Genomic DNA, 57,671 nt, shown 5'->3' on the forward strand with positions numbered 1-57,671 from the left:
CCCGTTACGACAAGCTCGCCGCCAACTTCCTCGGCTTCGTCAAACTCGCCAGCATCATGCTCTGGATCAAATAATTAAATCGTCACTACAGCCTAAAGCATCCGGGCCGACGCTGTAGGATCGGAAACTGCTCTAGCCCGCACTGCCGCGCGACGGGCGGCGCAAGCTAGCGCCGCACCGCCGCCGCGATGGCAGGATCGACCGGGATCGGGAACTCCATCAGCTGCTGCGCCATCGTCTTGCCCACTGGGTCAAGCCGCGGCGACGCGTTGATGCCGCCAGGCAGCGCGCCGTGGAGCACGAAGTTCAGCGCCGCGCAGCCGGGCAGGTCATAGCGGTCGACGCGCGGCTCCTGCCCTTCGAACAGGTGGATGAACCAGTCCGCCACGGCAGCCTCGGTCAGCGCGGCGCGGATATAAGGCAGGTAACGCGCCTCGCGCGCGATCACGGCGACGTTGAACAGTTCGCCCTTGTCGCCGCTGCGGCCCCAGGCCAGATCGATCAGCGGCACCGTCTCGTCGCCCTCGGGCCGCGCCTCGGGGCCGCCCGGCCGATCGAGCGACGCCAGCCGGAAGCCGCCCCGGCTGGATCCTTCCGCCGGCAGCGCGCGGCCGTCGAGCGAGATTTCGGGCTGCACCTCCTGCTTGTCGATCAGGAAGGAAAACAGCCCCGTCATCGGCATGGCGAAGATGGCGAGGTTGAGCGTCGTGCCCTGCGACATCGCCGAAATCGCCATATGCTGTTCGCGCAGAAACAGGTCCACCGGCAGCTTGTCGTCATGCTCGACGATCATCTTGGCGACCACCTCGCGCGACGGGACGGCACGGGCCCGCGCGCCATATTCGGCCTCGGTGCCGATCGGGATATAATGCGTCGCGCGATAATCGGGCAGGTTGCGATCACGCAGCATCCGCCGCCCGCGCTCGAACAGCGCATTGGCCTGGCGCTCGGCCTTGGCCGCCGCGTCGATGCCGATCACCGGCTGATAGACGACGCCGCGCCAGCCATTGTCGTAGGTGACGCACACCTTGTAGCTGTCCGTCGGCGGATGCCCGGTTGCGCCTGAAACGCGCACCCGGTCCGGCCCCACCTGCTCCAGCCGCACGGTGGAAAAATCGCACGTCACGTCGGGCACATAATAAGCCTGCGGGTCGCTCACTTCATACAGCATCTGTTCGGCAACGGTGCCGACGCTGACCAGCCCGCCCGTGCCTTGGGGCTTGGTGATGACGATGCTGCCATCGGCATGGCATTCGCCCACCGGGAAACCGATATTCGCCCAGTCGGGCACGTCCTGCCAGTCGGTGAACGTGCCGCCCGTCACCTGCGCCCCGCATTCGAGCAGGTGGCCCGCCGTCGTCCCCGCGGCCAGCAGGTCCAGATCGTCCGGCCCCCAGCCGAATTCGTGAATCAGCGCGCCCAGCACCACCGCGCTGTCGACGACGCGGCCGGTGATGACGATATCGGCGCCCTCGTCGAGCAGCCGGGCGATCGGGAATGCGCCCAGATAGGCGTTGGCGCTGATCACCTTGTCGGGGAAGGGCGCGCCCGAAAACATGTCGGCCGGGGCGGCGGCGCGCACTTCGTCCAGCCGTTCGCGCAGGTCATCGCCCGCGACCACGCCGATCTTGGGCGCAAAGCCCGCCGCCTTCGCCTTTTCCGCCACCGCCGCCGCCAGTGCGTGCGGATTGACGCCCCCGGCATTGGCGATCACGCGCACCTTGCGGCCCAGGATTTCGGGCAGGAAGGGGCCGACATGCACGTCCAGGAAATCGCTGCCGAACCCGGCCTGCGGATTGGCCTGGGCGGCGCGGCCCATCATCCCCATCGAACCTTCGGCCAGATAGTCGAAAATCAGATAATCCAGCCCCGGCACCGCCAGCAGTTGCGGCACCGATAACGCGCTGTCGATGGCGAAGGCCGATGCGCCGCCGATGCGAACGATTTTGTCTGTCACGTCTTTATCCTCTCCGTCGGGGCAAGCCTGACGCCGGCCCGCCCCGTGCGCAACCAATGCGGCGCACCATGACGCAAAATCGCAACGACGCGATTCATTTGCGCCATCCTGCCGACAGATTCGGGCTTTGCGTGTCGCAAAAGTGAATGTAACGTCACTATCAACTCACTCACCGTCAGGATCCCCCGCGTCCATGCCTTTCCCCTGCCCGCTCGCCATGCTCGACAGCCGCGCGCTGCCGACACATGCGTTGGGCTGAGGCCAGTATTCCAGCGGGGCGAAGCAGCATGTCGGCACGGCAGAACAAGGTGGCGCAGATCGCGCGAACGGTGCGTGTTCCGCGCACCTCGCGGGGCGAGGCCGCGCGCGAACGGATCAAGGAAGCCGCGCGCGTCGTGTTCAACCGCGTCGGCTATCGCAAGGCGCGGGTGACGGACATCACCGATGAGGCGCAGGTCGCCTCCGGCCTCTTCTATCGCTATTTCGTCGATCTGCGCGCCATCGCCGCCGAGCTTTCGGGCGAAATGATCGCCAGCTTCCTCGACATCGAAGCCCTGCTCGATCCCGCCGCGCCTGATCGCCTGTGGGAAAAACTGCGCGTCCATCACCGCATCCAGACAGCGAACTACATGCGCAACCCCGGGCTGATGCGCGCCTGGGTGCCGCTATCGGAAGACAGCCCCGAATTCCTCGCCAAATCGCATTCCGATTATCAGCGTTATCTGACCTTCCTTGTCACCGATCGCTGGCCGGAACCCAATGAGCCGCGCACCGCCGAACGCGCGCGCCGGCTGATGCTGGGCTATGCCGCGCTCGGCGCGGGCGAAATGCCGCTGGTCGCCTATGTCGCCTGGCGCACCAAATCGCTGAAGCCGCTCGATCTGTCGGAAGCCGCGCTCGCCGAATGGATGGCGCTGCTCGCCTACCGCATGTTCACCGGCCGCGATCCCGATCCCGCCTTGCTCGATCATCGCGACACCATTGCCGCCCTGCCCTTCCTCGAAGGGCTGGGGGGGCCTGCATCCTAGGAGAGAAACCGCCATGGCATCCGATCGCGGCCGCTGCGCCGCCTGCCCTGATATGAGGTGGCCCGATATGAGGTTGAGCGCATGAGCTTCATATTCACCGACGAACAGACGATGCTGCTCGACGCGGCGACCCGTCTTGTCGAGGAAAATGGCGGATCGGCCGCCGTGCGCGCCGCTGGCGCCAGCGATCGCGGCTATGACGCCGCCGTTTGGCAGCAGATGGTGGAAATGGGCTGGAGCGCGATCGTCGTTCCCGAAGCCCAGGGCGGCCTTGGCCTCGGCCAGGTCGAACTGTCGATCGTCGCGGCGGCCGCCGGCCGGGCCTTGCTGCCCTCGCCCCTGCTTTCCACCGCGATTGCGGCACGCGCGCTGGTTCTGGCGGGCACGCCCGCGCAGCAGGATCGCTGGCTGCCGCAGATCGCCGCCGGCGAACTAACCGCCACCGTCGCCCTCACCGGCGTCGAAGGCTGCTATCGCCCCGGCGACGTGGCAGCGACGCTGCGCACCGATGGCGACGGCTATCGCCTCGATGGCAGCGCGGGCTTCGTGCTCGACGGGCATGATGCCGGGCTGATCATCGTCGCCGCGAAGCTGGATGGCGAAATCCGTTTCGTCGCGGTGCCGCGCGGCGAAGCCGGGCTCAGCGCCGAACGGCTGCCCTGGCTCGATATCACCCGCGCCGCCGCCCGGCTCGGCTTCGACAATGTCACCGTGCCGGCCGATGCCGTGATGGCCGGTGGCCGTTTCGCCGATGTGCTCGCCTTCGCGAATGCGACGCTCGCGGCCGAACAGATGGGCGCCGCCGCCGCCGCGCTCGACATCACCGTCGATTATGCCAAGCAGCGCGTCCAGTTCGGCCAGCCGATCGGCGCCTTCCAGGCGGTCAAGCACGCGCTTGCCGATCTCGCCCTGCTGGTCGAAGCCGCCACCTCGGCGGTCTGGTATGCCGCAGCCTGCGCCGATCAGCGGCCTGAGGAGTTCGCCGAGGCCGCCGCCACAGCCAAGCTGATGGCGAGCGACGCGATCGTGAAATGCTCGGCCGACATGATCCATTATCATGGTGGCATCGGCTACACCTGGGAACACGACGCCCACCTCTATTTCCGTCGCGGGCGCACGTCCGCCAGCCTGTTCGGCGATGCCGACGCCCAGACCAAAATCATCGCCGACGCGATCGGCCTCGGCGCGGAGACCAACGATGCGGCTTGATTTCACTCCCGAGCAGGAAGCCTTCCGCGCTGAAGTGCGCACCTGGCTCGATGCGCAGCTGTCCGGCGAATTCGCCCATATTCGCGAGATCCAGGGGATCAGCGAGGGTGCCGAGCAGCGTTTCCCGTGGGAACGCCATCTCGGCCGCGCCGGCTGGAACCAATTGTCCTGGCCCAAGGCCTTCGGCGGGCGCGAAGCGAACCTGTTCGAACAGGTGATCTTCCACGAGGAATATGCCCGCTCGGGCGCGCCCGGCCGGCTCAGCCATGTCGGTCTCGAACTGGTCGCGCCGACGATCATGGCCTTCGGCAATGACGAACAGCGCCAGCGTTTCCTGAAGCCGACCGCCGAGGTCGAGATCATCTGGGCGCAGCTCTTTTCCGAACCCAATGCCGGGTCCGACCTCGCCAACGTCCAGACCCGCGCGCGGCTGGAGGATCGCCCCGGCGGCCAGGTCTGGGTGCTCGAAGGTCAGAAGATCTGGAGCTCCTTCGCCCAATATTCGCAATGGGGCATGGCGCTGGTCCGCACCGAGCCGGGCAGCGTCGGCTCCAAGGGTCTGTCGATGCTGCTCATCCCGCTCGATGCCAAGGGTGTCGATATCCGCCCGATCCGCCAGATGAGCGGCGGCAGCAGCTTCAACGAGGTGTTCCTCGACGGTGCCGAAACCGCTGCCGCCAACGTGCTCGGCGCGGCGGGTGAAGGCTGGAAGGTGGCGATGGGCACGCTGACGTTCGAGCGCGGGGTTTCCACGCTCGGCCAGCAGATGGGCTTCCGCAACGAGCTCGATCATATCCTCCGCGTCGCGAAGGAAAATGGCGCCGCGCGCAACCCCGGCATCGCCAAGCGGCTGGCCCGCGCGCAGGCCGAACTGCGCACCATGCGCTATACGGCGCTGCGCATGCTCGGCGGTTCGGGGCTCAGCCTCGCGGGGCTCACCTACAAGCTCTATTATACCAGCTGGCACCAGCGGCTGGGCGAACTGGCAATGGACGTGCTTGGCCCGGCAGGCGAAATCGCCGTGCCCGGCAGTGACGCCTATCGCCTGCAGAAGATGTATCTAGAATCGCGTTCCGATTCGATCTGGGCGGGCACGAGCCAGATTCAGCGCAATATCATCGCCGAACGCGGCCTGGGCCTGCCCCGGGAAGGCAAAGCGGCGAGATAATAGGAGAGAGCATGACCGATCCGTTGATCGTGGCGCTGACCGCGCCGGGGGCGCCGCACGAAATCGAGGACATCATCGTCCGCGGCGTCGCCATGCGCGGCTTCCGCCACGGCCCGAAGACCTTGGCGGAGCTTTACGCCGCCGCCCGCCAGCATGGTGATCGCGATTTCGTCGTCTATGGCGAAGAGCGGCTGAACTTTGACGCCTTCTTCGCGCGGGTCGGCGCGATGGCGGCCTTGCTGCAGGATCGGCTGGGCGATACCGCCGGCACGCATGTCGCCATCGCGATGCGCAACCGGCCGGACTGGATGGCGGCGTTCGTCGCCATCACCGGGCTCGGCGGCGTCGCCGTGCTGGTCAACAGCCGGGGAACCGGGCCGGAAATGGCCGCCGCGATCGACGATGCCGAATGCCAGCTGGTGATCGCCGATACGCCGCGCGCCGCGGCACTGCGCGATGCGGGGCTCGGCGCCGACCGGCTGTTCGATGTCGATGCCGGTCCGCTGCCCGAAGATCGCGGCTTCACGCCCGTCGCGATCGATCCCGATGCCGACGCGGTGATCATGTTCACCACCGGCACCTCGGGCATGCCCAAGGGCGCCTGCCTCACCCATCGCAGCCTGACGCAGGGGATCGCGACGACGATCTTCTCGCGCGCCTTCGTCGGCGCCAAGGCGATGGCGGGGATGGACCCGGAGGTGATCAAGGCCTTGTCGGCGATCCAGCCGACCGTGCTCAACGCCTTCCCGCTCTTCCACATCTCGGGCTGCGCGTCGGATTTCCTCAACAACCTGCTGGTCGGCGGCAAGGTCGTCATCATGCAAAAGTGGAGCGGGATCGACGCGCTCGATCTCATCCAGCGCGAACGCGTCACCGGCATGTCGGGCTCACCCGCCATGCTGTGGGATCTCGTCCGCGTCCATGAAGGGAAGCATGACCTGTCGTCGCTGATGGCGCTCGGCATCGGCGGGCAGGCGCTGCCGCCGCCGCTCTTCGCCGATATCCGCGCGATGTTCCCTTATGCCGGCTTCGGCGTCGGCTTCGGCCAGACCGAAACGGCGGGCACCGTCTGCGCCGCGTCGACCGCCGATCTCGTCCAGCGGCCGGGCACGTCGGGCAGCGTCGTGCCGGTCGCCCAGGTCCGCATCGTCGACGATGAGGGCCGCGACCTGCCGGCCGGCGAAGCGGGTGAAATCGTCATCCGCGCGCCGATGGTGGCGCGCGGCTACTGGAACCGGCCGGACGAAACCGCCCGCGTGTTCAGCGACGGCTGGGTCGCCACCGGCGATGTCGGCTATCTCGATAACGAGAATTATCTCTTCGTCGTCGATCGCAAGAAGGACATCATCATTTCGGGCGGCGAAAATATCGCCTGCTCCGAAGTGGAGTTCGCCGCGCTGGCCGAACCGCAGGTCGCCGATGCGGCCGCCTTCGGCCTGCCCGATGACCGGATGGGCGAACGCGTCGTCCTCGCCGTCGCGCCCAAGCCGGGCATGACGATCGATGCCGACGGGCTGAAGGCCGCGATGGCCGGCAAGCTCGCCCAGCACAAGGTGCCGACGGATATCCGCGTGATGGCCGAACTGCCCCGCAACCATATGGGCAAACTCGATCGCAAGGCGCTCCGCGCGGCGGGCTGATCCTCCTTTCCGGCGGGCGGCGTATCGGCGCCGCCCGCACCTTTTCCCTACCCCCGACACTTAATGGCCCTTCTGCGAACGGCCCCGTCCAAGTGGCGGTGGTGGCCGCTTGCAGCGCCCGCTAACCATGGCCCGATAATATCGGGAGAGGTTTGCATGGCACATGATTTCACCGGCAAGGTCGCGCTCGTCACGGGCGCCGGCGGCGGCATCGGCCGCGCCACGGCCGAAGCGCTGGCGGCGGCCGGGGCCAGCGTCGTGGTTGGCGACGTGTCGGCCAAGGGCGGCGAGGAAACCGTCGCGCTGATCGCGGCCAAGGGCGGCAAGGCGAGCTTCGTGCGCTGCGATGTTTCGCAGGAAGCCGATGTCGCGGCGATCGTCGATCATGCCGTCAGCACCTATGGCCAGCTCGACATCGCGGTGAACAATGCCGGCGTCGATCCCGAAGTCGCGCCTGCCGCGCAGTGGAAGCTGGAGGATTTCGATCGCATCCACGCCATCAACACGCGCGGCGTGTTCCTGTGCATGAAGGCGGAAATCGCGGCGATGCAGAAGGCCGGCGGCGGCGCCATCATCAATGTCGGCTCGTTCGCGTCGGTTTCCGGCGTCGTCAACAAGCCGGCCTATACCGCCAGCAAGCATGCCGTGCTCGGCCTCACCCGCGCGGCCGCGCTGCAATATGGCCGCGAAGGCATCCGCATCAACGCGGTCTGCCCGGGCGGGGTGAAAACCGCGATCCTGGTCGATAATGTCGGCACCTCGGCCGAAGCCGAAGCCGCCGTCGCCGCCGCCCACCCGATCGGCCGTGCCGGCGAATCGCAGGACATCGCCGAAGCGATCCTGTGGCTCGCCTCGCCGGCATCGGGCTTCGTGCTCGGCCACGGCCTCGTCATCGATGGTGGCCTGTCGGCCCAGTAAGGAGGGACGCGCCATGACCAAGCTGTTGAGCGGCAAGACCGCTTTCGTCACCGGTGGCAGCGGCGGCATCGGCTCGGCTTCGGCCAAACTGCTGCTGCAGGACGGCGCCGAAGTGCTGCTGATGGGCCGGCGGATCGACGCGCTTGAAGCCACGCGCGCGCGGCTGATCGACGAGGTTCCCGGCGCCCGCATCGCGCTGCATGCCGGCGATGCCGGTCAGCAGGCCGATGTCGAGGCGGGGCTGGACAAGGCCGTCGCGATGAGCGGCCGGCTCGACATCCTCGTCCCCACCGTCGGCGGCGGCGGCTTCAAGCCGCTGTTGATGCATGATGCGGATTCGTTCCGGGCGGAGCTGGATTACAACATCATCACCGCCTTCCTTGCGGTGCGCTACGGCGTTCCGCGGATGAAGGACGGCGGCACGATCGTGCTGATCTCGTCGACGGCCGCGATCATGCCCTTCCCCTGGCTCGGCGCCTATTGCACCGCCAAGGGCGGGCTCGAACAGTTCCTGCGCACCGCCGCCGATGAACTGGGCAGCGCCAATGTCCGCATCAACGCGATCCGGCCGGGCATGACGAAGAGCGATGCCACCGGCCCGATGTTCGACAATCCCGATGTGATCCAGCCGTTCATCGATCAGATGCCGCTGGGCCGCGCGGGCATGCCGGACGATATTGCGCGCGGCGTCCGCTTCCTCGCCGGCCCTGAATCGGGCTGGGTAACGGGGCAGAGCTTCGCGGTCGATGGCGGCCACGAACTGCGCCGCAATCCCGATCTCACCAATGTCGCGCGCGCCATCTTCGGCGATGCCGCGATCGATGCGGTGCAACAGGGCAGGGAAGCCCCGGCCGCCTGATCGCCGGCCTGATCGGCCGGCCAACGGCATGGCCCACGCCCCAATATGCGGGCGTGGGCCACACCGTGTTACAGGCGGGTGTTACGCGGCTTCGGCGTACATGCCGGCTTCGCGGCCGATCAGGATGTCGGCCAGCATGCCATAGGCTTCGGCCCAGGCGGCCAGGACCTCGTCGGTCGCCACCTCGGCGCCCAGCACGTCGCGGATCGCCGGCAGCAGCGCGGCAGCGACGACCGGATAATGCTCCGCCTTCACGCCGGTTTCGACATGGCGGCGCGCCATGCGATCGACGGCGCCGGTCAACGCCTCCAGCTTGTCGACATTCTGGGCGAACGCCAGGATTGCGCCGGCCAGCCGCTTGGGCTGCTCGCCCGATTCCTGCGCGGCCTGATCGAACATCGCCTTGATCGCGGGGTCGACGAACAGCCGCTCATACATCCGCGTGGTGATCTCCACCCCGTGCTGCTGCAGCGCGGGTGCAGTGGACTTCACGATCGCAACGGTGACGGGGCTCAGCTTGCTCGCCATGGAAATCTCCCTACTTCGGAAGCGGATAAAACATGCTTCTGATCTGCATCTATTCACAGCGCTGGAAAGATGCAAGCAAAAAGCATATTATGCCGCCGTGAAACTCACCCGCCACACCGATTACGCGCTGCGCATGCTGCTCTACCTCGCCGCACGGCCCGACCGGCTCTGCTCGATCGGCGAGATCGCGGGCGCCTATCGCATCTCGCAAAACCATCTGATGAAGGTCGCCAACGAACTCGGCCGCGCCGGCCACATCGTCACCGTGCGCGGCCGCAATGGCGGCCTGCGGTTGGCGCGGCCCGCTGGCGAGATCAATATCGGGGCGGTCGTGCGCGACACCGAGGAAGGCTTCAACCTCGTCGATTGCACCGATTGCCTGATCGCCACCGCCTGCGGCCTGCCCGGCGCGCTCAACCAGGCGACGCGCGCCTTCATCGGCGTGCTCGACGGCTATTCGCTCGCCGATATCAGCGGCCAGCGCGCGGCAATGGCGGCCTTGATCGAGAACGCGTCACATCATTGAACCGGTCGCACGCCCCGGCGTGCGCGCAGCTTGCCCTGATAGGCCGTCACCAACCGCGCCCGATGCGCCGCATCCATCGCCGCGAAGCGCGCGTCCGCGTCCTGCCGCGCGGTCTCCTCGTCCACCGTGCCGGCCTGCGCCAGCAGCAACGGCATCGCCGCCGCGCGAAACGCCATGGTTTCCGCCTCGCAAATCCGTTCGGCCCCTTCGGCAAAGCGATCGACCGGCACGCGTTCGCGCAACGCCGCATCCGATTCGGCGGCCAGGCAGCCGACATAAGCGGTCTGCGCCGCGTCCATGCCCGCCGGCATCGCCGCCGGCCCAGCCAGCAGCAATGCTAGCGCGAACATCGCCTTGCCCGATCGTCCGATTGCCAATCCGCCATGCCACGTTACCCCCGGCGTAACCCTAACCCGATCATAACGCCTGTGAAAAGACCGGGCGTCCAGCCAGGCGCCACCCGTCAGCCCGCCGGCCGGACCATGGGATCGGACGGCAGGGTAGCGACGAGGCCAAGCAGATCGCCGGTCCGCGCCACCAGCGCATAGCGGCTGACATCCATGTCGACACGCGCCTGCAGCAACTGCCCGGACGCTTCAAACGCCTCGTTCAACGCGTCGAGCAGGTCGTCCAGCGTGCGGCGGCCAATGCCATATTGCTCGACATAGACAGCATAAGTCTGCTGGCTGGTTTCGGCGGCAAGGCGCGACGCATCGAATTCGCGCGCACGGGTGGTGACGTCGGCCATCGCCGCGCGGACTCCGCTTTCCAGTTCGCGCCGCTCCAGATCCTGTTCCAGCTCGGCCTGGCGCAGCCGCGACTGGGCGGCGCCCGCCTCCGCCGATGTCCGCCCCCCGGCGAACAGCCGATACCGGAACACCAGCTGCGCGCCCGCATCATATAAGCGATCGTCACGGTCGAGCACGTCATAGCGGCGCGCATTGGCGGCCAGCGATATGGTCGGCCAGAAGCCCGCCTCGGCCGCATCGGCATCCTTGCGCGCGGCGGCGACCGCCGCCTGCTGGGCGTGGAACGCCGGGTTGATCGCCAGCGCGCGATTGACCACCATATCTGCGTCGCCCACCAGTTCGGGCGTCACCGTCGGCCAGACGAGCGCGCCCGGCGCGATACCGAACACCAATCGATATTCCGCCTCCGCCCGGGCAAGCGCGCCTTCGGCCAAAAAAGCCCGCGATCGCGCGCTGTTCGTCCGCGCCTCCGCACGCAGGCGATCGCCCTCGGATGCCGCCCCGCCTTCCACCCGCACCCGCACGCGTTCGAGCAGGATCGCATGCGCGGCGACATTGGCGTCGGCCAGCTTCACCGCCTCGCGCAGGCGCAGCACATCCCAATAAGCGCCGATGGCCCGCACCGCGACATTGGTGGCGGTCGTCTCCGCCTCGGCGCGGCTGGCATCCATGCGATGGCGCGCCGCCGCGATCCGCGCGAAACTGGCGCCCGCGTCGAACAGCAATTGCTCGGCGGCGAGATAGGCGTCGGGGCGATAGAGCGATTGGCTACGGATCTTCTGCTGGCTCCCGCCAATCGGTGTACGGTTGGTCCAGTTACCGAGCAGGTCCACCCCGGCGTCGAGCTTGGGATACAGGTCCGCCGCCGCCGCGCGCACCGCAAAGCCCGATTGCTTGCCGCGCTCGACGCCCGCCTGCGCCTCGGGATGCGATCGCACGGCATCGGCCACCTTCACCATCAGCGGATCCGCCGCCAGCTTGGCCGTCGCCGTCTCGCCCTCGATCGCGACAGGCGTCGACGCGGTGGCAAAGGCCGCCACCTCGAACGGCGCGGTCAGCAGGTCGACCTCGCGGGCGAAGGCTTCGATATCGCGCGCATCGGCCGGCGGCTGGGCGATCGCCGCCGCGCCGCCCACGCTTATGATCGGAAACCACGCTGCCGCCAGCAGCGCCCTGCCCCGTCTCATTCGCGGAACGCCTTGGATTTCACGCGGATCACCGGTTCGATCAGATAGCTCAGCACCGATCGCTTGCCGTTCAATATGTCGACCTCGGCCACCATGCCGGGGATCACCGGCAGCGCCTTGCCGTCCGCGTCCCTCAGCGCGCCGCGCGTGCGCACCTGTACGCGGTAGCGCAGCTCGCCGGTCTTGGGCATTTCGATGGCGTCGGCGCCGATATTCACCAGCTGCGCGTCCAGGCTACCATAACGCGTGAAATTATAAGCCGTCAGCCGCACCCGCGCCGCCTGCCCCGGCCGCAGGAAGGCAATATCCTCCGGGCGGATCAACGCTTCGACCAGCAGCGTATCATCAAGCGGGACGACCTGGATCAGCGCGTCCCCGGGCTTGGCGACCCCGCCCAACGTGGTCAGCAGCACGCGATTGACGATGCCGCGCACCGGCGACCGGATCATCGTCCGTTTCACCCGGTCCTGTGCGGCGGGCAGTTCGCTCGCCAGTTCGCCCAGCTCGGCGGTGGCGGCGTTGAGTTCCGCCAGCGCCTCGGTCCGGTCGCTCGCCGTCTTGGCCGCCGTCTGGCTGCGGATCTCGGCAATCGCCGCCTGCAAGCGCGGAATGGCGAGCCGCGCCTGATTGCGACGGCCCGATTGGTCGGCGCGCTGGCGCTCCAGTTCGATCAGCGTGGTCTGCGGTTCGTAGCGTTTCTTCACCAGCGGCTCGATCAGTGCGATCTGCCGGCCAAGCAGCGCCAGCGATTCCTCGGCGGCGGTCAGCTGCGCCTGCGCCTCGCCCAGTTCCTGCGCGCGCTGGCGCAGCTGGCTGTCGAGCACGCCGCGATCCGCCTCGCGCTTGGCCAGCCGCTCGCCATAAAGTGCCGCCTCGGTCGCCACCAGTGCCTCGGCATCCGCCGGCAGATCGTCGGGCAGCACCAGTTCGCCGCCTTCCGCCTCCGCCGTCAGCCGCGCGATGCGCGCGCGCAGTGCCGCCCGCTTCTGCTCGCCCCGGTTGAGGTCCGAGCGCAGCAAGGTCGGGTCGATCTCCATCAGGGCCTGCCCGCGCGCGACCACCTGGCCTTCGCGGACGAGGATGCGCTGCAGGATGCCGCCTTCCAGGCTCTGGATCGTCTGCACCTGCACCGACGGGATGATCTTGCCGTCGCCGCGCGTCACCTTGTCCACCTTGGCCAGCGCCGCCCACAGCAAGGTCACCGCCAGCAACGCCACGATGACGTGGAGCAGCCGGCGCGATCCGCGATCTTCGCGAATGTCGAAATCATGCACCGCGAACGTCATTGCCAGCTCGTCATCTCGGGTTCGGTGGCCTTGGCCGCGCGGCGTTCAAGGATCGCCTTGGGCCCGTCCGCGACGATCCGGCCCCGGTCCATCACGATCACCCGGTCGACCAGCGCAAGCAGGCTGGTGCGATGGGTGATGACGATCAGCGTCTTTTCGGCCAGTTCGTCCTTCAGGCGGGCGATCAGCCGCTGCTCGCTCGCCGGGTCCATCATGCTGGTCGGCTCGTCCATCACCAGAATGCCGGGATCGCCGACCAGCGCGCGCGCGATCGTGATCGCCTGCCGTTGCCCGCCCGACAGTCCCTCGCCGCGCTCGCGCAGCACGACATCATAGCCGCCGGGCATTTCGCGGACGAAATCATGCACGCCAGCCGCCTCGGCCGCACGCAGGATTTCCGCATCGTTGGGCCGCGTGGCGCCGATCGCGATATTGCGCCGTACCGATCCGCTGAACAGCCAGACGTCCTGCAACACCGGCCCGATATTGCCGCGCAGGTCGAGCGGATCGATCTGGCGCAAGTCGGTCTGGTCCAGCCGGATCGCGCCCTCGTCGGGCTCGTAAAGGCCGAGCAGCAGCTTGGCGACGGTGGTCTTGCCCGATCCGACCTTGCCGAGGATCGCCACCTTCTCGCCCGGCTTGATCGCGAAGCTCACCCCGTCGAGCGCGGGCTCGCTTTGGTCGGGGTAGCGGAACCGGACGCCGCTGAACTGGATGTCGCCCTTGATCCGCGGACGGCTGAGATAGGTGCGCGTCGCGGCCTTGTCGGTCGGTGCGCGCATCAGCGCGTCGATCGAACGATAAGCGGTCACCGCATGGTTGAACCGCGCCAGGATCTGGGCAAGCTGGCCGAGCGGCGCCATCGCCCGTCCGCCGAGCAGCACCGCCGCGATCAGCCCGCCCATCGACAGCGCATTGTCGCCGATCAGGAACACGCCGAAGAACACCGTCAGGATCTGCGCCATCTGCTGCGCGGAGCCGGCGATGTTGAAGGCAAGCTGGCCGAACAGTCGGGTCTTCAGGCCGACCGCCGACTGGTGGCGCAGGCTTTCCTCCCAGCGTTCGCGCATCAGGCTCGCCGCGCCCGTCACCTTGATCGCCTCGATGCCGGACACCGCCTCCACCAGCACGCCCTGCTTGGTCATCCCCTCCGCGTGCATCGTCGTCGCCAGCCGCGCCATGAACGGCTGCAAAAGCGCGCCGCTGATCACCACGGCGGGGATCAGCACCAGTGGCACCAGCACCAGCGGCCCCGCCACCCAATAGATCACGAACAGGAACAGCAGCACGAACGGCAGGTCGACGAGCGCGACCAGCGATGCCGATGTGAAGAAGTCGCGCAGGCTCTCGAACTCGCGCAGCCGGCTCGCCATCGCGCCGGTCGATCCCTTGCGCGCCTTCATCTGCAGGTTGAGCAACTGGTCGAAGATGCGGCGGCCCATGATCAGGTCGGCGCGCTCGCCGGCGCGGTCGATGAAGGCGGCGCGCAGCATGCGGATGACGAAATCGAAGCCCAGCGCCACCACCACGCCGGTGGTCAGCGCGATCAGCGATTCGGTCGCGGCATTGGGGATGATCCGGTCGTAGACGACCATGCTGAAGATCGCGGCGAGCAGGCCAAGGATGTTCGATACGAACGCCGCGAGCACGATCTGGCCGTAAAGCGCCCGGTTCCGCGCGATCGCGCCCCAGAACCAATGGTCGCTCGCACCCGCCTCGTCCCGCTCGACGCCGACATTGCGGCGCGGCGCCCGCGCGACGAGGATCGCGTGGCCCTGATAGCCGGCGGCAAGTTGCGCGAAGCCGATCTCGACGGGCTGGTCGCCATGGTCGGGATCGATCATCTCGAAGCCGCCGCGCGTCCGCGCCAGCAGCAAAGCGGCGCGCTGTCCGTCCAGCATCACCACCGCCGGCAGCGGCGCACTGCCCAGCCGTTCCAGCGGCACCGCGCAGGCGCGCGCCACCAGCCCAAGATCCTCCGCTTTGGCAAGAAAAGCGGCGATGTCGAGATCGCACCTGTCACCCGACGTGTCCGCCATCACGGCGGCGCGGCCGGTGCCGATATCGTGATAGCGGCACAGGTGGAGCAGGCAGCTTTCGAGATAGCCGAGCCGCGTGCCCCCGGCCTCCGCCAGCACCGGCTGGCCCCATGCGCGCGGCGGCGGCGACACCTCCGCCATATCCACGGCCACTTCGTCCACCAGACGGAGATAACGCGCGCCAAGCCGCGTCGCGGCCAGCCGCGCGCGCACGGCGCCCCCCGCGGCACGCAGCCGCGTCAGCATGGGCATGGTCAGAACAGGCATGACGGCATCGTTCGGAAGTGCGCCCGGTCCCCGGCCGTCAGGTCAGCGACAGGCCGGCCGGCAGCTGTGCCTGCCAGTCGACCCCGCCGCTGAAGATGAAATCGGCCGCGCCCAACGCGCCGGCATCATTGATGCCGGCCAGCGTGATGCTGCCGATCACCGCCTGCCCGCCCGCCGTGAAGCTCGACAGATCGATCACGAGATTGCCGCCCGCAACCGCGCTGTTATCCAGAATATCCTGCAGACCCAGCACCGCGCCCCCGCCATCGCGCAGGTCGGACAGATCGATCCGATCGCCTTCGGCCTGCGTGAAATCCTGGATCCTGGTCGCGAAATTGTAACCCGGCGCGCCCCGGCCAACCGCCGTGTCGAACAGGAAGGTGTCAGCCCCCGTTCCACCTGCGCTGCTCGGGCCATCTCCGTCGAGCATGACCAGAACGTCGTTTCCGGCGCCGCCGCTTTGCGTTCCGCCGATCAGCAGGTCGTCGCCATTGCCGCCCGCCAGCTGATCGCCCCCGCCAATTGCCAGCAGGATGTCGTTGCCGCCATTGCCGCGCAGCATATTCACCTCGTCACTGCCGACCAGCACGTCGCCGGCACTGCCACCATCGAGATTCTCGATGTTGAACAACGTATCGCCGGCGGCGTCGCCGCCGCTGCCGAGCCCGGTGCGCAGGTCGACCTGAACCGCACTTGTGCTGCCCGCATAGGATGCCGTGTCGATCCCGCGCGGGCCGCCCTCTATCCCGCCAGGCCCACCGTCGATCCTGTCTGCACCGCTGCCACCTTCCAGCACATCATTGCCAAAGCTGCCTTCCAGGCGGTCATCGCCACCACGCCCATAAAGGAACGTGTCGCCAGAGGTGCCGCTGCGCAACACATTGGCGCCATCGGTGCCATAAACGGTTGCCCCGTCCGCGCTAACTTCGACATTCTCGATCGAAATCAGCGTGGCGGTGCCGCCGGACAGCTTGGTGGCGGTGCCCGCCGCGAGATCGACAGTCGTGAACTCTCCCGCCCTGAACGTGTCGATACCGTCACCGCCATCGATCAGCGCGTTCGTAACGCCAAAATAGATTTCAAGCGTGTCATCCCCCGCCATGCCGTAAAGCCTGTCGTTGCCGCCCTGGCTGGAGAGGACGTTGTCACCGGCGTTCCCGATCAGCACGTCGTCCGCATAAATTTCGGTATGAATATTCTCGATGCCGACCAGCGTGTCGCCCTCGGCATCGCCGCCATGCGCAGTACCCAGGGTGAGGTCGATCTGAATGCCCCCGGCACCCTGATAGTATGCGGTATCGATACCGGCGCCGCCATCCAGCATGTCGGCGCCACCACCACCGGTCAGCCCGTCATCCCCATCGAAACCGAAAATCTGATCATTGCCGCTGCCGCCGTCCAGTCGGTAGCTGCTTCCGTCATTGCCCTCGATCCGGTCGTTTCCGTCACCGCCCTCTACCGATCCCCCGGAAAAGAATGATGCGACGGGTTCAAGACGGATGAGGTCGTCGAACCTCGTGCCGATGATCCTGTCGACATTGGTCAGCAAGTCGCCCTCGGCATCGCCGCCGCTCGCCCGGGCGCCGACGGTCAGCGTGATGCCGGCGGCCGATCGGCTATAATCCACGATGAGATTGACTGACGAGTTCCCCTGGATGGTGTCGGCACCCTCACCGCCCCAAACATACACACCGTAAATGGAACTCCAGAGCGGCAATGAGGTCGTGTTGGCGACGATGACGATATCATCGCCAGCGCCGGGGTCGATGACCTCGGTTGCCGGACCGGCGATGATCTGATCAGCAAAAGACGTGCCGATGATCGAACCGACGTTCAGGATGATATCCCCCTCGGCATAGCCGCCCTGCGCCACGCCCAGACCGAGATCCAGGAAGATGCCCGCATCGGATGCGGAATAGTCGATCAGCGGCCACGCCCCGGCATAAACCTCGTCCGGGCTGCCCTCATAGACATCGGCACCGGCCGAGGCGACCGCGACGTCGTCGCGCCCCATGTTGAACACCCGGTCCGCGCCAGCACTGCCGACAAAGCGTTCGGCCACGCCATTGCTGCCAACGACGTCGCCTGCGCGCGGTGTGTAAAAATAGAGCCGCGTCGTATCGAACGCGCCGGTGGCATCCGGCCCAACCGGGCGAATGACAAGATCAATAGTTCCCTCAAAGCCTACAGGCGCGGTGCCCACGACACGCTGGCTGGCCGTGTCGAAACGCAGCCATGACGGCGCAGTGGCTCCGTCAAAGGTCAACAACTCCGCGGTCGCGGTGTCATTGTAGAAAACATTCCCGCCCGATACCGGTCCGATCGCAAAGGTCCGGGAGCCGGACAGATTGACGGCCGAATCGCGGACGCCGTCGTTCACGACCCCGAAATAGGCCCTGGAAGGGGACTGATCGGCGATCTGATCCGAAAATTGCAGAAGCTCGATACCAGTCAACCTGTCGATGCCGTCATCCCCATCCGCAACATTAAGATCGCGGACAATGATTTCGTCACCGCTTACCTGAATGCTGTAATCTGAACGCTTACCCGAATAGATAGCCACGTCTGCAAGGCTACCATGGCCGCCGACGATCACGTCGTCTCCGGCGCCACCGATGAACTGGTCCCGGTTCGCTGCGTTGGCGCCGGCCAGCTGGTCGTTGATCCAGCCCGTCAGCCTGTCATCGCCCGCGCCACCGTTCAGGACGTCGCGGCCATGCCCCCCCACAAGCACGTCGTTCCCGCTTCCGCCGTTAAGGACGGTATCCGCGATTTCCGCGACAAGCCGGTCGGCCCCTGCCGTCCCGTCGATGGTCCGCTCGGCCGCTCTGGAGATCGTGACGCGGATGGTGGCGGTGTCGCTCTGCCCCGAAGCGTCCTGCCCCGAATATTTGAAGTAGTCGGTGAAACTCTGGCCCGCACCGATATCGGACGATCCGCGATGGAAGCCATAAACGGCGGCGCCATCAGCCTCGACAGTCAGGGTGCCGATACTCGACGACAATGTCAGCTGCCCCGCGCCGCCCGTGCCGGAGCCGTCCGGCCGCTGAAGGAGCTGGAGCTGGAAACCTGATCCGTCATCATTGGCGAATAGGTTGAAGCTCGCCCCCGACGCCGCAGCAGCATCGATCGTGACAACATCGTCGACAACGCCGGAATGGCCGTTGACGGTGACGGTGATCTGGCCCGTCGTCGTGCCGCCCGCCCCGTCGCCAACGAGATAGGAAAACACGTCCTCGCCACGCTGCCCCGCCGCCAAAGCCTGCGTGTCGACGTCACCATTGTCGAGCGTGTAGCTGTAGCTGCCATCGGCATTGAGCTTCAGGCTGCCATAGGTACCCACAATCACTTGCCCGACGTTGGCGGTCGCACCGTTGACCTGCGTGATGGCCAGCGTCGTCCCCGCGTCCGCATCGCTGTCGTTCGCCAGCACATTGCCCGATACGACATTGCCCGCCGCGTCCTCGGTGACGGCAGCCATATCCACGGTCGCCACCGGTGCGTCGTTCGTGCCCGTCACTGTGAGGGTGAGCGTCGCCTGCGTCGTCCCACCCGCGCCGTCGCTCACCCGATAGGTGAAGCTTTCCGTGGCGCTCTGCCCGGCGGCGAGGCGCTGGGTATCCACATCGCCATTGTCGAGCGTGTAGCTGTAGCTGCCATCAGCATTGAGCTTCAGGCTGCCATAAGTGCCCACAATCACTTGCCCGACATTGGCGGCTGCACCGTTGACCTGCGTGATCGCCAGCGTCGTGCCGGCGTCCACGTCGCTGTCGTTGGTCAGCACATTGCCGGTCGCCGCCATCGTGCCCGGTGCAACGGCCGCGCTATCGGCCACAGCCACCGGCGCGTCGTTGACGCCGGTGATGGTGAGGTTGAGCCGACCCGTCTGCGATCCGCTGCTGTTGGTGACGGTGTAGCTGAATATGTCGGTATGCGTCTGCCCGGCGGCGAGCGCCTTGACCGCGGCATTGTCGAGCGCGGCATAGCTGTAGCTGCCATTGCTGTTGAGCGTCAGCGTGCCGAAATCGGTGACGATCGGCTGGCCGACCGTGCCGGCCGCGCCGCCCTGCACAGCGACGGCCGAAACCGTGGGCGCGCCTGCCTGTCCGGCGGCCGGCGTGTCATTGGCCAGCACATTGCCGGTTGCCGCCGCAGCACCCGGGGCGATGGTGGCGCTGTCGGGCGTCACCGCCGGCGCGGGCGGCGGGGTCGGCGTAGTTTCGGGGCGCGATCCGCCGCCGCCGCCGCCACCGCCGCAAGCCGCCAGCAGCATCGGCAGGCCGAAGGCCGGGGCGATCGAGAAGGCACGGCCGGCCATCGGCCGCCACGCCATATTGGCCGACATGATATTGGCGGGCACGGATCGCCCCGCCGCGCCCGCACGACGCCGCGACCCAGCCACCAGCACCCCCGCGCCGGCACGCCCCATATTGTCAGCCATCCCCCGATTCACCCCTTTAAGCGCAATATCTTGCACTCGACATCCTTAGAAGGGGCGTACCAAGTGTCAATCAAACTGGCGATACTTGCCATTACTTTTCGCCACTTGGGCATTTCGGCCAGATCGGGTGTCGCTTCGGGCCGGGCAAAGAAACTGCGGATGGTTCAACGCGCCCCCTCAGTCGACCCGCATCGCCTCCGCCGCCAATGCTTCCGCCTCGATCAGCAGCGCGTCGTCGGTCAGCCCCTGCGCCACATGTTCGCGCCCGATCATCACCAGCACCGGCACGGCCAGCGGCGAAACCCGGTCGAGCGTGACGTGCAGCATCGTGCCGGCCGCGCGATCGAGCAGATCGCCCAGCCGGCCGACATCGGTCATCCGCGCCCGCGCATCGGCCCAGGCCGCGCGCAGCAGCAGATGATCGGGCTCGTAACGGTGCAGCACATCATAGATCAGGTCGGTCGAGAAGGTGACCTGCCGGCCCGATTTGCGCTTGCCGGGATGCTGCCGCTCGACCAGCCCTCCTATCACCGCCACTTCGCGGAACGCGCGCTTCAGCAGCGCCGATTGCTGCACCCATTCGACGAATTCGTCGGTCAGGATATCGGGCGCGAACAGCGCCGCCGGATCGGTCACCGGTTTCAGCGAATAGGTAGCCAGCGCATAATCATTGGCGACGAAGCCGATCGGCATCAGCCCCAGCGTCTCCATCCGCCGGGTCAGCAGCATGCCGAGCGACTGGTGCGCGTTCCACCCTTCGAAGCTGTAGGCGACCATGAAGTGCCGGCCTTCGTGCGGGAAGGTTTCGACCAGCAATTGCCCCGCGCCGGGCAGCACCGATCGCCGCGCCTGCACGTCCAGCCATTCGCGCACCTCATTGGGGAAGCGCGGCCATTGCATGGGATCGGCCAGATAGCCGCGCACCCGATCGGCCAGGTTGGTCGATATCGGCATGCGCGCGCCCATATAGGTGGGGATGCGCGCCGATCGCGAAGTGGCGCGCACGATCAGGTCGGTCTGCTCGACCTTCTCAACCTCCAGGCTCAGCCCCGCGAAGAAGAAGGTGTCGCCCGGCGACAATGATGCGGCGAACCCCTCCTCCACCGTGCCGAGCTTGCGGTGATTGCGGAACCGCACGTCGAGCATCGGCGCATCGACGATGATGCCCGCGTTCAGCCGGTGCTGCGCGACGAAGCTGGGATGGCTCACCCGCCACAGGCCGTCCGGCCCCTGCACCAGCCGGCGGAAACGGTCATAGGCCTTCAGCGCATAGCCGCCATTTTCGATGAAGCGCAGCACCTGATCGAAGATCCCGGCGTCGAGCATCGCGTAGGGCGCCGCCTGCCGTATTTCGGCCAGCAGGGCATCGGCGTCGAAGGGGCCGGCACAGGCCACCGCCATGATATGCTGGGCCAGCACGTCGAGCGCGCCCGGCCGGAAGGTTTCGGCATCGAGCGCGCCTTCCTCCACCGCGTCGAGCGCGGCGCGCGCCTCCAGATATTCGAAACGGTTGCCGGGGACGAGCAAGGCGCTGGACGGTTCGTCCAGCCGGTGATTGGCCCGGCCGATTCGCTGCAACAGCCGCGACGACCCCTTGGGCGCGCCCATCTGGATGACAAGATCGACATCGCCCCAGTCGACGCCGAGGTCGAGGCTCGCCGTCGCCACCAGCGCGCGCAGCCGGCCGGCGGCCATCGCCTCCTCCACCTTGCGGCGCGCCTCGCGGCTGAGCGATCCGTGATGGATGCCGATCGGCAGCCCGGCATCATTGGCCTTCCACAGATCCTGGAAGATCAGCTCGGCCAAACTACGCGTGTTGCAGAAGATGATCGTCGTGCGGTGGGCCTCGATCTCCGCCATCACCTGCCCTGCGGCATAGCGCCCCGAATGGCCGGACCACGGCACGCGCCCTTCGGGCAGCAGGATGGCGATATCGGGATCCGCGCCCGGCTCGCCCCGCACCAGCGCGATCGCGTCCAGATCGCCATCGGGCGAAAGCCAGCCGCGATAGGCATCGGCATCGGCCACCGTGGCGGACAGGCCAACGACGCGCAGATCCGGCGCCAGCGTGCGCAGCCGGCTGATCGCCAGCGCCAGCAGATCGCCGCGCTTGCCGTTGGCGAAGGCGTGCACCTCGTCGATCACGATCGTCTTCAGCGTTGCGAACAGACCGGCGCTGTCGGGATAGGAAATCAGCAGGCTTAGCGATTCCGGCGTGGTCAGCAGCATATGCGGCGGCCGCGCCCGCTGCCGCGCCTTGCGGTCCGACGGGGTGTCGCCGGTCCGCGTTTCCACGCTGATCGGCAGCCCCATCTCGGCGATCGGGGTCAACAGGTTGCGCTGCACATCGACGGCCAGCGCCTTCAACGGCGAAACATAAAGCGTGTGGAGCCCTTGCGCGGGATGCTCCACCAGATCGGCCAGGCTCGGCAGGAAACCCGCCAGCGTCTTGCCCGCGCCGGTCGGCGCCACCAGCAGCGCGTCCTGCCCGGCGCGCGCGGCCGCCAGCATCTCCAGCTGGTGCCGCCGCGGCTGCCAGCCACGGGCGGCGAACCAGTCGGCAAGGGCGGGCGGCAGCGCGGTCATCGCCGTCCTGACTATCCGGCTCGCCCGCATCGCGATAGGAGGGCCGCCGCAAAGGAGTAGATCATGGCCGAATTCGTCCGTCACAAGCAGCCCTGGACCGGCGACGAACTCGCCAAGCTCCGCCGCCTCGCCGAAAAGGGCATGGCGCTGCGCGCGATCGCCAAGGCCCTCACCCGCAGCGAGGAATCGGTGAAGGACCGCGCCAAGCAGGACGGCATCAAGATCGCCAAGCTGCATTGATCCCACAAAAAAGGGGTGGCCCGGCGGGCCACCCCTTTTTTTGTTTGCCGGGTCGGGGCCGCTCAGGCGCCCTGGCTGGCCTCGAACAGGAACCAGGCGCGTTCCTCGGCCAGGTCGGTCCATTCGTCCAGGATGCCGCTGGTCGCATTGTCCTTGGCCGCGTCCACGATGTCCTTGGCCTCGCGGAACTTCTCCACCAGCTTCAGATTATCGTCGCGCAGTTCGCGCAGCATGTCGCCCGCGCTCACGAAATCGGCGTCATTGTCCTTGATCGACTGCAGCCGCGCGATGTGGCCGATCGACCGCAGCGTGGTGTTGCCGGTCTTGCGCACGCGTTCGGCGATCTGGTCGGTCGTGCCCAGGATCTGGGTCGCCTGATCGTCGAGCATCAGGTGATAATCGCGAAAATGCGGGCCCGAAACGTGCCAGTGGAAATTCTTGGTCTTGAGGTAGAGCGCGTAGCTATCGGCAAGGATCGCGTTCAGCGCGTCCGCCACGCTGCTCACCTTGTTGCTTGCCAGATCGGTCGGCGTCGCGAGTTTGGCCTTGGGCGTCTTCGCCATGAATATTCCTCCTGTCGGCGGGTCCAACTGACTATCGATTCGTTTGTATAACGATCAAGATGGCAAATCGTGGCACCGCCGCCATGGAGAATCTTCGATCGGCGTGATCGATCTTCCCTGTCAGCCGATATTTCTGTCAGCCGACATTCCCATCAGCCAACAGGCCTGCCGGCTTCAGTGCGCCGCGCCCCAGCTTGGCCCGGTGCCGATTTCCACCCCCAAAGGTACGGACAGGCTGACCAATGGTTCCGCCGCCCCGGCCATCACCGCACGAATGATCGGCGTCGCCGCTTCGACATCGGCTTCGGGCAGTTCGAACACCAGTTCGTCATGCACCTGCAGCAGCATCCGCACGCGATCGAGCCCGGCCGCTTCCAGCGCCGGCGTCATCCGCACCATCGCGCGCTTGATTATATCGGCGCAGCTGCCCTGGATCGGCGCGTTGATCGCCGCGCGCTCGGCACCCTGGCGGATATGCTGCACGCCGGCCTTGATCTGCGGGAACCAGGTCTTGCGCCCGAACAGCGTCTCGGTGAAACCGGTCGCCCGCGCTTTCTCCAGCGTCTCGTTGATATAGGCCGAAATCCCCGGAAACCGCTCGAAATAGCGGGAGATCATCGCCTGCGCCTCGTCCGGCTCGATCTCCAGCCGCGATGCCAGCCCCCAGCGCGAAATGCCGTAGAGGATGGCGAAGTTGATCGTCTTGGCACGGCCGCGCGTATCGCGATTGACCTCGCCGAACAGCTCCTGCGCGGTCGCCGCGTGAATATCCTCGCCCCGGCGGAACGCTTCGCGCAGCGCGGGCACGTCGGCCATGTGCGCGGCGAGCCGCAGCTCGATCTGGCTATAGTCCGCCGCCAGGATCACATTGCCCGGCTCGGCGACGAACGCGTCGCGGATCTGGCGCCCGGCCTCGCTGCGGATCGGGATATTCTGCAGGTTGGGATCGGTGGACGACAAGCGCCCGGTCTGCGCGCCGGTCAGGCTGTAGCTGGTGTGGACACGGCCGGTATCGCGGTTGATCTGCGCCTGCAGCGCATCGGTATAGGTGGATTTCAGCTTGGCGAGCTGGCGCCAGTCGAGCACCAGCCCCGCGATCTTCACCCCATCCGCCTTCAGCTTTTCGAGCACGGTGACGTCGGTGGAATAGGCGCCGGATTTGCCTTTCTTGCCGCCCTTCAGCCCCATCTTGTCGAACAAGATGGCGCCCAGCTGCTGCGGCGATCCGATGGTGAAGGGCTGGCCCGCCTCGCCGTGAATCTCCTCCTCCAGCCGCGCGATCTCCTGCGCGAAGCGGCCGGACAGGCGCGACAGATGCTCGCGATCCACCTTGATGCCCGCACGCTCCATGCCGGCCACCACCGGGATCAGCGGCCGATCGACCAGTTCATAGACCCGCGTCGCCGCCTCGCGCGCCAGCCGGGGCTGGAAACGCGTCCACAGCCGCCAGGTCACATCGGCATCCTCGCCGGCATAGCGCGTCGCCTGATCCAGCGGCACCTGCGCGAAGCTGATCGCCTTCTTGCCGGTGCCGGCAACCTCCTTGAACGGGATGCAGCTATGATCGAGCACGGCCTGCGCCACCTCGTCCATGCCGTGCCCGGCCAGCGACTGCCCGGCATCGAGGTCGAAGCTCATCACCATCGTGTCGTCGATCGGCGCGACATCCAGGCCGACGCGCTTCAGCACGTTCAGGTCATATTTGATGTTGTGGCCGATCTTCAGCACGGCGGCATCGGCCAGCAACGGCCGCATCCGCGCGACCAGATCGGCCAGCGGGATCTGCACCGGCGCCTCGGCGAACATGCCGTCGTCGCTGCGATGGCCGACGGGAATGTAACAGGCCCGGCCCGGCGCGGTCGCCAGACAGATACCGGCCAGATTGGCCGAAATGCTGTCCAGCGCATCGGTTTCGGTGTCGATCGCGATGATCCCGCTGGCATAGGATTCGGCGATCCACGCATCCAGCCGCTCCAGCGTCGTCACGGTTTCATAAGCGTCGCGATCGATCGGCGGCAGCGGCACGAAATCGGGCAGCGCCACTTCGGCCGCCGGCGTCGCCGATCCCGCCGCAGCACCGGCCACCGGATCGGCCTTGTCCTTGCCCGGCGCATGCGCCGCCAGCCGCGACAGCAGCGTCTTGAAACCCTGATCTTCCAGAAAGGCGCGCAGCGGCTCGGGCGGAATGCCGTCCAGCCGCAGCTCATCCAGCGCATGCGGCACCGGCACCTCGCGATGCAGGTCCACCAGCACGCGCGACAGGCGGGCCATCTCGGTATTGGCGATCAGATTCTCGCGCATCTTGGACGGCTTCATCGCCGGCGCGGCGGCCAGCACGCTTTCCAGGTCGCCATATTCCAGGATCAGCTTGCTCGCCGTCTTGGGGCCGATGCCGGGGACGCCGGGCACATTGTCCACGCTGTCGCCCATCAGCGCCAGCACATCGCCCAGCTTCTCGGGCGGCACGCCGAACTTGCCCATCACATAATCGGCGCCGCGCCGCTCATTCTTCATCGTGTCGAGCATGTCGACGCCGGGGCGGATGAGCTGCATCAGATCCTTGTCGGACGAAACGATGGTCACGTCCCAGCCGGCTGCGATCGCCTTCATCGTATAGGTGGCGATGATGTCGTCGGCCTCGAACCCGGCCTCCTCGATGCAGGGCAGCGAAAAGGCGCGCGTCGCATCGCGGAACAGCGGGAATTGCGGCACCAGATCTTCCGGCGCCGGCGGCCGCTGCGCCTTGTATTTGTCATAGAGGTCGTTGCGGAAGGTGTGCGATCCCTTGTCGAACACCACCGCCAGATGCGTCGGCCCGTCCGCCTTGTCGAGCGCATCGGCCAGCTTCCACAGCATCGCCGTATAGCCATAGACGGCCCCGACGTTCAGGCCGTAGCGGTTGGTCAGCGGCGGAAGCTGATGATAGGCGCGGAAGATGTAGCCCGAGCCGTCGACGAGATAGAGGTGGTTGGAAGCCATGGGCCAAGGGGATAGCCCAACCCCGCGCCGCCATCCACCGCCAACCTTGCCTCAGGCGCACCAAAGCGCGATCGGGGAGGCAAGCCCACGCACCGCAAGGCAGGCCGCGCCATGGCGGCCCGGCTTTCACCCCCTTACCCCGCGCGGCCGCCTTGTGTCGCACTCCGCCGTTCCGGCCTTTTCTGCATGATCATCTCGACCTTCTGGCCGCCATGATAATCGACGATGCCGCACATCCGCTTCCCATCGCCGGCAAGCGCGCCGTTGAAGCGGACATCGCCTTCGTTCGACGCGACCACCATCGCCACCATCCGGCCATCGACCTTCAGGCTGCGCACCACCACGACGCCGGGCGTCAACGCCAGCGATCCTCCCAATTCGGGGCCCATCATGCCCAGCGAGAGCAGGCCGAAGCTGGGAATGCCGCCCACATCCATAAGCGCGTCCCACAGACCCGCCAGATCGCCGGGCTGAACCGGCTTCGCGGCCGCCATGTCCGGCGCGCTGCACGCGAACTGCATGGTCACCGCCTCGCTTGCCGCCGCCGGAACAGATGCGCACGCCAATGCGATGCCGACGATAATCCGTTTCATTGCCCTGCTTCTCCATGCCAACATTTCACGAAGGCGGGTTGGCTGGTGGTGATGCCGGTCGACAACGGGGAAAGTCGTGAATAGCTTTCACAATTTCGTGACTGGCAGGCCGATGCAGCTGGCGATGCGCGAATGGCGGATCATGGGGAAGTGGCGGGCGCCGCTCAGCGCCGTCGCGTTCGGCGCGTTGCTGGGCGTGACGGGTCCGTTCGGATCGCAAGCCACGCTCGGCCCGGCGGTGCGATATCCTTTCTGGATGGTCATCGCGCTCGTCGGTTTCGGCGCTGCCGCCGTCGCGGAACGCGTGCTCCCCTCCGCCTCGCCGAACAGAAGAAGCGCAGCCCGGATCATCGCCATCGCCGCCGCATCCGCCGTGCCGATGACCTTCTTTGTGGCCTGGGCCATGGGCGTGGTCCGGCCCGGCAGAACGTTCAGCCCCGTTCAACTGCTCGGCCTGTTCCCTTATGTGGCGCTGGTCCAGCTGCTGATCGCCCGCATCCTGTCTCCCAACGACCCGCCGTCTCCGGCCGCCCCGGTGGTGGCGGCCCTCGGCTCCGTCGAACAGCCAGCCGCCGCCGCATATCCGGCGGAGTTCATGGCGAAGCTTCCCGCCGCCTTGCGCCGCGACATCCTCGCGCTCGAAGCCGAGGACCATTATGTGCGCGTCCACACCCGCCACGGCTCGGCGCTGGTCCTGATGCGGCTGGCGGACGCGGCGGCGATCATCGATCCCCGGCTGGGCCTGCGCGTGCATCGCAGCTGGTGGGTGGCCAAAGACGGCGTTCGCGCGCTGGAACGAACGCCCGGACGGACCATCGCCCGGCTGGCCGATGACACCGCAGTTCCGATCAGCCGAACATATTTGCCCGCCGCACGGACATTCTGGACGGACTAGGCCGCGTGCGCAGAGTCATGTCGCGGCCGCTATCAATGGCTTCCGCCCGAAATCCTGACAGTCAGGACACGCCGACATTGCGGACATTAGCTTCTGGTGCCTAGACGGCCCGACGCCACCACACTGCATCTACGCGGACGCTAAGAGGCGGACGGTCGCAGAACATGAGGTCGAGTTGGTCACCCCTTAGTGCCACTTCGCTTATCCAGCCGCCGGTCGCGGCACTCGGCGCATCTTCTGTGGTAGGAAATCCCTCTACAACTAAGGTGCCGGGTGCTGCTTGCCCTTCAGGTTGACCGATGCCTCGCTCGTTCACCCATTCATCATCGAACGCAATTTCGAGATTTGACCCCACTGCTCGCACATCGAGCACGCGAGCATCGTGAAGGCCGCCTCGCTCGCATAGCCACTCCGACGTAACTGATTGCATGATGAGCCTCCGCCACGCCGTTCTGCCATGAGTTTCCTAATGTCCGCTTTCCCCGACATAGCGGACCTTCGTACCTAGCGCGCCGCTGCCTAAAAGCCGACGCGGCTTGGCCGTCCCTCCCCACCCCGATCATCATGCCGGCGAAGGCTGGCATCGGCGCGCGGCCGGGATCGGATTTGACCCAGATCAAGGCGGCCATTCGCGGGCCGGTCTATCCAGCCTCCGGCTTGGTTCAGGAGGTCGCGATGACGGGTTTGGTCGACAACTGGTTCAACTATGTCGTGCTGGCGGAGGTGCTGCTGTTCATGGGCGTGCTCGGCTATGTTTCGATCGCCGACGCACTGGCCGGTCGCTGATCGCCACGCACACCCGATCAGCCCCGCCCGCTGACGCGCGGGCGTTGAAAGATGGGCCGGGGTGGCCATAATCCCCCGGCACACATCCCGGCTCGAATAGGCCCGCCGGCCATCTGGCGGCCGCCTGCCGCCTTCAGGTTCAGCCCAGCTTGGCGGCGACCAGCGCCTTGATGTCGGCCACGGGCCGCGCGCCATAATGCGAAATCACCTCTGCCGCGGCGACTGCGCCCATGGTCAGGCTGTCCGCCACCGAACGGCCCTGCGCCTGGCCCGCCAGGAAGCCCGCCGCGAACAGATCGCCCGCGCCGGTGGTGTCGACGATCGCGTCGATCGGTTCGGCCGGCACCGCCACGCGCGCGCCATCCTTGATCGCGATCGCGCCCTTTTCGGATCGGGTGACGACCAGCGTCGGCACCCGGGCCGCCGTCGCCGCGATCGCCGCCTCGAAATCCTCGGTCTGGTTCAGCGACAGGATCTCGGCCTCGTTGGCGAACAGGATGTCGATGTCGCCATCGGCGATCAGCGCGTTGAAATCGTCGCGATGCCGCTCGATGCAGAAGGCGTCGGATAGCGTGAACGCCACCTTGCGACCGGCGCCCCGGGCGATCGCGATGGCGGCGCGCATCGCGGCGCGCGGCTCGGCCGGATCCCACAAATAGCCTTCGAGATAGAGGATCGCCGCCGATGCGATCCGCGCCGGATCGAGCGCGGCGGCGGGCAGATATTGCGACGCGCCGAGATAGGTGTTCATCGTCCGCTGGCCATCGGGCGTCACCAGGATCAGGCAACGCGCGGTCGGCGGTTCGGCTTCACGGGCCGGCGTGTCGAAACCGACGCCCAGCGCACGGATATCATGGGCGAACACCTCGCCCAGCTGGTCGGTCGCGACCTGGCCGATGAAGGCGCAGCGCGCGCCCAGCGCGGCCGCGCCCGCCACCGTGTTCGCCGCCGATCCGCCGCTCGCCTCGATCCCCGGCGCCATCCGGCCATAAAGGCTGGTCGCGATCTCCGTATCGATCAGCCGCATCGAACCCTTCGCCACGCCTTCGGCGGCAAGGAAGGCATCGTCGGCCTGCGCGATGACGTCGACGATGGCGTTGCCGATGGCGATGATGTCGAGGGTGGGTTCGGACATGCGGGCACTCCCTTCGGGCAGCGGATCAAAGCGCGCGCCTAGACTGGTTGGGGGGGATGGCGCAACCGGGCATCACGCGGATAGATAAGCGCATGGTCCGCGCGCTCTCGCTCTCGATCGGCCAATTGTCCGATCGCCGCATCCTCTCCGTGCTCGCCAAGTCGGTCGCGCTGACGCTGGCGATCTTCATCGCCCTTGGCCTCGCGCTGCGCTGGGCGTTCACCGGGCGCGATCCGTGCGCGCTGGTGCCGGGCTATACCTGCGTGATCGGATCGGCCGAAGGCGGCATCGCGGCGACGTTGCTCACCCTTGTCGGGCTGTGGCTCCTGTTCCCGGCGATCAGCATCGGCGTGCTCGGCCTGTTTTCCGACGATGTCGTCGATGCGGTCGAAGCCCGCCATTATCCCGCCGAAGCCGCGTCGGCCCGCCCGCCCGGCATCGGCCGTTCGGTGCGGCTGGGCCTGGCTTCGGCCGGGCGGCTGATCGGCTACAACCTCCTCGCTCTGCCCTTCTACGTGCTCCTGCTGCTCACCGCCTTCGGCCCGGTGGCGCTGTTTTTGATCGTCAATGCGTTCGCGCTCGGCCGCGATCTCGACGAGATGGTCGCCGTCCGCCATCTCGACGAAGCCGCCCGCAAGGCGCGGCTCAAGCTCACCCGTGGCGGACGCGCGTTGACCGGGCTTGTCGCCACCGGCCTGTTCATGATCCCCTTCGTCAATCTGCTCGCGCCCGTTCTGGGCGCGGCGCTCGCAACACATCGCTTTCATGGGAGCCGTGGTTGAAACGCATCCTGCTGCTTGGTGCCGGCCTGCTCGCCGGTTGTACGACGACGGCGCCGCCGCCCGCACCCGCGGTCCATGCGCCGCCACCCACGGGGCTTGATCGCGTCGTCGGCAAGGATGCCCGCGCGCTCCAGATCCTGTTCGGCGTGCCCGATCTCGACGTCCGCGAAGGAACCGCGCGCAAGCTGCAATATGCCGGGCCGATCTGCGTGCTCGACGCTTATCTCTATCCGCCGGCCAGCGGGCAGGAACCCGTCGTCCGCCATCTCGACGCGCGTACGCCCGCCGGCGACGATTTCGACCGCGCGTCCTGCATCGCCGCGCTCAGCCGCCGGGTCGAAGCGCGCTAAAGTCGGCCCGCCGTGGCTGGCGCTGGCGGCCACCCCGCAGCCCCAAAGAGCCCGACGCTAAGCCCCCCACTCATCCCGCACCGACGCATCCCCTTCCTCCGCCAGCCGCCGATCGCGTTCGGCGAGGAAGGCGGGATGATCGATCCGGGCCAGTGCCCAGGCGGCGGCGCCCCGCACGATCGGCGCGGGATCGTCGAGCAGCGCCGCAATCGGCGCCCGCAATGCAGCACCGCCATCATTGCCCGCCGCGATCAGCGCGTTGCGGACCATGCGATCGCGGCCGATGCGCTTGATCGGCGATCCGGCGAAGACCTGGCGGAAGCCGGCATCATCGAGCCCGAGCAGATCGGCGATCCCCGGCACCGCCAGTTCGGCGCGCGCGGCGAAGGCTTGGTTGGCGGCGGCCGCGGAGGCAAACTTGTTCCACGGGCACACCGCCAGGCAATCGTCACAGCCATAGATGCGATTGCCCATCGCCACGCGGAATTCGCGCGGGATCGGCCCCTTATTCTCGATCGTCAGGTAGGAGATGCAGCGCCGCGCATCGATGCGATAGGGCGCGGGGAAAGCCGCCGTGGGACACGCCGTCTGGCAGGCATCGCACGAACCGCAGCTGCCCCGGTGCCGGCCATCGGGTTCGAGCGCGAGCGTCGTCATGATCGCGCCCAGAAACAGCCAGCTGCCATGATCGCGGCTGACAAGATTGGTGTGCTTGCCCTGCCAGCCGAGCCCGGCGGCTTCCGCCAGCGGTTTTTCCATCACCGGCGCGGTATCGACGAAGACCTTGAGGTCGCAGCCCGCCTGATCGACCAGCCAGCGCGCCAGCGCCTTCAGCGCCTTCTTGACGATATCGTGATAATCCTGCCCCTGCGCATAGGTGGAGATCCGCGCGACGCCGGCGGCATCGGCGAGGCGCAGCGGGTCTTCGGCGGGCGCATAGCTCATCCCCAGCATCACCACCGATCGCACCTCCGGCCACAGCGCGGCGGGCGATCCGCGCTGTTCGGCGCGGTCTTCCATCCACAGCATGTCGCCATGCGCGCCGCTGGCCAGCCATTCGGCCAGCCGCGCGGCCGCCTGCGGCGTGGCATCGGCGGGCGCGACGCCGCAGGCGACGAAGCCGAGCCGGCGGGCTTCGGCCTTCAGTGCTGCCGTCAACGTCTTGTTGTCGATATGATGCGATGGGTCGGGCACGGATGACAGTCTAAACGAAGCGGGTGGACGTGACGAACGCGATCGAAGCGCACGGGCTGGTGAAGGAATTCGGCGGGTTCCGCGCGGTCGACGGGGTCGACCTTGCGGTGCCGGCGGGTTCGATCTTCGGCGTACTCGGCCCCAATGGCGCGGGCAAGACGACGACCTTGCGGATGCTGCTGGGGATCATCGATCCCGATGGCGGCCACCGCACCTTGCTGGGCGAGGACCGGCCGATCCGCGCGGCGCGGCGCGTGGGTTATCTGCCCGAGGAGCGCGGCCTTTATCCCGGCATGCAGGCGCGCGAGGCGATCGCCTTCATGGGCGCGCTGCGCGGTCTGCCGCTGAAGGAAGGCCGGGTGCGGGCCGATGCGATGCTTGCCGCGCATGGGTTGGGCGACGCCCGCCACAAGACGATCCGCACGCTTTCCAAGGGCATGGCGCAGACCGTGCAGCTGCTCGGCACGCTGGTCCATCGCCCGCAGCTGATCGTGCTCGACGAGCCCTTTTCCGGTCTCGACGCGCTCAACCAGCAAAGGCTGGAAGGGTTGATCCGCGAACAGGCGGATGCCGGCGTGACGGTGCTGTTTTCCACCCATGTCATCGCCCATGCCGAACGGCTGTGCGAACGCGTGGCGATCATCGCCGGCGGGCAGGTGCGCTTCGAAGGCGCGGTGGAGGAGGCCCGTAATCGGCTGCGCCCGCGCGTGCGGCTGGTGACGCGGGCGGAGGACGGGCCGTGGTGCGCGGCGCTGCCGGCCGCGCGGACGCGCGAAGGACGATTGTGGCAGTTCGAGCTGCCCGAAACCGGGATCGAGCCGATCCTGAAGGCACTGATCGACGGCGGGGCGGGAATCGAAAATCTGGCGATCGAGCGCCCCGGGCTGCACGACGCCTTCGTGGCGATCGCCGGTGAGGCGGCCGCGCGCGAGATGGACCAGCCCCAATTGGAGGCCGTGGCATGATCGACGTGATCCGCGCCGCCTGGGTGATCGCGCGCCGCGATTATGTGGCGAGCGTCTTTTCCAAGACCTTCCTGCTGTTCCTGCTGGGGCCGCTGCTGCCGATCCTGGCCGCGCTGATGTTCGGCGCGGTCGGCGCCAAAACCGATGCGGAGATCGCCCGACCGCGCATCGCGATCATCGCGGATACGGCCGACGGCAAGGCGCTGATCGCCGCCCGCACCCAGCTGGCCGCCCGACTGGGCGAAACCGCTTTGCCCGAACTGCGCATCGTGGCGCCGGAAAACGACGGTGCGGCGCAGGCGCAGGCGCTGCTGGCCGATCGCAAGCGCGCGCTGGTCGCCGTGGCGCGCGGCGGGCTGATCGCGCCCGAGCTGATCGGGCCGCAAGGGCCGGTGGCGGAGCATCAGGAGCGGCTGGGGCTGATCTACGATACCGCACGGCGGACGCGCGCCTTGGCCCATGCCGGGGGCGAGGCCGTTCCCGCGGTCGCCTTCTCGGTCCGCACCGTGGACAAGGCGGCGGGCAGCGAAACCGCCAATCGCGCGCTGACCGCGCGGATGGGCCAGCTTGTCCTGATGATGCTGGTGATGATCCTGGCCGGCATGCTGCTGTCCAACCTGATCGAGGAGAAATCGAACAAGGTGATCGAGGTGCTGGCGGCTGCGGTGCCGGTGGACGCGATCTTCCTTGGCAAGCTGGGCGCGATGCTGGCGATGTCGCTGACCGGAATCTTCGTCTGGGGGGCAACGGCGATGCTGGCGCTGGCCTGGTTCTTCCCAGCCGGCGGCCCGGCGCTGCCCGCGCCGGCGCTCGGCTGGCCGGCCTTCGTGGCGCTGGGCACGGTCTATTTCATCGCCTGCTATCTGCTGCTGGGCGCGCTGTTCCTTGGCATTGGCGGGCAGGCGGCCAGCGTGCGCGAGGTCCAGACGCTGTCGATGCCGGTGACGATGGGCCAGCTGGGTGTGGTGGCGCTGGCATCGAGCGCGGTGGGCGCGACGCTGACACCGTTGGCGGTTGTGGCGATGATATTCCCGTGGAGCTCGCCCTTCGCGATGATGGCGCGGGCCGCCCAATCGCCGTACATCTGGCCGCATCTGCTGGCGATCCTGTGGCAGGGCATATGGATTGCGATCATCATCCGCCTTGCCGCGCGCCGGTTCCGGGTCAGCGTGCTGAAATCGGGCGTCGTCCGGCGCGGCTGGTTCGGCCGCAAACGCCCCGCCTGAAACTCGGTGCCTGAAACCCGCCAGCTGAAACCCGGCACGCCACTTTCGCGTATCTGCGATACGGTTTTGCTGGGAGAGGACCATGGCGGTCGACAGGCGGCAGTTTATGGGCGCGGGTGGCACGATGCTGGTGATCGCCATGGTGGGCATCGCCAATCGCGCGCCGGCGGGCACCGCCACCGGCCGGTTCGATTATGTGCTGAGCGACGCCGCGTGGCGCAAGAAGCTCGGCCCCCAAGCCTATGCGGTGCTGCGCCAGGAAGCGACCGAGGCGCCGGGATCGAGCGCGCTGTTGAAGGAAAAGCGCGCGGGCACCTTCACCTGCCGGGGCTGCGGGCTGCCGCTGTTTTCGTCGCGCACCAAATTTGACAGCGGCACCGGCTGGCCGAGCTTCTGGAAACCGCTGCCCAGCGCGGTCGGCACCGCCACCGACCGCAAGCTCGGCTATGCCCGCACCGAAGTGCATTGCCGGCGCTGCGGCGGGCATCTGGGCCATGTTTTCAACGATGGCCCGCCGCCGACCGGCAAGCGTTATTGCATGAACGGGCTGGCGCTCAGCTTCGTCGCCGCGACGGCCTGAGATCAGCCGTAGAGCGCGCGGGCGGCATCGCCCACCGCCTTCATCGCCAGCCGCCAGGGGCCGGGGCCGTGGCTGATCCGCGCGACGCCGAGTTCGGCCTGCCGCGCGATTGGCGGCGCGCCGGGCATCATCATGATGTTGACGGGAAGCGCGGTCGCTTCGCACATCCGCGCGATCAGGGCCTCGTCGATCAGGCCGGGGACGAAGAAGCCGGCGGCGCCGGCATCGGCATAAGCGCGGGCCCGCGCGATCGCGATATCGAGCTTGGCGGCATCATGGTCCGCCGCCGGTGCCTGCAGGAAGATATCGGCGCGGGCGTTGACGAAGGCATCGGGCGCCGCGCGGCGCACCGCCGCGATGCGGGCGACCTGATCCTCGACCGGGGCAAGCCCGCCGCCGGCCAGCCCGTCTTCGATGTTGAAGCCGATGGCCCCCGCATCGACGGCGCGCGCCGCCGATTCGGCGATCTCGCCCGGCGATGCGCCATAGCCACGTTCGAAATCGAGGCTGACGGGCAGATCGACCGCGGCGGCGATGCGGGCGAAATTGGCGAGCACCAGATCGAGCGGCATCGCCTCGCCATCGCGGAAACCCTGCGCCTCCGCTACCGACCAGCTGCCCGTCGCCAGCGCCGGCGCCCCGGCTTCGGCGACGGCGTGGGCGCTACCCGCATCCCAGACGTTGAACAGCACGAGCGGGCGCCCACGCACATGAAGATCGGCGAACAGGCGGGCCTTTTCGGCATAGCTGGGCATCGGGCGCTCCTTGTGGGCCGGACAATCCGCACCCCTTTCGGCCGCATCCCCTGCCGGCGAAGCGCCCGCCCGTCATCCCGCCGCTTGCGATGAAAACCGCGCCGTCAGTGGACGAAGCGGGCCACCACGTCGCGGTAGGAACGACTGACCTTCACCTGCGCGCCCGAATCGAGCACGAGGAAGCATTCGCCATTGGTGTGCGGCTTCACCTGCTTGACGAGATCGAGATTGACGATCGTCGAGCGGTGGACGCGCTGGAACCGGCGCGGATCGAGGCGCTTTTCCAGATCCTTCATCGTTTCGCGCAGGATCAGCGTGTTATCGCCGGTATAGATGCACATATAGTCGCCAGCCGCGTCGATCCGTTCGATCGTATCGACATCGACGCGGAAGATCTGGCCGCGATCCTTGATGTTGATCAGCTTTTCGAAACGGTTGGCGGACGGCGCATCGGGCGCGTCGGGCAGGGCCTCGGCGGCTTCGGGCGCATGTTCGGCCAGCGCTTCCTTCAGCCGGCCGGCTTCCTCGATGCTGCGCTTTTCGGCGAGGCGCTGGCGGACGCGATCGAGCGTGTCGGCGAGCCGTTCGGTCTCGACCGGCTTCATCAGATAATCGACCGCATCGGCCTCGAAGGCGCGCAGCGCATGATCCGAATAAGCGGTGACGAAGACGAACAGCGGCGGCTCGACCTCCATCAGCCCCTGGACCACGGAGAATCCGTCAAAGCCAGGCATCTGGATGTCGAGAAAGACGAGATCGGGCTTGTGCGTCTTGATGGCGCGAATCGCCTCCCTGCCATTGTTGCAGGTTTCGATGATTTCGACATCCTCATGCGGTTCCAGCCGGAGCTGCAGGCCCTGGATGGCAAGCGGCTCGTCATCAACGAGGATGGTGCGAATGGTCATGCGGCTTCCTTGGGCTCTTCCGTCGTAAACGGTATTTCGATCATGACGCCGAACCCGGCCCCCCGTTCCCCCTGGATCTCGAAACGGTGGTCGGCGCCATAGGCTTGCGCCAGCCTTTCGCGGATATTCGTCAGGCCGACACCCGTCGAATATGTGGGGCGGTTCACCGTGTCGTGCAAGCCGGGCCCGGTGTCGGACACGGTGATCTGCACCCGATCACCGGCAAGTCGCGCTTCAACCGCGATTTCTGCCCCTTCCTCCTTGGGCGTGACGGCATATTTGATCGAATTTTCGACAAGCGGCTGGAGCAGCAGCGACGGCAGACGCGCGCGCGACGCCGCCGGATCGATATCGAAGTGCGGCCGCAGCCGATCCTCGAACCGCATCTTCTCGATCTCGAGATAGAGCTTCAGCGTCTCAACCTCCTGCGCCAAGGTAACCTGACCGGTGGGTTCGTTGACCAGCGTATAGCGCAAAAAGGAGGAGAGGCGCGACAACATCGCATTGGCCCGCTCCGTCTGCTTGAGCAGCACCAGCGTCGAGATCGAATTGAGCGTGTTGAACAGGAAATGCGGGTTGAGCTGGTAACGCAGCATCGCCAGCTGCGCCGACGCCGCCTGCGTTTCGAGCCGCTGGAGCTGATCCGCCTGCTGTTCGAGCAGAAGATAGAAGTTGATACCGTAATAAAGCGCCGACCACGCGGCGAGCAGCGCGAAATCGAGCAGGATCGCGCCGAGGAACTGGACCCCCGTCGGCATCTCGCCCGGGCGATAGAAGGTGGCGTGCGCCCACACCTCGATCGTCGAGAAGGCGGCGGACGCGATCAGCACGACGATGATCGAACAGCCCCAGGTGATGATCGGCTTCTGGTTGATCAGGCGCCGGAAAATCGACGCCATCAACAAGGTGAGTGAATAGCCGGTCGCGGTGTTGAGCGCGGTGGGGACGAGGAACAGCAGGCCCATGCCATTGGCGAGGCCGCCCAGCGAGCGCAGGATGAGATATCCCGCCCAGCCGGCCGACTGGAGCATCCAGAAGGCGCGGTTCTTGTCGTCGAAAAAGGGCTTCGATCCGAGGCTGAATAGGGCCATGCGGCTTTGCATAGAGGCATTTCGCGCCGGGGGGAATCTCCCACGCTCATTGCTTCGACAGGCAAGCCGCCGCCGCGCGCTTTCGTCGCGGGCGTTGGCGGTTTCGTCGACGCGGCCCCTGATCCGTCGCCGTGGCCCGCATGCTGGTCGAACCCGCGCGGACGGAAGGCGGCGGCTCCCCTATCCCGCAATCATTCCAGTGCGTTCCCAGGAAGGCTTGTCCGGTGTCCACGAAGCCCGACCCCAACGCTCCGGCCAAACGGCCCACCCGGCGAAAGCCGGCGCCGTTCGCCGGCATGTTCGGCGATCGGGCCAGCGGTGATCCGGTGGCACGCCAGACGCCCGATCGGGATATGGACTGGAGCCGATTGTTTGCGCCGCCGCGCCAGCGGTAACGCCAGTACGCGTAGCCTTGCTTACCCCTTTTCCGTCGTCCGCCACAGCGACGGGAAGCGGCGGGCCCAGCGCCCGCCAACCCGCCGCCCGCTGCACATACGCGACCCTTGCAGCGGGCGGCGGGCCAAGTTTCAGGCGCGTGGAAACCAAATATTAGCCTTCTTTCACTACCCCGTGAATCGACCAGATTGTGGGGTGGTTGTGCGCATCCTGATCGTAGACGACGAACCGGCCATGCACGATTCCTACCGGCGCACGCTGGTTGGATCGCAGCCCGCGCCGGCAAGCAACGCGCTGGCGGCGATGGCATCGGAATTATTTGCCGATCGCCCATCGCCGGCCGATGCGGCCGATGACGATTTCTGCCTGACCCATGCGACGCAGGGGCGCGACGCAGTGGCGATGGTGCAGGAAGCGCTGCGCGACGGCGATCCCTTCCGCGTCGCTTTCATCGACATTCGCATGCCGCCCGGCATCGACGGCAAGGAAACCGCCCGGCGGATCCGCGCGCTCGACCCCGAAATCAATCTGGTGATCGTGACCGGCTATTCGGATTACAGCCCGATCGACATCGCGCGGGCGGCGGGGCCGGCCGACAAGATCTTCTACATCACCAAGCCGTTCGAAGTGAACGAGGTCCAGCAGACCGCGCGCGCCTTGTGCCAGCGCTGGCAGGTCGACGCCGATCTCGCCCGGACGCGGACGGAACTGGCCGACAAGATCGTCCAGCTGGAGGAAAAGACGCTGGCGCTGGCCGCCAACGAGGCGCGCGCCGTGCACATGGCGAGCCATGATTCACTGACCGGCGCGCCCAATCGCCTGGCCTTCCTGCGCGAACTTTCCGAACGGATGCAGGGCCAGCGCCCGGCCTTCGCGGTGGGCATGCTCGATCTCGACCGCTTCAAGAATGTCAACGACACGCTGGGCCACGCCGCCGGCGACGAGCTGATTCGCGAAGTGTGTCAGCGCCTTGCCGCCGAAATGGGCGACGGCATCGTCGCCCGGCTGGGCGGCGACGAATTCGGCATCCTGTTCGAAACCGGCGACAAGATGGACGCGCTGGCCCGGTGCGAGCGGATCGTGGCGAGCTGTTCGACCACCTATATGATCCTCGGCCATGCCGTGCAGGTCAGCGCGTCCATGGGCCTCGTCGTCGCCAATCCGGCGGGCGAGACCGACAAGATCGATCATATGCGGCTAGCGGACATGGCGCTCTACGATGCCAAGCGCGCCGGGCGCAGCCAGGTGCGGCTGTTCGACGAGAGCATGGATGAAAGCGTCCGCTTTCGGCAGACGATCGAAGCGGGTCTGCGCGAGGCGATCGCGCGCCGCGAGCTTGAGGTCGTCTATCAGCCGATCGTGGCGCGCGAGCGGCTCGACATCGTCGGCTTCGAGGCGCTGCTGCGCTGGACGAGCGCCGAACATGGCCCGATTTCGCCTTCGGTGTTCATCCCGATCGCGGAGGAAAGCAACCTGATCCACGAGCTGGGCGATTGGGTGACGGCCGAGGCGCTGAGCGAATGCCTGCGCTGGCCGCACCAATATGTGTCGATCAACTTTTCGCCGCGCCAGTTCCGCCGGCAGGATTTCGTGGAAACGCTTGCGGCCCGCGTCGCCGCATCGGGGCTGCCGCCGCATCGCGTGCAGATCGAGATCACCGAAACCGCGATCTTCGACGACGATCTGCGCGCCGCCGAAACCTTGCAGCAGCTTCGCGCGCTCGGCTTCCGTGTCGCGCTGGACGATTTCGGCACCGGCTATTCGAGCCTGTTCAACATCCGCAACTTCGCGCTGGATTGCCTGAAGATCGACAAGTCGTTCATCGACGGCCTTGGCCGCGAGGTCGAATCGGCCGCGATCGTCAATTCGGTGACGCATCTGGCGCGATCGCTGGGGCTGGGCGTGGTGGCCGAGGGCGTCGAGACCGAAACCCAGAATCAGGCGCTCCGGCTCGCCGGATGTTCGCATCTCCAGGGCTATTATTTCGGCCGTCCGATCGATGCCGACGCGACCGCCGATCTTGCCGGGCAGGCGCTGCCGGCCGACGCCGCCGCGCGATCGGCCGGGGGGATCGTACGGCCATGACCTTCTTCAACCTCGCGCGCCGGGCCTCGCTCGGCATCAAGCTGACCGCGATCCTGACGATCGTCGGCATCGTCGGCTTCGCCGGTGTGCTGGCGCTGCTGATCGCGGTCATCACGCCCAGCTTCAACCGCCTGGAAGCCACCGCCGTTCAGGGGCATATCGAGCGCACCCGTGCCGCGCTGGACGAATATGCGTCCAAGGTGGAAATCGCGGTCAAGGATTATGGCGTCTGGGACGACAGCTATAAATATATGAACGGGCAAGGCGATGCCCGCTTCGTCGAAACCGTGTTCTCGGTGCTGGCCTTCACCAATCTCGACATCAACGGCATGGCCTATGTCGGCAATGACGGCCATATCCACCAGACCCGCTATGTGGACCTTGCCGCGCAGGCCGACGATGCCGCGCGCATATCGCCGTTCAACGCGCTGATCACGTCCCGCGCAGTGCGCGATCTGGCCGCCGAGCGCGAATCCGCCCATTTCTACGCGCGGCTGGGCGATCGCATCGTCGCCGTCGGCATCGCCAAGGTGCTGATGAGCGACGGCACCGGCACCAGCCCCGGTTTCGTCGTCATGGCGCGGCAGATCACGTCGGACCAGCTGAGCCACCTGATCCAGCTCGACGCGCGATTCGGCCTGGGCCGCGCGCACCAGGAAACCGCGGTGCGCGAACGCCCGCGCACGCTGGACATCGCCGTCGACATCGACGGGCTGAACCGCATCCATATCGCCAACGCCAATTTCGTCGTGCAGCGCGATTTCACGCTGCTCGGCAACCGTATGCTGATGCTGATCGTGCTCGGCACCGCGAGCCTGCTGATCCTCGTCCTGTTCGTGCTGCGCCAGACGATCACGCGGCTCGTCATCAGCCCGCTCGCCAAGGTCGAGCATCATATGCAGGACGTGTCGGCATCGGGGCACCTCCGCCCGCTCGGCAATCCCGAGCGCGGCGACGAGATCGGATCGCTCGTGCGCAGCTTCAACGCCATGCTCGCCCAGCTCAAGGATCTGCGCGAACAGGTGGAAATCCAGTCGTTCAAGCTCGGCCAGAGCGAAAGTGCGATCGGCGTGATGCACAATGTGCGCAACGGCCTGAACCCGATCAGCGTGATCGTGTCGCAGGGGCTTGCCACCCAGCCGGTGATCGCGCCCAAGGACGTGGCCCGCGCGCTCGCCGAACTGGCGCAGGACGACATACCGGCCGCCCGTCGCCAGAAGCTCGCCGCCTTCCTGCTCGCCGCGCTCGAACTGCACCGCGAACAGACCGACAAGCGTCGCGACGACATGGTCAGCGCACGTGATTGCCTGAACAATGTGCTGGAAATCATCGGCCACCAGCAGACGATCGCGCATGAGCGGATCGACACCGGCCCCTGCGATGTGCTGGCGGTGATCGAGCAGAATGCGGCGCTGGCCCGCTATGCCGGGTCGGGCGCGATCGATTTCACCTGCCCCGCCGAAACCCAGTTCGCCGATGCCAACCGGCTGTTGCTGAGCCAGGTGATCGGCAATCTCTTCGCCAATGCGATCGAAGCGATCGCCAGCGCGGGCCGCGATCCCGGCCATATCAGTGTCGCGGTCGATCGCTTCGCCCGGCCCGACGGCGATGTCGTCGAAATCCGCATCAGCGACGATGGCGAAGGGTTCGACCACAGCCGCGGCCAGCAGCTGTTCCGCCGTGGCTTTTCCAGCCGGAAGCAGAAATCGGGCGGGCTGGGGCTGCATTGGTGCGCCAATTCGATCAACGCGATGCAGGGCACGTTGACGTTGGTCAGCCCCGGCGTGGATCAGGGCGCGACCGCCACCATCACGCTGCGCGCGGCGGATGCGCCGCCGGCCATGCGCGAGGCGGCCGAAGCCGCCTGACGCGTCATTGCAGATAGGGCGCGACCAGCCCGAGCCCGCGATAATATTCGCGAACATCCTCCGCCAGCTCGGCGAAATCGCCGATCGTGCCCCGGCAGGCATGGGTGCGGCAGCGGCAGGCCATCTGCCAGCGGCTTTCATAGAGCGTGGTCGAATAATCCCACGCGATCTCCTCGCCCGGCGCGATATCGCGGATCGCGTGGAGGAAGATGCCATGTTCGCAAAAGCGCAGGCCCGCATTGGGATCGCAGCTATGGTTGATCAGATCGTCCACGCCGCCCGACGGGCCCATATAATGGTCCGCATCGATCTGGACGAAGCGATCGGCCTGCCCTTCGACCAGCATCGGCAATTGCGACTTGTGGATGCGCGGCCCCCGGAATTCGACGATGCGATCGCCCGCCGCGAAGGGGATGCCAGCGAACACCGCCTTGCCGAGATGATTTTCCCCGATCGCGAAGATCAGGGGCTGGGCGCGATCCACCTCGCGCACCAGGAAATTGCCGCGCGCGAAGCCGAAGGAGCGCCACGGGTTAATCGTCGCCAGCCCGACGATGAACCACATGCTGGCATGGCAGACCAGTTCGACGAAGATATAGGGAATCTCCGCGCGCTCATCCTGCAGGCCCGCGATGATGACGAATAGCGTCGCGAGATCGCCGATCGTCCACAGGCCCCAGGCGGGCGATCGTTCATGATCGCGGTCGCGGATCGCGCTGATCCAGGTGGGGATGAAGCTGATCGGGATCGCCGCGACGACCAGCATATGCGCCCAGAAGGCCGACTGGAAAACGCCCCAGATCACCAGCGCCGCCAGGCTGAGGCCCATGCACAGGCTTTCGGTGCGGGTGGGCGGTTGCCAGTCGGATTGCCGCCACACGGCAAGCGTGACGACGATGCAGGCGAGCGCCGAAATCGTGAAGATGATGTTCTGCGCGGCGCCGTGGTTGACCGCCTGATAGGTCATCGCCTCGATCGCGGTCGCGGCGCTCCAGATCAGCCAGGATGACCGATTGGGCCGCACCAGCTGCCGCCGGATGCCCAGATAGTAGAAGATGTAGGCGGCGATGTTGCAGCCGATTGCCGCATACCACCAATATTCTGTGCCCATCGACCCACCGGGCAATCGGCCGGAGCCAATCGTCCGCCCCTCTCTCCTGCCCGGCCCCCGCCGGGTCTGGGCCAAGCTACGCTCATGCGAATCCCCCGCGCAAGCCCAAGCATGTGGCGCGAAGGCGATTTTTCGGCGGAAGCCTGCGGATCAGCGGGGTTCGTAGCCGGCCGCTTGCCGGGATGCCTGCTCGGTCTCGCGCGGCGGGATCGTGCGAATCGTCGACGCATATTCGGCGATGAGCACGAAGAACCAGAACTCGATCCCGTCATAGGCCTCGCCACCGAAGATCATCGCGATGCGGAGGACGAGGCTGACCAAAGCGAACATGCGGAACCAGAGCGCGCTGCGCGTCGGGTGATCGGCGCGCAGCGAGGCGGTGAACATCATCGCGAAGCTGCCAAGGCCGAAGATCAGATAGTCGACCGCGCTGGTGGCCCAATAGAGGCCGCTCAGCATCGCCGCGAACCAGAACAGGCGCGACACCGCATGCTGGCTCTGCCGGGTGATCTGGCAGAATTTGATGATCGGCGGCACGAACAGCGTCTTGCCGACCCAAAGGTCGATCCGGGTGAACATGCCCGATCCATCGGCCAGCCACCGCCGGCGCGCAAGGCCGATATGGCGGGCCGATAAAACATGCTGCACATTTGCATGTTTAACGCCGATGCCCTACATTGGCGACGCACCCAGAAGGGAGGCCAGACGTGGACAGACTGATGACGATCGACGACGCGGCGCTCGGCCGGCTGGTCGATCAATTCTACGCCCGCATTCGCGCCGATGATGAGCTCGGCCCGATCTTCAACCAGGCCATCGATGACTGGCCCGAGCATCTTGAGACGCTCACCGCCTTCTGGTCGTCGGTGGTGCTGACCAGCGGCCGATATAAGGGCAATCCCGTCGCCGCCCATCGCCGCCATCACGACCGCATCACGCCCGAATTGTTCGATCGCTGGCTGGCGATCTGGCGGCAGACGACCGCCGAGATGATGGCGCCCGATGCCGCCGCCGCGTTGCAGGACAAGGCCAACCGCATCGCCGAAAGCCTGAAGCTGGCATTGTTCTTCCGGCTGCCGCCGGCCCGGGCGGAGGCCGCCTGACATGACGATCCAGCCCTATCGGTCGACGCCGCTGTTCGACGAAACGTCGCTGCCCGCCGCGCTGCGCGCCCGGCACAGCACCAAGGCCGGCGTGTGGGGCGTGATCCGCGTGCTCGAAGGCGAATTGCGGCTGACCTATCTCGATCCGCCGTCCGAACGCATTCTCGACCCGCGCGCACCGGGCCTGATCCTGCCCGAACAACCCCATCAGGTGGAACCGATGGGGCCGCTGAAGATGCGGGTCGATTTCTACGACCAGCAGCCGGACGAGGCAGCGCTCGCCGGCGGCTGACCCGGGACGAGGCGGGCCCGCTGGCCCGCGCCCGCCTTACACGTCGAGATTGGCGACCGAGAGCGCGTTTTCCTGAATGAATTCACGGCGCGGTTCGACGATATCACCCATCAGGCGGGTGAAGATTTCGTCCGCGACGTCGGCCTGCGAAACTTCCACCTGCAGCATCGAGCGCACCGTGGGATCGAGCGTGGTTTCCCACAGCTGTTCGGCGTTCATTTCGCCCAGCCCCTTGTAGCGGCTGATCGACAGGCCCTTGCGGCCGGCGGCGAAGATCGCGTCGAGCAGTTCGGACGGACGCGTTACCGGCTTGCCGCGCATATCGGCGACGGGTTCGTCGGCATCGTCGCCATCCGCTGCCTTTTCCGCCACCTTGGCCGCGACGATGCGCGCGGTGGTGGCATAGGCTTCGGCCTGTTCGGAGGCGAGCGCATGGAGCTTACGGGCTTCCTGCGAGGTGACGAAGGCGCCGTCGACGATGTGATGATCGCTGACCCCGCGCCACAGGCGGACGAGATGATAGCCGCCGTCGGAGGTGGCGGTGCCCGTCCAGCTCGCTTCCGGATCGCCGCGGCCCAGCCAGCTGGCAACGCGCTGCGCCGCCGCCTCATGCGCCTCGGCCGAACCGGCGGGATCGAGCGCGCCGGTAAGCGCCAGCGCCTCGACGATCGCGGGATCGTAGCGACGCGGCACATAGCCCATCAGGGTGCGCATGCGCCGCGCATGATCGAGCAAGCCGCGCAGATCATCGCCCGAACGCGCGCCGCCGGCGGTTTCGAGGACCATCGTGCCAACGCCCGCATCGACGAGATATTGGTCGAGCGCCGCATTGTCCTTCAGATAGACTTCCGAACGCCCCTTCGCGACCTTGTAGAGCGGCGGCTGGGCGATGAAGAGATGCCCCTTCTCGATGATTTCGGGCATCTGCCGGTAGAAGAAGGTGAGCAGCAGCGTGCGGATATGCGCGCCGTCCACGTCGGCGTCCGTCATGATGACGATCTTGTGGTAGCGCAGCTTCTCGATATTGAAATCGTCGCGGCCGATGCCGGTGCCGAGCGCCTGGATCAGCGTGCCGATTTCCTTGGACGAGAGCATGCGATCGAACCGCGCGCGCTCGACGTTCAGGATCTTGCCCTTCAGCGGCAGGATCGCCTGATAATGGCGATCGCGGCCCTGCTTGGCCGAGCCGCCGGCCGAGTCGCCTTCGACCAGGAACAGTTCGGACTTGGCGGGATCGCGCTCCTGGCAGTCGGCGAGCTTGCCGGGCAGCGAGGCGATGTCCATCACCCCCTTGCGCCGGGTGAGTTCGCGCGCCTTGCGGGCAGCTTCGCGCGCGGCGGCGGCATCGATCACCTTCTGGATGATCGCGCGTGACTGCGCCGGATTTTCATCAAGATATTCAGCGAGCTTGTCCGCCATCAGCGCCTCAAGCGGCTGGCGCACCTCGGACGAAACCAACTTGTCCTTGGTCTGGGACGAGAATTTCGGATCCGGCAGCTTGACCGAGACGATCGCGGTCAAACCCTCGCGCATGTCGTCGCCGGTGAGCGTGACCTTCTCTTTCTTCAGCATGCCGGACTTTTCGGCATAATTGTTCAGCGTGCGGGTAAGCGCCGCGCGGAAGGCGGCCAGATGGGTGCCGCCGTCGCGCTGCGGGATGTTGTTGGTGAAGCAGAGAACCTGCTCGTAATAGCTGTCATTCCATTCGAGCGCGACATCGATGCCGACATCGTCGCGCTGGCCGGAAATCGCGATCGGATCGGGCATCAGCGGCGTCTTGGCGCGATCGAGCCACTTCACGAAGGCGGCGATGCCCCCTTCGTAGAACAGTTCGATCTCCTTCTTTTCGGCATGGCGGCCGTCGATCAGGAACAGGCGCACGCCCGAATTGAGGAAAGCGAGCTCGCGATAGCGGTGCTCGAGCTTGTCGAAATCGAACTCGGTGACGTTCTTGAATGTATCGGTCGACGGCAGAAAGGTGACGCGCGTGCCTTTCTTGCCATCGGCGGGGCCGACCACCTTCAGCGGCGCGACGGCATCGCCGCGTTCGAAGCGCATATAATGCTCCTCGCCGTCCCGCCAGATCGTGAGATCGAGGAAATCGGACAGCGCGTTGACCACCGACACGCCGACGCCGTGGAGACCGCCCGAAACCTTGTAGGCGTTGGAATCCGACGTGTTGTCGAACTTACCGCCAGCGTGCAGCTGGGTCATGATGACCTCGGCCGCCGACACGCCTTCTTCCGGGTGGATACCGGTCGGGATGCCGCGGCCATTATCCTCGACCGAGACCGAGCCGTCGGGGTTCAGCGTGATCAGGATCTTGTCGCAATGGCCGGCCAGCGCCTCGTCGATGGCGTTGTCCGACACCTCGAACACCATGTGGTGCAGGCCCGAACCGTCATCGGTGTCGCCGATATACATGCCGGGCCGCTTGCGCACCGCATCGAGGCCCTTCAGGACCTTGATCGCCTCGGCGCCATAGCTGTTCTGGGAAGGGGTGTTCTCGGGATCGGTAGCCATGCCGAGCATATAGGAAATCGGCGCGCCAAACTAAAGCGAAATGGGCGCCGGGCTGGTCCGCGGATTAACGAGGACTGGTCGGCCGCTTCAAAGGCGAGGGCCAATTCACACGCAGGAAGCCGATCGACGAAACCGCCTGCCCGTTGAAGCGCGCCGGCTTGTAGCGACCACGCTTCGCCAATGCCCCACAGGCCACCGAATCCAGCAGCTCCCAACCACTGGAAGCGACGACGACACAGCCGGCGATCGCCCCCTGATCGTCGATCTCGTAGACCATTTGGGTGACGCCCTCTGCCCCCTTGGACATCAACTTCGGGGGATAGTCCTTGGTCGTAACCCACAGGGCCCTGTTGCCGATCGCGACCGCCGGCTCGACCCCCTTGGGCACCCCCTGCTCCATCAGGGCTTCGCAAGCCGCCCGATCCCCTGCGTCCGATCCGCCACTTATGATTGCGCGGCATTCGTCGATGCCGCCTTGAGCGCCCGTCCGGTAAGCCAGCGTCGCCCCGCCGACGACGGCGGCGGGATAGGCATCCCCCACCACCGCCGAATCCGTTGGCAGCGGGCTCGTTCCATTAGCGCCGGCCAACATGGCCAGCATGAACGAGATCGCCATCACGTCCCTCTCTCAGCGCTTGGGCCACACGACGTCGCGCACGCCGATCGCGCGGACGGGCTGGCCCTTGTAGGTGGCCGGTGAATAGCGGGCGCGGGTGAGGAGCAGCTGGCAGCTCTGCTGATCGAGCCGGGGCGAGCCGCTGGAATAGGAAATCCAGCAGGCACTGGGCTTGCCGGTTTCGTCGACCTCGACGATCGCTTCGGCTGTGCCGGATTCGCCGCGCTTCACCGCCAGTTCGGGATAGTCGGCCGGGGTGACGAGCGCCGGCCCTGCGACCGGCCGGGCCGGAATGACGTCGCGCGGGATGCCGCGATTGCGCAGTTCGTCGCAGGCGCGCCAGTCGCGCCGTTCGGATTCGGTGCTGACGATCGCCCGGCAGCGGGCAATGCCGCCCCGGCCATCATCGGTGTAGCTCAATGTCGCCTTGTCGATGACGACGGCGGGATAGAGATTGGCCGGGTCCGCCGCCAGCGCAGGGCCGGCCATCGCGACACCCAATATCCCCAGGCACAGCCGACGCAGCATTCCCATCCCCTTCCCCATTCGTCTTGATCGCGAACAGTGTAGCCGCATGATCGGAATCGGAAAGAGGCTTGGCGGCCAGGCGCAAAGCGCGATCAGCCGTCGAGGATCGCGCCGTGGCTGATGGTGAAACGCTGCGTGCCCGCCGGCGCGGACGCGAACAAGGCGGGCTCGGTCCCCGTCATCCACACCTGCCCGCCCGCCGCCGCCAGCCGATCGAACAGCGCGGCGCGACGCAGCGGATCGAGATGCGCGGCCACCTCGTCGAGCAGCAGGATCGGGCGGCGGCCGATATGATCGGCGACGAGATCGGCATGGGCGAGGACGATGCCCAGCAACAGCGCCTTCTGTTCGCCGGTCGAAGCGCGCGCGGCGGGCTGGCCCTTGCCGAGATGGGTGACGGCCAGATCGCTGCGATGCGGCCCTGCCAGCGTGCGGCCGGCCGCGATGTCGCGTCCGCGCCCGGCGGCCAGTTCCGCGCGGAACGCCGCCTCGCCCGCCGCCTGCCATCCTTCCAGCGCAAGCCCCGCGCGGGCGAAAATGCCTTCGGGCTGGTCGGCCAGCCGCCGGGCCAGCGCTGTCACCGTCCGCGCGCGCGCATCGGCGAGCGCGGCGCCATGTTCGGCCATCGCGGCCTCCAGCGAGGCGAGCCAGGCGGGATCGCCGCCGCCTACTTCGCCGAGCAGCCGGTTGCGCGCGCGCATCGCCGCTTCATAGCGGGTGGCGTGGACGGCATGGGCAGGCTCCAGCGCGAGCACCAGCCGATCGAGGAAACGACGGCGGCCGCCAGCACTGTCGACGAAGAGCCGATCCATCGCGGGCGTGAGCCACAGCACCGCCAGCCATTCGGACAAGGCATTGGCCGATGCCGCCGCGCCGTTGATCCGCACCTGCCGCCGTTCGGGCGCCGAGGCGAGCGCGCCGGTGCCGATCTCGACATCTTCGTCCAGCCGTGCGGCGACCGCGAAGCCGCCCGGCCCGTCGCTGCGCGCCATTTCGGAGAGCGGCGCGCCGCGCAGACCCCGGCCGGGGCTGAGCAGCGACACCGCTTCGAGGATGTTGGTCTTGCCGGCGCCATTTTCGCCGGTGAGCACGACAAGCCCCGCCCCGCAGCCGAGCACGGCCTGCGGATAGGAACGAAAATCGGTGAGCACGAGGCGGGTGACGGCCATGCCGCCTCGTATCGCCTAAACCGGCGGACGGGAATCCCGCCGACCGATCAGGCGACGCAGATCCGGTTGCGGCCCTCGCTCTTGGCGCGATAGAGCGCCTCGTCGGCGGCCTTGAGCATGGCCGACGTATCGCGCCGGCCGCGCATGCCGGCGATTCCCGACGAAAAGGTGACGCGACCGACGGTTTCGCCGGTGCGCCGCACCGTCACCTGGCGCGCGGCAACGTCGGCGCGAATCATGTCGAGCCGGCTCATCGCCTCTTCCGGTTCGGCATCGTCGAACACGACGACGAACTCCTCGCCGCCATAACGCGCGACGAACAGGCTGTCGGAACCGACCTTGGACAGCGAGGAAGCGATGAGCTTGATCACCTGATCGCCGATCGGGTGGCCGTGGGTGTCGTTGATCCGCTTGAAATGATCGATGTCGCAGATCGCCAGCGAAAAGGTGCGGCTCTGTTCCTTGGCGGCATCATAAGCGAGCCTGAGACGGGCTTCGAGCGCGCGGCGGTTGGGCAGCCCGGTCAGCGGATCGCTGTTCGCCGTCACCGATGCCTCGGCCAGCCGGGTGCGCAGGTCGTGAATCTCCTCGGACGCCTTGCGAATCCGATCCTCGGCGGTCCAGGCGCGCTCGGTCATCAGCCGCGTTTCCGCCAGCAGATCGGCGATCACCACTTCGGCCCCCGCGCCGGTGGCGAGCGTGGTGGCGCCCGCTTCCAGCGCATCGGCGAAGCGGCGGGTAACGCCCTGCGCCTCACCGATCACGGTGGCGGCCTCGTCCGCCTTGGCGCGGGCCTGCTGGGCGAAGCGGATGATCTCGTCGGTCGCGATTGCGCGGCTGTGGAGCGCGACGAGGCTCGCCACCGCCGTCCGCGTCAGGCCGCCGTGCCGCGCGATCGCCTGATCGACGCTGGCGACCAGCGCCTCGTCGATGCCGAGCACATAGCGGCGGCAGATATCGAAGTTCGATACGGTCGGCTCGAGCTCGTTGGCGAACAGCAGTTCGCCGATTCGGTCCCACAATCCACGCGCTTCACTCATGTCCGCCATCTCGATCGTCGCCTCCCCGGGGCGAATCCCGGCGCGTGCCGCGCCCATAACCTGCCCCCCTGTTAACCGAGAGGTCGTTTCGGGGCTGTTAATGCGCGCGATCAGGCGGCGTGCTGGGAGAGCGCGCGCTGGCGCCGCCGCTGGACCGAGGAGCCAAGGCCAAGCGCCTCGCGATATTTGGCGACGGTGCGCCGCGCGATATCGAATCCGCGCGCCTTCAACAGCTCGACCAGCTTGTCGTCGGACAGGATATCGTCGCCCTCGCCCGCAATCAGCTTGGCGATGTGGCTTTTCACCGCTTCGGCCGACACCGCATCACCGCCATCGGCGGCCTGGATGGCGCTGGTGAAGAAATATTTGAGCTCGAACAGCCCGCGCTCGCACGACAGATATTTGTTCGATGTCACCCGGCTGACGGTCGATTCGTGCATGCCGATCGCATCGGCGACGGCCTTCAGCGTGAGCGGGCGGAGATGTTCGACACCGCGTGTGAAGAAGGCTTCCTGCTGCTTCACCAGTTCGGTGGCGACCTTCAGGATCGTGCGCTGGCGCTGATCGAGCGCCTTGACCAGCCAGTTCGCGCTGGCCAAGCAATCGGCGAGCCAGGCCTTGCCGGCCTTGTCCTGCGGGCCCGAGGCGAGTTCGACATAATAATTGCGGTTGACGAGCACGCGCGGCAGCGTCGCCGCATTGAGCTCGATCGCCCAGCCGGCGCGGGTGCGGGCGATGAACAGATCGGGCGTCACCGCCTCGATCCGCGTACCGCCGAAACGCAGGCCCGGCTTCGGATCATAGCCGCGCAATTCGCGGATCATGTCCGCCATATCCTCTTCATCGACACCGCAGATGCGACGCAGCTGGGGCAGCGCGCCCCGGGCGAGCAGATCGAGATTGTCGATCAGCCGGGCCATGGCGGGATCGTAGCGATCGGCCTCGCGCGCCTGCAGCGCGATGCATTCGGCCAGCGTGCGCGCGCCGACGCCGGTGGGATCGAAGCTGTGGACGACGCCGAGAACGCGCTCGACCTGGAACAGCGGCACGCCGAGCCGTTGCGACAATTCAAGCAGCGATGCGGTGAAATAGCCGGCCTCGTCGATCAGATCGACGATCATCGCGGCAATGGCGAGATCGCCGCCCGACAGGCAGCTGCCGGCCTGGGCGAGCAGATGATCGTGGAGCGAGAGTTCGCCGGCCATGCCGGAAAAATCGGGCCCGTCCTCTGAATAGCCGCCACCCGATGCCGCCAGATCGAGGCCCAGCCCGCCATCGAGCCCGCGCGGGGCATCGGCGATGCTGTCATGCTGGAACACCTCGGCATCATAATCGACGTCGAGCGGGGCATCGGCGCCGGCATCGCCCGTTTCCATCAGCCGATCGGCCGTGGCGGGTTCGTCCGGCCCGTCACCGCCTTCGAAATCCTCGGCGAAATCGGCGGCGCCTTCGGGCCCGTCACTGCCGCTTTCGGGGCGTTCGCCTTCGCCGGCGCCGGCTTCGAGGAGCGGGTTCTTCTCCAGCTCCTCGGTGATGAAGGCTTCGATTTCCAGATTCGACAAAGCCAGCAGCTTGATCGCCTGCTGAAGCTGCGGCGTCATGACGAGCGATTGGCTCTGCCGCAGGTCGAGGCGAGGCCCCAGCGCCATCAGCGCCGCTCGCGGATCAGCAGGGTCGCTCGCTCACGCATCATCTCAAAGGGCGAAGCCCTCACCCAGATAGAGCCGGCGCACATTGGCATCGGCGACCAGCGCCTCGGGGCTGCCCGAAAACAGCACCCGGCCGTCGTAGATGATGCAGGCGCGATCGACGATATCGAGCGTTTCGCGTACATTATGATCGGTAATCAGCACGCCGATGTCGCGCCGCTTCAGATCCTTCACGAGATCGCGAATATCGGCGATCGACAGCGGATCGATGCCCGCGAACGGCTCGTCCAGCAGCATGATCGACGGATCGGCGGCCAGCGCGCGGGCGATTTCCGCACGGCGCCGTTCGCCACCCGACAGCGCCATGGCGGGCGAGGTGCGGAGCCGTTCGATGTGGAATTCGCCGAGCAGCGTTTCCAGCCGCTGCGCGCGCACATCCTTGTCCGGCTCGACCATTTCCAACACGGCGAGAATATTCTGTTCGACGGTCAGGCCACGGAAGATCGAGGTTTCCTGCGGCAGATAGCCAAGCCCGAGAATCGCGCGGCGATACATGGGCAGCCGGGTGATATCCTGCCCGTCGAGCAGGATGCGGCCGGCATCGGGCTTCACCAGCCCCATCACCGAATAGAAACAGGTCGTCTTGCCCGCGCCGTTGGGGCCCAGCAGGCCGACGACCTCGCCCCGCGCGACTTCGAGCGAAACGTCGGTCAGCACCTGCCGCTTGTCATAGGCCTTGGCGATCGAGACGATCGACAGCCCGCGCGACACGCCTTCCGCCTCGGGAAAGGCGGATGGCCGTTCGAGGGTTGCCGTGTCGTTCATGCAGCGTCCGATCGCATGGAAATGGTTGGCAAAGCGTTAGGCCTGCCGAATTGGCAGGCTTTATGCATGATAACGCCCCCGGCGTCGACGCGAAAGGGGCGTTAACCATCCGGCCCGCGCCGCATGGTCAACCGAGCGCGGCCTGCTTTTCCTCCGCACGCCGATCCAGCTCCGCCCGGCTGATCTTTTCGGATGCCGATTTGAGCTGGCCGCAGGCGGCCATGATGTCGCGTCCGCGCGGCTGGCGGACCGGCGCGGAAATGCCGGCCTTGAAGATGATGTCCGAAAAACGCTGGATGCGTTCGTCGGTCGAACATTCATAGGGCACGCCCGGCCACGGGTTGAACGGGATCAGGTTCACCTTGGCCGGCAGCTTATATTTGCGGATCAGGCGGACGAGCTCGCGCGCATCCTCGTCGCTGTCATTCTTGTCCTTCAGCATCACATATTCGAACGTGATGCGGCGCGCATTGTTGGCGCCGGGATAGGCCGCACAGGCCGACAGCAGATCTTCGATGCCATATTTGCGGTTGATCGGCACGATCTCGTCGCGAATCTCCTTGGTCACCGCGTGGAGCGAGACCGCAAGATTGACGCCGATCTCCTTGCCGGCCTTCTCCATCATCGGCACCACGCCGGAGGTGGAGAGCGTGATCCGCCGCTTGGACAAAGCGAGCCCGTCGCCGTCCATCACCAGCGTCAGCGCATCACGGACATTATCGAAATTATAGAGCGGCTCGCCCATGCCCATCATCACGATGTTGGTGAGCATGCGGCCTTCCGGCTGGCTCGGCCATTCGCCGAGCGCATCGCGCGCGAGCATCACCTGGCCGACGATTTCGCCGGCGGTGAGGTTGCGCACCAGCTTCATCGTGCCGGTGTGGCAGAAACGGCAATTGAGCGTGCAGCCGACCTGGCTCGACACGCACAACGTCCCCCGATCGGCATCGGGGATGAACACCATCTCATAATCCTGGCCGTCGTCGGACCGGAGCAGCCATTTGCGGGTGCCGTCGGTCGAAACCTGCGCGGTCACCACTTCCGGCCGGCCGATGACGAAGCGTTCTTCCAGCCAGGGGTGCATCGTCTTGGCGATGTCGGTCATCGCCGTGAACCCGGTCGCGCCCCGATTATAGATCCAGTGCCACAGCTGCTTGGCGCGCAGCTTGGCCTGCTTGGGTTCCAGCCCGGCATCGGCCAGCAGCGCGCGAAGCTGGTCGCGGGTCAGGCCGATCAGGTCGACACGGCCGTCGGCGCGCGGCACGGCGGCGCGCGGCACGGGCACCGGATCGATGCCGCCGGGAATCTGCATGGGAGCGTTCATGGGGCGCCACATAGTCAAAGTCGGCGGATTTTGCCAGTGATCGGCCCGCGCGTCGCTAGCCGATCCCCGCGCAGGCGAGCGCGGCCGCGTCGATCGCGGTGGCTGCCCCGCGCAGATTATAGTGATCGATGTGGCGCTTACCGTCCTCGCGCCGGGTTTCGACGCGCATGCCTTCGGCCCCGCGCATCGCCGCGATGATCGCCGCATCGGCGCGCGCATCGGGCGCCCAGGCATCGGCGCCGCCGGCAACGAGCGTGAAGCGCCGGCCATCCACCGTCAGCGTGACGGGCGCCCCTTTCTGCTTCACCGTGCCCAGCCGGATATGAACCTGACCGCGCACCTCCCGCCCCGGCCAGTTGGCCACCGAGGCGAACGGGCGCCAGCCCGGCCCGGCCCGCGCGTCGATCGCTTCCGAAATGGCGTAGCAGCGCAGCGGGCGCGCATCCTTGAACGCCGCCCAGCCGCCGAACAGGCCAAGCGGCTCGCGCGCCATGGCCGGCGCGCCCGTCAGCGTCGACGTCAACGCCAGCGCGATTCCGACGATCAGGCGCATCATGCCGGCGCCTGCCCGGCGCCTTCGTGAATCACCGTTTCGCGCCCTCCTGCGATCATCGCGATCGATCCCTGCGGCTGCCCCGCCGCCACCGGCGCGCGACAGGCCGAATCGACTGCCGCGCCGGTCAGCAGCCCGCGCAGCACCCGGCCCGAAAGGCCGTGCATGATCACCAGTCGATCCCCCACATCGCCCGCACGTTCGCCGATCCACCCCCGCAATCGCCCCGCCACATCATCATACCATTCCCCGCCCGGCGCCCGCCGCACGAACAGCCCGCTCACCGGATCGATCAGGCGGCCGCCCTCCGCCCTGATGGCATCATAATAAAGGCCGCCCCAACCGCCCATGCCCATTTCGCGCAGGCGCGGATCGGTGCGCGCCGCGTGCCAATCGAGTTCGAGATGGTCGCAGATGATCGCCAGCGTCTGCAGCGCACGGCCGGTATCGGAGGCCCACAGGGCGAGCGCCGGACCGACCCCCAGCCGGTCGCGCAGCGCCCGGCCCATCGCGTCGGCCTGCGCGACGCATGCGGGTGAGCGGCGTGTGCAACTCCTCGCCCTGCATCCGGCGGGCGGCGTTGAACACCGTTTCGCCGTGGCGCGCGATATAGGTGCAACCGGCGATGGCCGGCACGACCGGGCTGGTCATACCGCCAAACCGGGGACTGTAACATTAAGGCAACACTCGGAATCTGGCTGCATATTGTTCATCCGGGCGACAGGTGGCGGGGTCTCTAAGGCGGGCAGCCCCTTGTTCGGGGCATGTACCTGATGGAGCTTTTTATGCGTAAAGTTGCAACCGCCCTCCTCCTCGCTTCGGCCGTCGCCGCGACGCCGGCGCTGGCGCAGGATGCCGCCCCGTTCAGCGGCCCGCGCGTGGAAGGCGTGATCGGCTGGGACCGGACCCAGGCCAATGGCGGCCATGATGATGGCGTGCTGTACGGCATCGGCGCCGGCTATGACTTCCAGCGCGGCAACACCGTGTTCGGTGTCGAAACCGAACTGACCGATTCCGACGTGAAGCAGTGCGTTGGCGCCGAAACGGCCGCCGATCCGCGCGTCTGCGCCAAGGCCGGTCGTGACATCTATGTCGGCGGCCGCGCGGGCTTCGTCGTGGGCGGCTCGACGCTGCTCTACGCCAAGGCCGGCTACACCAACGCCCGCTACAAGGCGTCGATCGACGACGGCACCGTGCGCCTGACCGACGGCAACAACCTCGACGGCATCCGCCTCGGCGCCGGCGCCGAATATGCGGTCGGCCCGAACTCGTTCGTGAAGGCGGAATATCGCTATTCGAACTACGAGCAGGGCATCGAGCGCCACCAGGCGCTGGCCGGCTTCGGCTTCCGCTTCTGATCGCCTGATCGGAAACGGGCACGCCCGACAGGGGCGGCGACGGACCTCCGTCGCCGCCCTTTTCATATGTTGCATATTCGCATCTTGCCTGCGCAACACCCGCCCAAAATGAACGCAATTTAGCCATTTGACATGTTGCCATATCGCAACATCGCCGATTTTCCGCTGGATCGCCCCCCGCCCGCCGACTAGAGGGCCGCCGCAAGCCGCCCCCGTTCGGGGATGAGAGACAAAAGCACTCGCGGCCCGTTCATCAGGAGTTTTACATGAAGCGTTTTGTTGCCGTTGCGCTTGCCGCGACCGCCTTTGCCACGCCCGCCTTCGCGCAGGACGACGCCGCCTTCACCGGCCCACGCGTCGAAGCCATCGTGGGCTATGACAATGTCGGCGTGCCCGGCGCCAGCAACCCGGACGGCGTGCTCTATGGCGTCGGCGTCGGCTATGACTTCGAGGAAGCCGGCGGCATCTTCGGCGTCGAAGCGGAACTGACCGATTCCACCACCAAGAAGACGATCGGCGGCGCGAAGCTCGAATCCGACCGTGACATCTATGTCGGCGCGCGCGTCGGCGACGTGGTCGGCCCCGTCCTCCTCTACGTCAAGGTCGGCTACACCAACGCCCGCATCGACGTCGACGGCGACGGTTCGAACGGCAACGGCGTCCGCGGCGGCATCGGCTTCGAATACGGCATCGGCGCGAAGGGCTATGCCAAGGCCGAATACCGTTATTCGAACTATGAAGGCGGCGTGACCCGCAACCAGGCGGTCATGGGCTTCGGCTACCGCTTCTAAGCGGTTGCGGCCGCCGACAAGGCGGCAAAGCGATGGAGGAAGCCGGGGTAGCATGCCCCGGCTTCCTTTTTTATGCGCCCCCCTCTGGCGGGCACCAACAGCCGCGCTATAACGCTAGTCCGTTTAGGCTGCGGGGAATCCGGGGAAGGTATGAAGGCTACAATCGAGCGGGCGACGCTGTTGAAGAGCCTGAGCCACGTCCAATCGGTGGTGGAACGGCGCAATACCATTCCCATCCTTTCGAACGTGCTGATCGAGGCGGCGGCCGAAGGCGGCCTGCGCCTGATGGCGACGGACCTTGATCTTCAGGTCGTCGAAACGATCGAAGCGGCGGTCGACGTGGCCGGCGCGACGACGGTTTCGGCGCACACGCTGTTCGAAATCGCGCGCAAGCTGCCCGAAGGTTCGCAGGTCGAACTGTCCGCCGGCGACGGCAAGATGAAGATCGTCGCGGGCCGATCCAACTTCAACCTGCCGACGCTGCCGCGCGACGACTTTCCGGTGATCGCCGAAGGCGAGCTGCCGACCCAGTTCGAGCTGCCCGCGGCGACGCTGCGCCAGATCATCGACAAGACGCGCTTCGCGATCTCGACCGAAGAGACGCGTTATTATCTGAACGGCATCTTCCTGCATGTTTCGGATGAAGCGCAGCCGGTGCTGAAGGCGGCCGCCACCGACGGCCATCGCCTCGCCCGCGTGACGGTGGCGCGGCCCGATGGCGCGGCCGGCATGCCCGACGTGATCATCCCGCGCAAATGCGTGGCGGAGCTGCGCAAGCTGCTCGACGAGGTGGACGGCACCGTCGAACTTTCGCTGTCGCCGACCAAGATCCGCTTCGGCCTCGGCACCGCGATCCTGACCTCCAAGCTGATCGACGGCACCTTCCCGGATTATTCGCGCGTCATCCCGACCGCGAACGACAAGCTGCTCAAGCTCGATCCCAAGAGCTTCATGCAGGGTGTCGACCGCGTCGCGACGATCGCCAGCGAGAAGACGCGCGCCGTCAAGATGAC

Annotated in this window: 50 protein-coding genes (1 of these 50 running past the window's edge); 22 read left to right on the forward strand and 28 right to left on the reverse strand. The window is 66.8% G+C overall.

What is annotated here, in order from left to right; genetic code table 11:
• Positions 1-166: 166 nt before the first annotated feature.
• Positions 167-1,957 carry an acyclic terpene utilization AtuA family protein gene (locus tag CHB74_RS14150; protein ID WP_089220290.1) on the reverse strand — a complete coding sequence of 597 codons (1,791 nt, stop codon included), beginning with the start codon at positions 1,955-1,957 and terminating at the stop codon, positions 167-169.
• Between the two features lie 287 nt (positions 1,958-2,244).
• On the opposite strand from CHB74_RS14150, the gene CHB74_RS14155 reads away from it, so the two are divergent.
• From CHB74_RS14155 to CHB74_RS14180, 6 genes are all read left to right on the forward strand, one after another.
• Entirely contained in the window at positions 2,245-2,985 is a 741-nt protein-coding gene (locus tag CHB74_RS14155; protein WP_089220291.1) for a TetR/AcrR family transcriptional regulator, read from the forward strand.
• 81 nt (positions 2,986-3,066) lie between these two features.
• Complete coding sequence (locus CHB74_RS14160) at positions 3,067-4,194, forward strand: acyl-CoA dehydrogenase family protein (RefSeq protein ID WP_089220292.1); 1,128 nt, start codon at positions 3,067-3,069, stop codon at positions 4,192-4,194.
• The gene (locus CHB74_RS14165; protein WP_089220293.1) at positions 4,184-5,362 is read left to right on the forward strand and encodes an acyl-CoA dehydrogenase family protein; all 1,179 of its coding nucleotides are present in this window, start codon (positions 4,184-4,186) and stop codon (positions 5,360-5,362) included. The genes CHB74_RS14160 and CHB74_RS14165 overlap by 11 nt, the downstream gene beginning before the upstream one ends.
• Before the next feature lie 11 nt (positions 5,363-5,373).
• Complete coding sequence (locus tag CHB74_RS14170; RefSeq protein ID WP_089220294.1) at positions 5,374-7,002, forward strand: class I adenylate-forming enzyme family protein; 1,629 nt, start codon at positions 5,374-5,376, stop codon at positions 7,000-7,002.
• A gap of 156 nt (positions 7,003-7,158) precedes the next feature.
• On the forward strand, positions 7,159-7,920 hold the full coding sequence (locus CHB74_RS14175; protein ID WP_089220295.1) for a glucose 1-dehydrogenase: 762 nt from the start codon (positions 7,159-7,161) through the stop codon (positions 7,918-7,920).
• Positions 7,921-7,933: 13 nt separating this feature from the next.
• On the forward strand, positions 7,934-8,779 hold the full coding sequence (locus tag CHB74_RS14180; RefSeq protein WP_089220296.1) for an SDR family NAD(P)-dependent oxidoreductase: 846 nt from the start codon (positions 7,934-7,936) through the stop codon (positions 8,777-8,779).
• Positions 8,780-8,860: 81 nt separating this feature from the next.
• On the opposite strand, the gene CHB74_RS14185 is transcribed toward CHB74_RS14180, so the two are convergent.
• Entirely contained in the window at positions 8,861-9,307 is a 447-nt protein-coding gene (locus CHB74_RS14185; protein ID WP_089220297.1) for a globin domain-containing protein, read from the reverse strand.
• Positions 9,308-9,404: 97 nt separating this feature from the next.
• Between CHB74_RS14185 and CHB74_RS14190 the strand changes: the two genes are divergently transcribed.
• On the forward strand, positions 9,405-9,833 hold the full coding sequence (locus CHB74_RS14190) for an Rrf2 family transcriptional regulator (protein ID WP_089220346.1): 429 nt from the start codon (positions 9,405-9,407) through the stop codon (positions 9,831-9,833).
• Here the strand turns inward: CHB74_RS14190 and CHB74_RS14195 are convergent.
• From CHB74_RS14195 to CHB74_RS14220, 6 genes are all read right to left on the reverse strand, one after another.
• Positions 9,827-10,183: a hypothetical protein gene (locus tag CHB74_RS14195; RefSeq protein ID WP_089220298.1), complete on the reverse strand. Its 357-nt coding sequence runs from the start codon at positions 10,181-10,183 to the stop codon at positions 9,827-9,829. The two genes, CHB74_RS14190 and CHB74_RS14195, sit on opposite strands and share 7 nt — an antisense overlap.
• A gap of 113 nt (positions 10,184-10,296) precedes the next feature.
• Positions 10,297-11,769, reverse strand: coding sequence for a TolC family protein (locus tag CHB74_RS14200; RefSeq protein WP_089220299.1), 1,473 nt, complete (start codon positions 11,767-11,769; stop codon positions 10,297-10,299).
• Positions 11,766-13,055, reverse strand: a complete 1,290-nt coding sequence (locus tag CHB74_RS14205) for an HlyD family type I secretion periplasmic adaptor subunit (protein WP_089220300.1) — start codon at positions 13,053-13,055, stop codon at positions 11,766-11,768. Before CHB74_RS14205 ends, CHB74_RS14200 begins: the two co-directional genes overlap by 4 nt.
• Positions 13,052-15,361: a type I secretion system permease/ATPase gene (locus CHB74_RS14210; protein WP_218821443.1), complete on the reverse strand. Its 2,310-nt coding sequence runs from the start codon at positions 15,359-15,361 to the stop codon at positions 13,052-13,054. The genes CHB74_RS14205 and CHB74_RS14210 overlap by 4 nt, the downstream gene beginning before the upstream one ends.
• Positions 15,362-15,398: 37 nt before the next feature.
• The gene (locus CHB74_RS22635) at positions 15,399-19,802 is read right to left on the reverse strand and encodes a beta strand repeat-containing protein (protein WP_089220301.1); all 4,404 of its coding nucleotides are present in this window, start codon (positions 19,800-19,802) and stop codon (positions 15,399-15,401) included.
• Between the two features lie 177 nt (positions 19,803-19,979).
• Positions 19,980-22,388 carry a ligase-associated DNA damage response DEXH box helicase gene (locus CHB74_RS14220; protein WP_089220302.1) on the reverse strand — a complete coding sequence of 803 codons (2,409 nt, stop codon included), beginning with the start codon at positions 22,386-22,388 and terminating at the stop codon, positions 19,980-19,982.
• 63 nt (positions 22,389-22,451) lie between these two features.
• Between CHB74_RS14220 and CHB74_RS22045 the strand changes: the two genes are divergently transcribed.
• Positions 22,452-22,628 carry a hypothetical protein gene (locus tag CHB74_RS22045; RefSeq protein WP_179220846.1) on the forward strand — a complete coding sequence of 59 codons (177 nt, stop codon included), beginning with the start codon at positions 22,452-22,454 and terminating at the stop codon, positions 22,626-22,628.
• A 62-nt stretch (positions 22,629-22,690) separates the two neighbouring features.
• Here the strand turns inward: CHB74_RS22045 and CHB74_RS14225 are convergent, their stop codons facing one another.
• The 3 genes from CHB74_RS14225 to CHB74_RS14235 form a co-directional block, all read right to left on the reverse strand.
• A complete protein-coding gene (locus CHB74_RS14225; protein ID WP_089220303.1) occupies positions 22,691-23,191 on the reverse strand; it encodes a Dps family protein in 501 nt (166 codons plus the stop codon).
• A gap of 174 nt (positions 23,192-23,365) precedes the next feature.
• Positions 23,366-26,170: a DNA polymerase I gene (polA, locus tag CHB74_RS14230; RefSeq protein WP_089220304.1), complete on the reverse strand. Its 2,805-nt coding sequence runs from the start codon at positions 26,168-26,170 to the stop codon at positions 23,366-23,368.
• 134 nt (positions 26,171-26,304) lie between these two features.
• Positions 26,305-26,763: a hypothetical protein gene (locus CHB74_RS14235; protein ID WP_089220305.1), complete on the reverse strand. Its 459-nt coding sequence runs from the start codon at positions 26,761-26,763 to the stop codon at positions 26,305-26,307.
• A gap of 76 nt (positions 26,764-26,839) precedes the next feature.
• Between CHB74_RS14235 and CHB74_RS14240 the strand changes: the two genes are divergently transcribed.
• Entirely contained in the window at positions 26,840-27,658 is an 819-nt protein-coding gene (locus CHB74_RS14240; RefSeq protein ID WP_144033799.1) for a LytTR family DNA-binding domain-containing protein, read from the forward strand.
• Positions 27,659-28,222: 564 nt separating this feature from the next.
• A complete protein-coding gene (locus tag CHB74_RS22260) occupies positions 28,223-28,444 on the forward strand; it encodes a hypothetical protein (protein WP_089220307.1) in 222 nt (73 codons plus the stop codon).
• A gap of 139 nt (positions 28,445-28,583) precedes the next feature.
• Here CHB74_RS22260 and CHB74_RS14250 read toward each other — a convergent pair whose 3' ends face one another.
• On the reverse strand, positions 28,584-29,579 hold the full coding sequence (locus CHB74_RS14250) for an adenosine kinase (protein WP_089220308.1): 996 nt from the start codon (positions 29,577-29,579) through the stop codon (positions 28,584-28,586).
• A gap of 92 nt (positions 29,580-29,671) precedes the next feature.
• Between CHB74_RS14250 and CHB74_RS14255 the strand changes: the two genes are divergently transcribed.
• The gene (locus CHB74_RS14255) at positions 29,672-30,361 is read left to right on the forward strand and encodes an EI24 domain-containing protein (protein WP_089220309.1); all 690 of its coding nucleotides are present in this window, start codon (positions 29,672-29,674) and stop codon (positions 30,359-30,361) included.
• Positions 30,358-30,711, forward strand: a complete 354-nt coding sequence (locus CHB74_RS14260) for a hypothetical protein (RefSeq protein ID WP_089220310.1) — start codon at positions 30,358-30,360, stop codon at positions 30,709-30,711. Before CHB74_RS14255 ends, CHB74_RS14260 begins: the two co-directional genes overlap by 4 nt.
• 57 nt (positions 30,712-30,768) lie before the next feature.
• On the opposite strand, the gene queG is transcribed toward CHB74_RS14260, so the two are convergent.
• Positions 30,769-31,905, reverse strand: coding sequence for a tRNA epoxyqueuosine(34) reductase QueG (gene queG / locus CHB74_RS14265; protein ID WP_089220311.1), 1,137 nt, complete (start codon positions 31,903-31,905; stop codon positions 30,769-30,771).
• A 23-nt stretch (positions 31,906-31,928) separates the two neighbouring features.
• Between queG and CHB74_RS14270 the strand changes: the two genes are divergently transcribed.
• The 3 genes from CHB74_RS14270 to msrB all read left to right on the forward strand — a co-directional run bounded on the left by CHB74_RS14270 (position 31,929) and on the right by msrB (position 34,676).
• Positions 31,929-32,870, forward strand: coding sequence for an ABC transporter ATP-binding protein (locus CHB74_RS14270; protein ID WP_089220312.1), 942 nt, complete (start codon positions 31,929-31,931; stop codon positions 32,868-32,870).
• A complete protein-coding gene (locus tag CHB74_RS14275; protein WP_089220313.1) occupies positions 32,867-34,096 on the forward strand; it encodes an ABC transporter permease in 1,230 nt (409 codons plus the stop codon). Before CHB74_RS14270 ends, CHB74_RS14275 begins: the two co-directional genes overlap by 4 nt.
• Positions 34,097-34,178: 82 nt before the next feature.
• Positions 34,179-34,676, forward strand: a complete 498-nt coding sequence (gene msrB / locus CHB74_RS14280) for a peptide-methionine (R)-S-oxide reductase MsrB (RefSeq protein ID WP_089220314.1) — start codon at positions 34,179-34,181, stop codon at positions 34,674-34,676.
• A gap of 2 nt (positions 34,677-34,678) precedes the next feature.
• Here msrB and CHB74_RS14285 read toward each other — a convergent pair whose 3' ends face one another.
• The 3 genes from CHB74_RS14285 to CHB74_RS14295 form a co-directional block, all read right to left on the reverse strand.
• Entirely contained in the window at positions 34,679-35,431 is a 753-nt protein-coding gene (locus tag CHB74_RS14285) for an isocitrate lyase/PEP mutase family protein (RefSeq protein WP_089220315.1), read from the reverse strand.
• A 104-nt stretch (positions 35,432-35,535) separates the two neighbouring features.
• Entirely contained in the window at positions 35,536-36,336 is an 801-nt protein-coding gene (locus CHB74_RS14290; protein WP_089220316.1) for a LytR/AlgR family response regulator transcription factor, read from the reverse strand.
• A complete protein-coding gene (locus CHB74_RS14295) occupies positions 36,333-37,427 on the reverse strand; it encodes a sensor histidine kinase (RefSeq protein WP_089220317.1) in 1,095 nt (364 codons plus the stop codon). Before CHB74_RS14295 ends, CHB74_RS14290 begins: the two co-directional genes overlap by 4 nt.
• Before the next feature lie 630 nt (positions 37,428-38,057).
• Between CHB74_RS14295 and CHB74_RS14300 the strand changes: the two genes are divergently transcribed.
• Both CHB74_RS14300 and CHB74_RS14305 read left to right on the forward strand, forming a co-directional pair.
• The gene (locus tag CHB74_RS14300; protein ID WP_089220348.1) at positions 38,058-39,908 is read left to right on the forward strand and encodes a putative bifunctional diguanylate cyclase/phosphodiesterase; all 1,851 of its coding nucleotides are present in this window, start codon (positions 38,058-38,060) and stop codon (positions 39,906-39,908) included.
• On the forward strand, positions 39,905-41,776 hold the full coding sequence (locus tag CHB74_RS14305; protein WP_089220318.1) for a sensor histidine kinase: 1,872 nt from the start codon (positions 39,905-39,907) through the stop codon (positions 41,774-41,776). Before CHB74_RS14300 ends, CHB74_RS14305 begins: the two co-directional genes overlap by 4 nt.
• 4 nt (positions 41,777-41,780) lie before the next feature.
• On the opposite strand, the gene CHB74_RS14310 is transcribed toward CHB74_RS14305, so the two are convergent.
• Both CHB74_RS14310 and CHB74_RS14315 read right to left on the reverse strand, forming a co-directional pair.
• The gene (locus CHB74_RS14310) at positions 41,781-42,887 is read right to left on the reverse strand and encodes an SET domain-containing protein (RefSeq protein WP_089220319.1); all 1,107 of its coding nucleotides are present in this window, start codon (positions 42,885-42,887) and stop codon (positions 41,781-41,783) included.
• Positions 42,888-43,037: 150 nt separating this feature from the next.
• On the reverse strand, positions 43,038-43,535 hold the full coding sequence (locus CHB74_RS14315; protein WP_245842934.1) for a hypothetical protein: 498 nt from the start codon (positions 43,533-43,535) through the stop codon (positions 43,038-43,040).
• Between the two features lie 71 nt (positions 43,536-43,606).
• On the opposite strand from CHB74_RS14315, the gene CHB74_RS14320 reads away from it, so the two are divergent.
• Positions 43,607-43,990 (forward strand): group III truncated hemoglobin, encoded by a 384-nt coding sequence (locus CHB74_RS14320; RefSeq protein WP_089220350.1) that lies wholly within the window; start codon positions 43,607-43,609, stop codon positions 43,988-43,990.
• Position 43,991: 1 nt separating this feature from the next.
• A complete protein-coding gene (locus CHB74_RS14325) occupies positions 43,992-44,282 on the forward strand; it encodes a TehB family protein (RefSeq protein ID WP_089220320.1) in 291 nt (96 codons plus the stop codon).
• A 36-nt stretch (positions 44,283-44,318) separates the two neighbouring features.
• Here the strand turns inward: CHB74_RS14325 and gyrB are convergent, their stop codons facing one another.
• The 10 genes from gyrB to CHB74_RS14375 all read right to left on the reverse strand — a co-directional run bounded on the left by gyrB (position 44,319) and on the right by CHB74_RS14375 (position 55,018).
• The gene (gene gyrB / locus CHB74_RS14330) at positions 44,319-46,814 is read right to left on the reverse strand and encodes a DNA topoisomerase (ATP-hydrolyzing) subunit B (protein ID WP_425442287.1); all 2,496 of its coding nucleotides are present in this window, start codon (positions 46,812-46,814) and stop codon (positions 44,319-44,321) included.
• Between the two features lie 55 nt (positions 46,815-46,869).
• A complete protein-coding gene (locus tag CHB74_RS14335; RefSeq protein WP_089220321.1) occupies positions 46,870-47,421 on the reverse strand; it encodes an energy transducer TonB in 552 nt (183 codons plus the stop codon).
• 12 nt (positions 47,422-47,433) lie between these two features.
• Entirely contained in the window at positions 47,434-47,949 is a 516-nt protein-coding gene (locus CHB74_RS14340; protein ID WP_179220847.1) for an energy transducer TonB, read from the reverse strand.
• Positions 47,950-48,041: 92 nt separating this feature from the next.
• Complete coding sequence (gene recF, locus CHB74_RS14345) at positions 48,042-49,118, reverse strand: DNA replication/repair protein RecF (RefSeq protein WP_089220323.1); 1,077 nt, start codon at positions 49,116-49,118, stop codon at positions 48,042-48,044.
• A 47-nt stretch (positions 49,119-49,165) separates the two neighbouring features.
• Positions 49,166-50,215: a GGDEF domain-containing protein gene (locus CHB74_RS14350; protein ID WP_245842935.1), complete on the reverse strand. Its 1,050-nt coding sequence runs from the start codon at positions 50,213-50,215 to the stop codon at positions 49,166-49,168.
• A gap of 53 nt (positions 50,216-50,268) precedes the next feature.
• Complete coding sequence (gene rpoN / locus CHB74_RS14355; RefSeq protein ID WP_089220324.1) at positions 50,269-51,807, reverse strand: RNA polymerase factor sigma-54; 1,539 nt, start codon at positions 51,805-51,807, stop codon at positions 50,269-50,271.
• A gap of 45 nt (positions 51,808-51,852) precedes the next feature.
• The gene (gene lptB / locus CHB74_RS14360; protein WP_089220325.1) at positions 51,853-52,632 is read right to left on the reverse strand and encodes an LPS export ABC transporter ATP-binding protein; all 780 of its coding nucleotides are present in this window, start codon (positions 52,630-52,632) and stop codon (positions 51,853-51,855) included.
• A 127-nt stretch (positions 52,633-52,759) separates the two neighbouring features.
• Entirely contained in the window at positions 52,760-53,944 is a 1,185-nt protein-coding gene (gene rlmN, locus CHB74_RS14365) for a dual-specificity RNA methyltransferase RlmN (protein ID WP_089220326.1), read from the reverse strand.
• Between the two features lie 67 nt (positions 53,945-54,011).
• Positions 54,012-54,509 (reverse strand): hypothetical protein, encoded by a 498-nt coding sequence (locus tag CHB74_RS14370; RefSeq protein ID WP_425442288.1) that lies wholly within the window; start codon positions 54,507-54,509, stop codon positions 54,012-54,014.
• Positions 54,509-55,018, reverse strand: a complete 510-nt coding sequence (locus CHB74_RS14375; RefSeq protein ID WP_342746601.1) for a histidine phosphatase family protein — start codon at positions 55,016-55,018, stop codon at positions 54,509-54,511. Before CHB74_RS14375 ends, CHB74_RS14370 begins: the two co-directional genes overlap by 1 nt.
• 276 nt (positions 55,019-55,294) lie before the next feature.
• Here CHB74_RS14375 and CHB74_RS14380 point away from each other — a divergent pair, with 276 nt between their 5' ends.
• The 3 genes from CHB74_RS14380 to dnaN form a co-directional block, all read left to right on the forward strand.
• Positions 55,295-55,867, forward strand: coding sequence for an outer membrane protein (locus CHB74_RS14380; RefSeq protein WP_089220353.1), 573 nt, complete (start codon positions 55,295-55,297; stop codon positions 55,865-55,867).
• Between the two features lie 266 nt (positions 55,868-56,133).
• On the forward strand, positions 56,134-56,658 hold the full coding sequence (locus CHB74_RS14385; RefSeq protein ID WP_089220328.1) for a porin family protein: 525 nt from the start codon (positions 56,134-56,136) through the stop codon (positions 56,656-56,658).
• 150 nt (positions 56,659-56,808) lie between these two features.
• On the forward strand, positions 56,809-57,671 hold the 5' portion of the coding sequence (gene dnaN / locus CHB74_RS14390; protein WP_089220329.1) for a DNA polymerase III subunit beta. It continues 250 nt past the right edge of the window; the window shows 863 of its 1,113 coding nt (coding positions 1-863); the start codon lies at positions 56,809-56,811; its stop codon lies off the right edge, out of view.

It is taken from the genome of Edaphosphingomonas laterariae, from assembly GCF_900188165.1.
Lineage (GTDB): Bacteria > Pseudomonadota > Alphaproteobacteria > Sphingomonadales > Sphingomonadaceae > Sphingomonas_E > Sphingomonas_E laterariae.

Bases quoted from the DNA above. Each gene is read 5' to 3' on its own strand.
- CHB74_RS14155 (WP_089220291.1), top strand. From the start codon at position 2,245: ATGTCGGCACGGCAGAACAAGGTGGCGCAGATCGCGCGAACGGTGCGT.
- CHB74_RS14160 (WP_089220292.1), top strand. From the start codon at position 3,067: ATGAGCTTCATATTCACCGACGAACAGACGATGCTGCTCGACGCGGCG.
- CHB74_RS14165 (WP_089220293.1), top strand. From the start codon at position 4,184: ATGCGGCTTGATTTCACTCCCGAGCAGGAAGCCTTCCGCGCTGAAGTG.
- CHB74_RS14170 (WP_089220294.1), top strand. From the start codon at position 5,374: ATGACCGATCCGTTGATCGTGGCGCTGACCGCGCCGGGGGCGCCGCAC.
- CHB74_RS14175 (WP_089220295.1), top strand. From the start codon at position 7,159: ATGGCACATGATTTCACCGGCAAGGTCGCGCTCGTCACGGGCGCCGGC.
- CHB74_RS14180 (WP_089220296.1), top strand. From the start codon at position 7,934: ATGACCAAGCTGTTGAGCGGCAAGACCGCTTTCGTCACCGGTGGCAGC.
- CHB74_RS14185 (WP_089220297.1), bottom strand. From the start codon at position 9,307: ATGGCGAGCAAGCTGAGCCCCGTCACCGTTGCGATCGTGAAGTCCACT.
- CHB74_RS14195 (WP_089220298.1), bottom strand. From the start codon at position 10,183: ATGTTCGCGCTAGCATTGCTGCTGGCTGGGCCGGCGGCGATGCCGGCG.
- CHB74_RS14200 (WP_089220299.1), bottom strand. From the start codon at position 11,769: ATGAGACGGGGCAGGGCGCTGCTGGCGGCAGCGTGGTTTCCGATCATA.
- CHB74_RS14205 (WP_089220300.1), bottom strand. From the start codon at position 13,055: ATGACGTTCGCGGTGCATGATTTCGACATTCGCGAAGATCGCGGATCG.
- CHB74_RS14210 (WP_218821443.1), bottom strand. From the start codon at position 15,361: ATGCCTGTTCTGACCATGCCCATGCTGACGCGGCTGCGTGCCGCGGGG.
- CHB74_RS22635 (WP_089220301.1), bottom strand. From the start codon at position 19,802: ATGGCTGACAATATGGGGCGTGCCGGCGCGGGGGTGCTGGTGGCTGGG.
- CHB74_RS14220 (WP_089220302.1), bottom strand. From the start codon at position 22,388: ATGACCGCGCTGCCGCCCGCCCTTGCCGACTGGTTCGCCGCCCGTGGC.
- CHB74_RS22045 (WP_179220846.1), top strand. From the start codon at position 22,452: ATGGCCGAATTCGTCCGTCACAAGCAGCCCTGGACCGGCGACGAACTC.
- CHB74_RS14225 (WP_089220303.1), bottom strand. From the start codon at position 23,191: ATGGCGAAGACGCCCAAGGCCAAACTCGCGACGCCGACCGATCTGGCA.
- polA (WP_089220304.1), bottom strand. From the start codon at position 26,170: ATGGCTTCCAACCACCTCTATCTCGTCGACGGCTCGGGCTACATCTTC.
- CHB74_RS14235 (WP_089220305.1), bottom strand. From the start codon at position 26,763: ATGAAACGGATTATCGTCGGCATCGCATTGGCGTGCGCATCTGTTCCG.
- CHB74_RS22260 (WP_089220307.1), top strand. From the start codon at position 28,223: ATGCCGGCGAAGGCTGGCATCGGCGCGCGGCCGGGATCGGATTTGACC.
- CHB74_RS14250 (WP_089220308.1), bottom strand. From the start codon at position 29,579: ATGTCCGAACCCACCCTCGACATCATCGCCATCGGCAACGCCATCGTC.
- CHB74_RS14255 (WP_089220309.1), top strand. From the start codon at position 29,672: ATGGTCCGCGCGCTCTCGCTCTCGATCGGCCAATTGTCCGATCGCCGC.
- CHB74_RS14275 (WP_089220313.1), top strand. From the start codon at position 32,867: ATGATCGACGTGATCCGCGCCGCCTGGGTGATCGCGCGCCGCGATTAT.
- msrB (WP_089220314.1), top strand. From the start codon at position 34,179: ATGGCGGTCGACAGGCGGCAGTTTATGGGCGCGGGTGGCACGATGCTG.
- CHB74_RS14285 (WP_089220315.1), bottom strand. From the start codon at position 35,431: ATGCCCAGCTATGCCGAAAAGGCCCGCCTGTTCGCCGATCTTCATGTG.
- CHB74_RS14290 (WP_089220316.1), bottom strand. From the start codon at position 36,336: ATGACCATTCGCACCATCCTCGTTGATGACGAGCCGCTTGCCATCCAG.
- CHB74_RS14295 (WP_089220317.1), bottom strand. From the start codon at position 37,427: ATGGCCCTATTCAGCCTCGGATCGAAGCCCTTTTTCGACGACAAGAAC.
- CHB74_RS14300 (WP_089220348.1), top strand. From the start codon at position 38,058: ATGCACGATTCCTACCGGCGCACGCTGGTTGGATCGCAGCCCGCGCCG.
- CHB74_RS14305 (WP_089220318.1), top strand. From the start codon at position 39,905: ATGACCTTCTTCAACCTCGCGCGCCGGGCCTCGCTCGGCATCAAGCTG.
- CHB74_RS14310 (WP_089220319.1), bottom strand. From the start codon at position 42,887: ATGGGCACAGAATATTGGTGGTATGCGGCAATCGGCTGCAACATCGCC.
- CHB74_RS14320 (WP_089220350.1), top strand. From the start codon at position 43,607: ATGACGATCGACGACGCGGCGCTCGGCCGGCTGGTCGATCAATTCTAC.
- CHB74_RS14325 (WP_089220320.1), top strand. From the start codon at position 43,992: ATGACGATCCAGCCCTATCGGTCGACGCCGCTGTTCGACGAAACGTCG.
- gyrB (WP_425442287.1), bottom strand. From the start codon at position 46,814: ATGCTCGGCATGGCTACCGATCCCGAGAACACCCCTTCCCAGAACAGC.
- CHB74_RS14335 (WP_089220321.1), bottom strand. From the start codon at position 47,421: ATGGCGATCTCGTTCATGCTGGCCATGTTGGCCGGCGCTAATGGAACG.
- CHB74_RS14340 (WP_179220847.1), bottom strand. From the start codon at position 47,949: ATGCTGCGTCGGCTGTGCCTGGGGATATTGGGTGTCGCGATGGCCGGC.
- recF (WP_089220323.1), bottom strand. From the start codon at position 49,118: ATGGCCGTCACCCGCCTCGTGCTCACCGATTTTCGTTCCTATCCGCAG.
- CHB74_RS14350 (WP_245842935.1), bottom strand. From the start codon at position 50,215: ATGGGCGCGGCACGCGCCGGGATTCGCCCCGGGGAGGCGACGATCGAG.
- rpoN (WP_089220324.1), bottom strand. From the start codon at position 51,807: ATGGCGCTGGGGCCTCGCCTCGACCTGCGGCAGAGCCAATCGCTCGTC.
- lptB (WP_089220325.1), bottom strand. From the start codon at position 52,632: ATGAACGACACGGCAACCCTCGAACGGCCATCCGCCTTTCCCGAGGCG.
- rlmN (WP_089220326.1), bottom strand. From the start codon at position 53,944: ATGCAGATTCCCGGCGGCATCGATCCGGTGCCCGTGCCGCGCGCCGCC.
- CHB74_RS14370 (WP_425442288.1), bottom strand. From the start codon at position 54,509: ATGCGCCTGATCGTCGGAATCGCGCTGGCGTTGACGTCGACGCTGACG.
- CHB74_RS14375 (WP_342746601.1), bottom strand. From the start codon at position 55,018: ATGGGCCGGGCGCTGCGCGACCGGCTGGGGGTCGGTCCGGCGCTCGCC.
- CHB74_RS14380 (WP_089220353.1), top strand. From the start codon at position 55,295: ATGCGTAAAGTTGCAACCGCCCTCCTCCTCGCTTCGGCCGTCGCCGCG.
- CHB74_RS14385 (WP_089220328.1), top strand. From the start codon at position 56,134: ATGAAGCGTTTTGTTGCCGTTGCGCTTGCCGCGACCGCCTTTGCCACG.